This is a genomic window from Dawidia cretensis, from assembly GCF_018598175.1.
Lineage (GTDB): Bacteria > Bacteroidota > Bacteroidia > Cytophagales > Cyclobacteriaceae > Ohtaekwangia > Ohtaekwangia cretensis.
The window spans coordinates 1-57,671 of sequence record NZ_JAHESE010000018.1 but is presented as its reverse complement, the minus strand read 5'-3'; the positions used below and the strand labels follow the sequence as shown (position 1 = coordinate 57,671).

The window sequence follows — 57,671 nt, the reverse complement described above, 5'->3', positions numbered from 1 at the left end:
CCAACATCTCGCACGAGTTTCGTACGCCGCTCACACTTATGCTGGGGCCGCTTAGCCAGGTGGTGGCGACGACAGAGGAAGGCTCGCGCAACCACCAGATGTTGCAGTTGGTGCAGAAGAATAGTCAGCGCCTGCTCAAGCTGATTAATCAGCTGATGCACATCTATAAGCTGGACGCAGGCTTTATGAAGCTGGCGGTCACAAAGGGCGATCTCGGGGCATTTGTCCGCAGCCTTTGCGAGACGTTTCAATTCGATGCGGAGAAACGGAACATTCAATTTACCGTGACGGCGCCGGCGCACGAAGGATATTACTTCGATGCCGACAAACTGGAGAAAATCCTGCTCAACGTACTCTCCAATGCTTTCAAACATACACCCGATCACGGACATATTACGCTGACGTTACTATTAACTGACACGGATCCTCGCGGCACCTGGAGACGCCAATCCTACGCGCACATCGCCATCACCAATAGCGGTCGGGCTATACCCGAAAGTTATCGTGAAAAGATCTTCGACCCTTTCTTCCGCATCGAGCAAGACGAGCAGAGTACACCGGGTACCGGCCTCGGGCTTTCCCTGGCGCGCCAGCTGGCCCGCTTGCACAAGGGCGACATCGTACTCGCCAACACCGGTGACAACTGTACAACCTTCGCGGTATGGCTACCGGTCGACGCGGCAGCATTTGCCCGGCACGAGCATGCCCCGCAAGATCATCCCGCGGAGCTGTCCGAGGCAGCGATCACTCCCGAAGCCCGATTGTCTGCCATACCGGATACTCCTGACGGAACACGCCCCATACTACTGGTGGTGGAGGATAATCCCGACATTCGTCGGTTTATCCGTCTGCATTTTGAGAATGTCTTCCAGGTGGAGGAGGCCCATCATGGCGAGGAAGGTCTGGTGCAGGCGCGCAACCTGCTACCCGACATCATCCTCAGCGACGTCATGATGCCGGTTATGGACGGCGTCACATTGTGTACGCGCATTAAGCATGATATACTGACGAGCCACATTCCCGTCGTGCTGCTTACGGCGCGCGGCGACGAAGCCTTGCAGCTCCGGGCCTTTCGCGAGGCCCTGGCGGACGACTACATTGTCAAGCCCTTTCAGCCCCACGTGCTGCTGGCGAAGCTCGTCAACATTCTCACGTTGCGCGAGAATCAAAAGCGGAGATATTATCGCGACTTCATCACCAACCCGACAGCACCCGCTACGCTCGACGACAACTTTCTGCAACGAGCGGTGGCGGTTGTCGAGCAACACATCGACAATCCCGACTTCGATATTGAAAAATTCTGCCGCGAGCTCGCCCTCAGCCAGACTAATTTGTACCGCAAACTGCAAAGCCTGTTGGGTGTGTCAGGCAACCAGTTCATTCGCGACATCCGCATGAAGCGCGCCGTGCAGTTACTGGCAACAGAACAGTATGCGGTGCACGAGATCGCCGCACGCGTGGGGTTTGCGGATGCGAAGTATTTCAGCAAAGCTTTTAAGAAACAGTTTGGTGTGTTGCCTTCTGCGTACCGCAACATCGGACAGTCTGTCCCTACTTCCGCACAAATGCAATAGCAAGGCAAATTGGAAGGTTTTTCCACCTTTAATACCGGTTTTTCTCCCTACCGCGGTCGCGTCCTGCCTTACTTTTAATGAGTCGCCGCGGCCGCTTGTACATACGCTGCCCGGCGCTACCAACACTCTTTGTTCCACTAAATCTTCAGTACGATGACCAGACGACTGTACCCACTTCACGCATGCCTGTTTGCGCTTGCCCTGATCGTAAGCGTAGTCAGTGCCCAGGCACAAAAGCCCTGGCTGCACATTGATGGCAACCAGATCAAAGACCCGGCCGGAAACCCCGTCACGTTGCGGGGCGTGTCCGTATTACCGAGCGAGCACCACAACGAATGCACCACGTGTAACAACAAACCGATGAGCGAAATGATCGCCTGGCAGGCCGATGGCAGCCGCGGATGGTATTCGCGCGTGCTGCGACTACCCGTCACGACGGCCAAGGTAAAAGACCCCGCCACCAGCTTTGCCACGCACATCGACCCGTATGTGCAGCAGGCCATCGCCCTCAACCAATATGTTATTGTCGACCTGCACCTGGTCAGCAATTACGACGTCAACGGCTCGGGTGGCGTGAAACAACAATTCGTGATGGACTTCTGGAAGTACGTGGCGCCGCGCTATGCGAATACCCCTAACGTGATCTTCGAGATCTTCAACGAGCCGGTCAACCCCGACAACTGGACGTCGTGGAAAAACTACATCCAGCCCGTGATTGACAGCATCCGCGCGGTGGCCCCCAACAACCTCATCCTGGTGGGCAGCCCGCAGTGGAGCACACGCGTAAACAGCGCCGTGACCAATCCACTCACCGGTGGCAACCTGGTCTATGTATACCACATTTATCCCAACCAGGGTGCGGCCACGGCGGCAAACCTGAACACCAAGTTTGGCAACGCGGCCAATACCATCCCCGTGATGCTCACGGAGTTTGGCTGGAACCAGGATCCCAACTATTCCGACGGTGTGACGTTTGGCACAACCGGCGGCTGGGGCACACCCTTCCGGAATTATATCGATGCTCACCCCTGGATCAGCTGGCAAGGATGGATCTTTGACAACTTCTGGAAGCCTCAATTCTTTGACTGGAACTGGAACCTGATGTCGGGTGAGAATCAGGGTCGCTTTATGCAGAACTGGCTTTTTGAATTACAAAACCACAACCAACCCGGCGGGGCGGGCGGCATTGGCACACAAACGCCCTATGCCACGCACACCATACCGGGCCGCATTCAGACCGAAGATTTTGATATCGGCGCCCAGGACGTCGCCTATCACGACACCGACCTCGGCAACAACGGGAATAGTTACCGCAGCACCGACGTAGACCTCGGTACTACCACCGATATCGGCGGCGGCTATGTCGTAGGCTATACTATGAACGGCGAGTGGCTGGAATATACCCTTGGCTCGGTCGCTGCCGGCAACTACAATATCGGTATACGTTCTGCCAGCGCCAGCAGCAACGCCGGCAAAAACATTACGGTAAAGTTGGACGGCGTAACGCTGGGCACCGTCACGCCGAACAACACCGGTGCGTGGGAAACGTGGGAGACGCTTGCGTTGAACAACATCAGCATAGCCGGCGGCAGCAATAAAGTACTGCGGCTGGAAATTGCCGGTGGTAGCTTCAATCTCAATTATATCGAGTTTACGCCGGTGGGTCTGATGTCGACGCTCTACGAGGCAGAGACTACGAGCCGTTGGTCGAGTGGTGCTTCGAATACGGTCGTCGCACAGGCGCAAGCCAGTGGTGGCAACCTGGTGCGTGTATCGGCCGATGGCGTGGGTGACTTTGTGGAGTATACCTACACGCACACCGGCATGAAAAACTATGACGTATACCTGGGCTTCCGGGCGGGACCTGATCAGGGGACTGGCCAGGTTTATAAGGATGGCGCGGCGTATGGATCTGTATTCGATCTCTACAGTCCCACAACGGTGTATAAAGAAGTGCTGGTTGCTAATCTTACGTTTTATACCGGACAGCAGAAGGTACGTTTTACGGTGGCGGGGAAGAATACCAGCAGTACGGGGTATCAGTTCACGCATGACTACATCAAGCTGGTGGACCATGCTACGACGTTAAATGCCGGTAGTGCCTTGCGCCAGGGAGCAGGGCCGTCGTTGATTCAGGTGTTTCCGAATCCGGCGACGACGGTGTTGAAGGTAAATGGCGTACCGGAAGATGCGGCGATTACGATTCGGGATGCTACGGGGAATCTACGGTTGTCGCAGCAAGCGGAGGGTAATGATACGTCGATTGACGTTCAACGTCTGCGGCCCGGTTTGCATATACTGCGGGTGGTGTACGGGGATGAGGTGTTTACGTATACCTTCCTGAAAGAATGATGTGATGTGTGTTTACAAAAAGGGGTCCGTCTTTCTTAAAGACGGACCCCTTTTTTATATGGTTTTATTATTTAAAACCAGCTCTTCGTATCCGGCATGTTAAATGGCTCGAGGAAGAATGTGTTCAATAAATCCAAAAACAGATCGCGCTTTTCCCACGACCCACCATGCGTGCTGCCGGGTAGAATACAAAGTTGTGACTTGGGTATAGACTGGAATATCTTCAGCGTATGCTCGGGCCGGATTATATCCCGATCACCGGCCATCACCAGCACGGGGGCTTTGATCGTTTTCAACCGCGTGTACGGAATATGCGGATAGTCAATCATCAGCTCGTTCAGTTTCTTTTCATGGTCTGTGCCTTCGCGAAGAGCTTTCTCGATCGCCTGGATCCCCCAATAAAATATAGCCGAGCTATCGGGCTGCACGTTGGAGCCGTATGCCAGCACGCGTTTTACTTTGCGCGGATAGTCCATTGCCAGGATGAGGCCCAGAATGGCGCCGTCGCTTTGTCCCCAGATGAAGGTCGAGTCGATCTGGAGTTGGTCCAGGAGTGCGTTGACATCGGCTGCCATCTGTTCATAGGTAAGTGGGGCATCGGTGTCGGTGGATTTTCCGTGTGCCCGGCTGTCGACGGCGATGACTTTGTATTTTTTGATCAGCTCCGGATAATGTGTCGCGGCATTAGAGATAGAGCCGCCGTTGCCGTGGAGCACGACGAGCGGGGCACCGGTTCCGTATACTTCGTAGTATAGTTTAATGCCGTTGATGTCGGCGTACTTGCCGGCCGTGGGGCTGGATCCATAATTCGGAACGTCTTTGCCCGTGACAACAATTGCCTGGCGGCCTTTGCGTCCCTGAGTAGGTGTCACGGCCTGGGTGTAGAGGGTGTTGATACCCTGGTTGGCTTCGCCGATACCGGATTTTAACAGCGGAGATTTTCCTTCGAAGTCGTTTTGATAGATGGTGCGCCACTTGTTACGGCCGGACTCTACCGATATTTGGAAATCGTCGAAGTAGAAGGTGCCGTTGTATTGCACGATCAGGCCGGCCATCAGTGTGTCGGCGTCGGGATCGAAGGTGCCTTCGAGAAAATACGATTTCCATTCGCGGGCGCGCATGGGGTTATCGTTGTCAATCTTAAAGAAGCCGTATTCTTCATTGGTGCGGTATACCCGGGCCCACAGCGCGGCGCTGGCGTCTTCTTCCACGCCTTCAATCAGCGCTGAAACCTGTACACGGAATTTCTTGCCGGCATATGCCTTCACGGGCACGGCTTGTACATACGAGCCCCAGTTCTCCTGGGCCTGTACGGCCGGTGAGAGTATGATAACGAAGCTCAACAGTAAAATGCATAATCCTGGATATTTCATACAATAGGTTTTCCGCAAGATACTAAAAACAGTGTGAGTGTGGGAGTGAGAGCGTGTTGGGTATCGACTTTGGCGGTGGTGGGTTGCTACGACCAGGGCACCCCGATGGGATTGGGACTAACGCAGGTGACGCACCTACGCATCGCCTGGTGCTTAACACCCGCGCCAGCAATTGCGCTCTTCGCGCTCACACTCACTCTGACTTTTGGGGGTAATGCTTAGTTCAATTTCTCCCGGATCTCTACGGTGCCGCCGTATTCCAACAGGGGAACCACTTTGGCGAGCGTCGCCGCCTCTTCTAATGACACGGCGCGGATGTTGATGGTGCTTACAATGCGCAGGCCGTCACTGGCAATGGAACCTGGACGTGCTGTGCCTTCGCGGCCACTCACTACAACGCCTTCCTGTACGATCTGATTGCTGATTACAAAGATTTCGCGGGCTGTCCAGTCGTCGACAACTTTTTTCCACTTTGCGCGCACGTCGGTCAGGTCGTCGGGAGCGAGGGGTGCGGGGTTGATCCGCATGATCAATACATATTCTTTCATAGTGTTGGTTTGTTTTGTTGTGGAAGACGGAGAAGTTTTCTGGGCGAGCAGTGAGAAATGCGCAAGGCATATCACGCCCCACAAAGTCGCGGTGCGGATGATCGTTTTCATATACCGAATCGTTTTTGTTTATGGCATCAAAACTACCGTCGTGGAGACGGCGGCCATTGTAAAAAATCAGTGATGTTCGTTACCAGGATCTTTTGGTGGCGAAGAATACGCCGGGGGTCTGTCCGGTAAAGGCGGTAAAGTCTTTGATGAAGTGTGCCTGGTCGAAATACCCGGCGCGATAGGCTGCGTCGGTCAGGCTATCGTGATTGGCGTGTGTATCGATCACGTGGCGGAGGCGGACGACAATGGAGAATTGTTTTGGCGAGGTGCCTACCAAGCGCCGGAAGCGTTTTTCAAAGGCATCGCGGCTCAGGGGAAGCTCTTTTATTATATCGCCAATGCGCGCGGTGCCCCGGGCTGCATGGATCTGTCGCAATGCCTCGCGTACGATGCGGTCCTGTTCGGGCTCGTGTAAGAAGGAGAGAAGGAATTGCTCGGTCAGGGTGACGCGCTGCGCATGCGAGGCCGCGGCACAGAGCTGATCCTCCAACGCTGTTACGGCGTCGCGGGGCAGAAGATCGCTTAACGCGACACTTTGATCGGACAACACATGCAGCGGTTGCCGGAAGAACGCCGCTGCACCACCGTCGTGAAATTGCACCAGCAGCATTGCCGTCTGCTGTGCATAGTGCACCATGCGCGCTGCGTGGCGTAATCCGGTTAACGCAGTGGCAGGCATATTCTCGCAATGACCACGATCGGTAAATGCAATAGTACCCTGAAAGCGTAATGCCATAACCAGGGCCGTATCCGGCAGAATGCGATTGTCCATGCCGTGCTCGCTGGCGATTACCAGGTAGGCTTTTACAAAAGGCTTTAAACGGTCGGTAGGGATGAAACGCACTAGGTTCACATTGCCAATATACGCAAACGGGATAACGGAGGTTATAGGGAATCCACCTTCGACAGAGTGCGTCGGTCGATGTAAAACGTTCCGAAGGGTAGGAGGCACTGTCAGCACTTTCCACGTTGTTGTTGAAAACTTCCACCGGTAATCGATTCCCACGCTCAACGTGTTGATAACAAACATCGGTGAGCAGGAGTATAGCTTAGCGATGCTCCCGTACTAGGAGATTAATGAGTTTTTTTAGTTATTTGGAGTCAACAAATCATGACTGACAAATTGTGGCTATTGCTTGGTATAACGATTGACAGGCTTCTGCTTGCTATCCTGATCGTCCTCCTTGTCACGTTACCTTCCATTGTCGACCAGGAACTTTACAACAGCGTTCAGACCGCTAAGTTTATAGGGTTCAGTTACGCCATCCTGGTCCTTGCAACGGTGTCGGCCGGGCAGATGTTGCGCCCGGGAACGGTGTTCAACATTACCGCGTCGGATCTCATACTTCTCCTCCTGGTAGTGTATCTATCGATTAATCGGTATTTTCTACAACCCCACAATGCGTTCTCAATCGGATATTATGAGATGATCGGTCTCAGCGTATTGTATGCCATTATACGACAGCAGCCACGATCACATCATTTTCTCCTGTTGATCGCTACACTCCTCGGCGGTCTTGCACAGGTGGGTACGGGATTTCGCCAACTATTGGGATTCGTCCCCTCTTACAACATTAACTTCAAAGTCACCGGTGCATATTTTAATCCCGGTCCCTATTCCGGACTTCTAGCAAGTGTATTCATTATCGGCATCGGGCTATACCTCTACCGATACCGGCTGGTGGCCTTTTTTATTCGCAGCCGTATCGTCGCACGCCGGTTTCGGCTCGCAGCGTCAAACATCTTACAAGTCTTTTTTATCACGTTGCTTGGAACGTCCTTATTTATCCTGATCGCCGTTCGTAGCCGGGGTGCCATCCTGGCTGTATTGGCTGGGAGCATGTATATCTTTTTCATACAGCATGGCGGATATGCCTGGATCAGAAAAAAAATATCTACGCAGCATCGCCTATTCGCTGGCATCGGCATATTTGTGCTTATCGGTATACTGGCGGTAGGCGCATATCGGCTCAAAAAGAACTCCGCCGACGGTCGGGTATTGATCTGGAAAGTAACAGGACAGTTGATTGCAGACCGACCGTGGTTGGGCCATGGCTTTGACCAATTCAAAGCCGTTTACATGAGGTATCAGGCAAAATTCTTTGAAGAGCGTCCGGACAGCAGCGAATCCCCCCTGGCAGACAATACACAATACGCCTTTAATGAGCTTCTTCAGTTTACGGCAGAAAATGGCGTCGTCGCCACCCTCTTGGTACTCACCGGCATCGGCTTGGCATTCCTGACAGGAAGAAAAAAAAAGGTCCGGCCGACATTACTTATCGCGCAAGCGGGCGTCCTGGGCTTTTGCCTTTTTGCCATCTTCTCTTACCCACTCCAAATACTACCTATCAAGGCAAATCTTGTGCTATGTCTCGCCATCATGGCAGCGTATCAGCCTATCACCTTTTCCATACAAATCTCTCATTCTACAGATCGTTCGGGCAAGGCTATACGCATGCTCCTCACGGGTTCCATCCTGGCGATACTGTGCCCGCTTTACGTGAAGACAACATCCATCTATTCAGCATTTATACTTTACCAGGAAGCGTTTAATCTTCAGCAACACCGCTCCTTGCCGGAAGCCATAAGCCGATATCAGCAGGCCAGCGTGATCTTACAGGACGACGGTGAATTTCTTACCAGTTACGGCAAAGCGCTTTCGCTGGCCAATCAACATGAGCAGGCCATCGACGTCTTGACAAGGGCAGAAAAATACTACACTTCTACTGTCACATATACTACCCTCGGCGACAGTTACAAAGAGCTTAAGCAATACCTGCAAGCGGAACGGTGTTACCGCATGGCCAGCGCAATGACTCCCGGCCGGTTTTATCCCGAATACCTGCTGGCCAAACTTTACCTGGAGACAGGTGAAAAAAACAAAGCCGTTGCGATTGCCAACGCCTTGCTTCAAAAGGAGGTCAAGATAGAATCCACCGCCGTCTATCAAATACGCGCCGAAATGAAGGCGCTTATCACTGCCCCTTGAGGGCTCGCCAAATAACCTACCTCCATTCACGATTGAAATTACCCGCTGCTACGCTTCGCATATTGTTCCATACCTGATAGTCATACCAGCCTTCCAGGGGCAGGCCTTTCAACTGCTGCCAGGCGGTATAATCGTAATTGGCCCCCACGACCAGGACACACTTCTCAGGGTTATAAGGGTTTGGAAAAAGTACGATATATGACAGCGTTCGGCCTTCGACGGTCCTGTCACCGACCCTGATATGGCTGGTTGTGACCATCAGGGGTATCTTCCCCATCATCCTGGCCAAGACAGCATTGGATTGCGCGGAACCTACCACAACTAGGTTGGCATTTTTCAGATCCGATTCACGCACCGCCTTGTCCGTTACGATATTCTCGCACCTCCCGGATAAGCTCTCCATCCATCCTCTCACCAGGGTATCAACCGCTGCCTGACAGATCGCGTTTTCCCGTGCCGTGCCGGATGTTCCCTTCACGATCAGGAAACGACTGGCAAAAACGTCATTCGCGGGCCCTTCTGTGGTTTCGCCTTTTCGGAACGCCGTCCGTTCCCTCGCGTCTCCCAGGTGAAGTTTACCATCTTTGGGATAAACATAGGAGTGATCGACACCATTCCACATAACTCTAACGCTGTCGCCTTTCACAGCCGCGGGCGCACCCGCGAGGTCAATCGTACAGGCTTTGACATTCGTTGTCTGCAGCGCGATCCGGTTGTTACCGGCAATCGCGTACAATGTGCTTTTGCCGGAGGACGACAGATCGTCGATCGTGATCCAATACGCTCGGTTGTATTTCAATTGGTAAGTCGAAAATGAAATCGTATCCGGCACCGCTCTTGCATGCTGACTATAAAAGTGAAACGCCTTGCCAATGACCGTGTTGTCGGGGATCATGTTGATCCACGTCTGTTTGATAGCATGGTTCAGATCGTCTGTTAAAACCGATCCGCCGGCCTGTCTGATACTATCGGTTAGCCTATGGGATAATCTATAGTCGGCCTTTTCATCTTTTTCCGAATGGAACAAGTAGAGCGGTAAGTTCCGGAAGTTCTCGGCCGTATGTAAGACGCTGTTCGCTCGCACCCAGTCGGCCGGAAAAGGACAGTTGGTCGCGTCGTGCTCACATCGGGTATACCCGATCTCGGGGCCATCGGTCGCAATCGCCGCAAAACGCGATGGAAACCGATTGGCGATCAGCAGTGCCTGCAATCCGCCGGTACATGAACCGTAGAGATAGATCCTGTCATCGTCAATAGCGTAATCGCGCTTCACCGCTTCCAGCGCTTCGAACGTCGAAGCTTGTACGACAGGATTGAGGTTAATTTGCGATACGATCCTGGCGCTGGGCCATAGCACAGCCATACCGTATTTGCGGCTTAACGTCTCCAACATTTCATTTCGGTCGATATTGGCCACTGCGTAACTTTCAATAAACGGTGCCCGCAGCCCCACGTACGGCATGATAACGACAAGGGGCAGTTTCCTGCCATCCTTTACCTGTGGCGGAACATATAGCATATAATGATCCACACCGTGATCGATCCCGGAGCGGAAGCCCCTCAAGTGCCAACCAACTGTATTCTCCATCATCGGTTCCTGCCGTTGCAACCGATTCGCCATATTGGCCAGTTCGAATACCACCGCGGCGATCTTCCGCTGAATTTGCTCGTCATACAGGTTTCGTCCGCCAAATTCCTCCAGGTACGTAAACCGTTTATGCAAGACGTCAATATTGATCCGCTCCAGGTCGGTCCGGGCAAGGGCTCGCGCTTTCGACCCGTAATTTTTAAATAGTTTTTTATAATCCCCCCGCACAATCTTCTGTTCAAGTATTTCCTCATCGACCGAAAGCTCGCATGCATAAGCGCCATCCTTCAACATCGTTAACGGTACTTTCCACGTCGCACCCAACGGAAGATTCTTTACCAGCACGACAGCGTGATTCGCATCGAATATAGAAAATGTTGCATGCTGCGTTGGAGACATTACCGACGGATACTTTAACTTTATCTGCAACGTATCCTTGTCTCCCAGCAAATAGGAAGTGCTGAAACTAAAAAAATTCTTTCCTGTTGGATATTTCTTCGCATACAGGGCAGATGTAACGCCCAGGCTAAAGCCCCAGGCACTTGTTGCCGTGTTAAAGAGTTTCACGACAACATCGTTTCTGCCTTTGTTAAGATGAACGATGTAGGCATATTTGTTTTTTGTGATGTAATCGTTCTGATACTGGCTAATGCGCAACACGCCATTGACCCACACCTTGACGGCATCATCCATAACCATCTGAAAAGCAACATCCTGGTCGCTTTCACTATCAATGATACACGCGGCATAAGAACTTGCCGCCTCTTGCGTCCGGAACAGCTCGTCAAATTCCTGGTAGGCGGCGTTTTGCGTATACAGGAAACTGTGTGCACGAGTCCGATCAGACGTATCATTATCGTACGCCGGTAAGCCGCGTAGGAACGCCGCGTACTCGAGTGAATCCTTCGGCGTATGGCCACCGTCAAAAAAAGACTCCCAGTCGGCATGAGTATCCTCCGGGAAAGCCCCCACAAGTCGCCACTCCTTAATAGTGACGACTGTCGCTTCATCTCCCTGTAACCCTTTCAGGTAATTGACCGGCAGCCGTTGCTCGGAGCACGCTGACAAACCAACGACATAGATTACGAATATGGCTCTGACAATCAACGAGTCATTCGCGGCTAACTTTGAACCCATAATATGATTTTACACACAATTTAAGGGAATCACGAGTCATACAATCGACGATTATATAAATCATAATATAGTCCATCAAAACAATATATTAATCCATTCATCCAGATCGGTTAATCCCCTTCTTTTATACCAGTTGTTTGTTATTGCCGGGGCGTTGCGACGTCCTGGCAAGTTGTAGTAAAAGATCGAATGTGATTGTAAGACCTAAATCCAGAAAGAGCACATTATGCCACCGGCGAATTTTCTTTACGCTGGTCAACATCTGCGTATTGACGACAAGTTGTACAAATCAGAAAACCGCTTCGGCTAAAGCTGACGATGAGAAACAGCCATATACCGATCACCGCATGCTTGTCGACACCGCCGTGCTCAGAAAGGGAACGTTTCAGGCGCAGTTGGTCAGCAACGGTTCGCTTACGGCATCGCAAAAGAGTGATCTGAATTTCCATATGGGTGGTTACGTCACACAGATTCTGGTCCAAAACGGGGCGTTTGTAACGGTAGGACAACGCCTTGCTTTATTGGACGATTTCTCTTACCGCCAGGAAGTCATGCGCGCCGAGACCAACCTGAAAAAAGCCACGGTAGAGCTAAAGGACCTGTTGATCGGCTACGCCGGTAACGCGTATGATTCATCGGCTATACCGCCAAACATCCACGAAGCGGCGCGCATCCGGTCAGGTTACGACGATGCCCTGCGCGATCTGAAAACAGCACGCGTTAACCTGGCAGGAACGGTCGTAACAGCTCCTTTCAATGGCAGGGTGGCCAACGTCGCCTTCACCCGTTTCACAACGGTACCCGCAGGCGCGCAATTCTGCACGTTAATAGATGACGGTGAATTTTTTGTTGAATTTTATCTTATGGAATCCGAGATCGGCACCATCCGGCTGGGTGACCGGATCCGGGTCGCGCCGCTCTCAGTTGACACCGAATATACCGGCAATATTCGCGAGATCAACCCAGTGGTCAATGAAGACGGATTGATTCTGGTCAAGGGCAGCATCAAAAATAAAGGCCATCTTCTGGACGGTATGCATGTAAAGGTCTTTGTTGAAAAAAGCATTCTCGGCCAATGGGTCGTGCCTAAATCTGCCATCGTGCTGCGGCAGAACCAAGAAGTGCTTTTTCGATATGTGAACGGCAGAGCATTGTGGACCTACGTCCGGATAATGTCCGAGAATAATGCGTCGTACGCCATCATACCCGATCCGGACAAAGGCGGCACAATAGTCGAAGGTGATATTATCATTACCGCGGGGAACATAAATCTGTCACACGAAAGCAGTGTGGACGCCCGGTGATGCCGGTATTAAGATACTTAAACTTGTAATACAGGAGGTGCTATAAAAACAAATTCCCCCAACAATGGTTTGTGGAACGGACAGTCCGTGAATCCGACCGGTCGACATTTTACCAAAAAAATGACACTAATTTGTATACCCTTTAATGAAAAAATGTTATGAAAAAAATGTTCTTTATTCTCGGCTTCACATTGATTGCAGCGCTCGGCTTCTTTGTTAACACAGAAGTAAATCAGGACAAAGGATCGGTTACACTGCAAGGCTTGAAAGAGGCTACTGCTCAAGGTGGTGAAACCGGCCGCTGCCACTCGTGCCCGCCGAACATCCGCGAGGCATGCTGGACTTGCGACGGCATGATCATCCAAATGTATTGCTGCGGCTGCTCTGGCGGCCCGATTACCTGCTAATCCACACGGGCGCCTCAAAAGGGGCGCCCCCACAACGCTCTTTTCAATTATAACCACCGTGCCATACACTACCATGAAATATTCATTCTTGATCCTGGTTGTACTTTCGCTGACGACGTCGTGTACAACAGATCACAGCTCTTCCAAGATCGTACCGGAGAAGAAATTCGACAAATTCCAATCGGTATACCAACTCACAGGTAAATCCAGAAAAGATATGCGCCAGGAGGATCTGCCCGGGCTGTTCTTTAAAATGTGGACCACCGACTCGTTACTGATCGTTTATGACATCTTCGCCGGCAAATCCAATTACTTCTATATATACAATAAATACGACTACTCGTTGAAATCGACTTTCGGACGAAAAGGAGCCGGCCCGGGCGAGGGGAACTACGTAGGGGATGCATTCTTCGATCAAAAGAACGGGGCGATCTTCCAACACATGCAAGACAAAATGAAACTCTTCAGGTATGACCTGGATAGTGCACTGGCTCTGGGCGCGAAATATATACCTTCCAGCGTGGCCACACCGGTAGACGGTTTCTTTCAGGAAGCAGACGACAACAACTTCTACACATACTCCAAACCGGCCACAGATCCGGTCAACGTTGGAAACTCCGTTCTGACGGTTATCAATCGAAAGACCGGCTCCCAACGCCAAACGGGAACACACTTTCTGAAACCCGATGCCTTCGCAGACAATATGGCCCGGACAAACTTTACGATGGGAACATTGATCGTTAGCCCTGATAAGAAAAGAGCCGTGTCTGGGTACGTTCGCTGGAATACGCTCGCCTTCCTGGACCTGAACGATGAGTCCAAAAATTATATTCTCACCGGTCCTGATGAGTTCACTCCCAAAAAGGATGAAAACGGCCAGATCATCCGCGACATCAATTGCAACTGGGGCTACTATAGTATTGCTCCCGGAGGCGATTATATTTTTGGTGTGTACTACGGAGGACCCCGAAATGTGCTCCAACCCGATGGAGAAAACCGCGAAGCATTCCCAAACACCGTTCACATTTTCGATTGGGAAGGAAATGCGGTCGCCAAATTAGAACTGAGCAAGTATACGGATGGTATCGTTGTTGATTGGGACCGCAAAATGCTGATTACGGCCAATCCCACAGCGATCGATCCCATAGTGGAGTACGACCTCTCGGAAGTGAAAGAATTATTCCACTAACAGCGTACAAGAGATAATCCCTTTGCATTTCACTGGCCTGTGATAAAATTTCTGATTGAAAGACCCATCGCGGTCACCATGACCCTTGTAGCGCTGATGCTCATCGGCCTTGTGGGGACATATTTCATCCCGGTATCCCTAATGCCCGATGTGAGCATTCCCGTCATTACCGTGCAGGTAACGCAGGAAAACATGTCCCCACGCGAATTAGACAATACTATCACAGGCCCCTTGCGAAGGTCACTCGGCCAGGTCACGCACCTCGAAGACCTCTCGTCAGAAACACGAAATGAGACCAGTACAATACGCCTCAGCTTTGCATACGGCACCAATATAGATCTGGCGTTTATCGAAGTCAATGAAAAGATCGACCGGGCCATGAGCATGTTCCCTCGTAACATCGTCCGCCCCAGGGTGATCAAGGCCAACGCTAGCGATATACCTGTCTTTTACCTTAACGTGACACTTCCTGATCGGAGGCCCACCGCGCCCGCTGATAGTACATCCATATCCGACTCCCCTGGAGTCGGCGAGGCCAACGTGCTCGCCGAATTTATGAAACTAAGCAGCTTTGCCGATCAGGTCATCCGCCGCCGACTGGAGCAACTTCCTGAGGTGGCACTCGTCGACATGACCGGCCTGGTCTATCCCGAGATCATTGTCCGACCCCTCGCGGACAAAATGCAAGCCCTGCAATTAACCAGCGAGCACCTGGAACAGGTCATCCGCGATAACCAAATAGACCTGGGCGAGCTGTTGATTCACGAGGGTCAGTATCAATACAACGTACGTTTCAATTCCACCCTCACTTCCCGCGAATCGATCGAGAACATTTATTTCCAGGCCGGCGACCGGATCCTGCAATTAAAAGATGTTGCCCGTGTAATAGAAGCTCCGCAGGCGCGCCGGGGGCTAGTGCTGTCCGATGGCAACGAGGCGCTAACAATGGCCATCATCAAACAGGGCGACGCACGCATGAATGACCTGGAGGGGAAACTACACGACCTGATCCATCAATTCGAAACCGACTACCCACACATCCGGTTTACGATCACACGCGACCAGACCGAGCTGCTGGATTACTCCATTTCCAATCTGCAGCAGGACCTGGTCTGGGGATCCATTCTCGCCTTGTTGCTCATGACGCTCTTTCTCCGGGATATAAAATCGCCGCTATTGATTGCCATTACCATGCCCGCGTCCCTGATCTTGACGCTGGCTGTATTTTGGCTGCTGGGAATATCCGTCAATATCATTTCACTGTCGGGGTTGGTGCTCGGGATCGGCATGATGATCGATAATTCCATTATCGTAATTGATAACATCGCGCAGTACAGTGCGCGTGGTTATTCCTTGCTGCAGGCTTGTATACGAGGCTCCGAAGAAGTATTCCTGCCGATGCTTAGCTCGGTGTTTACAACGTGCGCTGTTTTTATCCCACTCATCTTTATGAGTGGGATTTCCGGTGCATTGTTTTATGATGAAGCTATTGCTGTTATCGCAGGAGCGTTTGTATCGCTTGCACTGTCGATGACGATCATACCCGTGTACTATAAAATCATTCAGCAGCGGACGTCACCCTCAACCATGCCGCCAGCCTGGCTGCACAATTTAAGGGGACTAAAATATGAGAAATTATATCAGAACAGCTTCCACTACCTGTTGCGGCACCAGTGTTATGCGTTCATAGCCGCGATACTTATTCTCGTGGCTGGCGCCTGGGCCTATGTAGGGTTGCCGAAATCAAAACTTCCTCCTCTGACAGAAACGGAAGAAATCGTTTCGATCGATTGGAATCAACACATTACCGTGGCGGAGAATAGACGAAGAGTATTGTCAATCATTCAGTCGCTGCCGGTGCCGCTGACACAATATACCGGCCTGCTGGGTGAGCAACAGTTCCTGCTTGCCGCGGGAGCCGCCAAACAAAGTTCGGAGGCCGTGTTATATATTCGGACTGAAAACGCAGACGATCTGCTAAAAGCGGAGAGTCAGATCATCCGCAACGTCGGGCAGTACCCGGGAGCCATCGTGCATCTATCGCCGGCAGAGAATATATTCAATATGCTTTTTCCCGACAATACAGCGCCGCTTGTGGCTAATCTTCGGATTAAGCAAAACCTTGGGCCGGGTTATGCAGAGTCTCTGAGTATCGAGGTAAACAATCTTCAAAGCCATGCGGCAGCTACCGTCGCTGAAATCCCGTGGCAGGAGTATCGCGTGCTTCGCATTGACCCGCTCAAACTGAAGATGTACGACATCGACCTGGAAATCCTGTATGAAAAATTGAAGGTCGCGTTCAACGAAAAACGGGTGTTCCAGATAACTGAAAATCAGCAGTTCATTCCGGTGACGCTCGGTGGCGACCTGCACACCATTCACGATATTCTGGAACAGACGCAAGTCACCAATATGCACGGGAAGGCATACTACATTCGGGATTTCGTGCTCGAGACGAAAGAAATCGATCTAAAAACGATCGCAGCGGGACAAAGCGGCGAGTACTTTTCCTTTATCGTCGATGCTACAGCAGAAAATGCCGATAGCGTGATGCATGCCCTCCGTCGGTCCCTGAAGCAAAAACAATTGTTCCAACTCGATTTTACGGGAAGCATATTCACCAGTCAGGCATTGATCCGCGAGTTGACGGCCATTTTGACCGTGTCGCTCCTGATCCTGTATTTTATCCTGGCCGCTCAATTTGAATCACTCCTGCTACCACTGATCGTACTGCTGGAAATCCCTATAGACATCGCGGGCGTCTTCATTAGTCTGAAGCTGTTTAATTCCGGCATCAACCTCATGTCCATGATCGGTATTGTCGTCATGGGAGGCATTATCATCAACGACTCCATCCTCAAAATAGATACTATCAACGAGCTCCGAAAAAGTGGAGTTTCACTACTCCGGGCCATTGTGCTGGGCGGCCATCGACGGTTGAAGTCGATCCTGATGACAAGTCTTACCACCGTGCTTGCGATGGTACCGCTGTTGTTCACCCCGGGCATGGGCGCCGAATTGCAGAGGCCTTTGGCAGTCGCCCTGGGCGGCGGCATGCTCTTAGGCACTGCTGTCAGCCTTTATCTTATCCCGCTGTGTTACTATCAACTCCAAAAAAGAGGTAAATCCTGAGACGATGCGACAAACGAACCGGCGATATCACCTGAAGTATACCTTCATCATACTGACAACAACTGTACCCTTCGTTTATTGGCGGCTGCCCTGGTGCGTTTTTCTTGTTATCACCGCCGGGCTATATTTTGCCTTCGTACATTATTTATCAAAGACTAAAAACCGGTGGACAAATATGGCGGCTTATGCTTTGATGGCCATTGGTCTGTTCATGGGTGCGATCAGCCTTCGGACGCTGTTTTTTGAAATCTATACGGTTCCGTCGGCATCGATGGAGGACGCGTTGTATGCCGGAGACAAAATACTGGTTAATAAATTGCAATACGGTCCGTGGCTGCCCCACTCGGTCGCCGAAGTTCCCTGGATAAACTTGCTCGGAAATGGCCTACCTGCCGACAGTGCAGCCAGGCGCAGACACCGTCTGACGGGGTTCGATACCATCGGTCGCGACGATATACTCCTTTTTAAACACCGATCCGATCGGACGTACTATATTAAGCGTTGTGCCGCCGTTCCAGGTGATCATGTGCAGATTCGTCTGGGCCAGGTGTGGATCAACGGTCAGCCCCTACCGGCCGTACCATCGATACGGCTTCCCTATGCGATCCGCTGCAGCGATCCGGTGTCCGTAGTAGCGATGTTGCATACCATGAACAAAGCCCTGCAGCCCCGCCGCACATCGGATGCTCTGCAGGTCTTTCTGAACGGACGTGAAAAAGAGAGACTGCTCACCGCTTGCAACATCGAAGCGTGTGTGGTCGATCCCACCTTGTACGAATCCTATGTGCGCGCAAGCATTTATCCTGCCGGTAAAGCATCCTGGTCCCTGGATAACTTCGGCCCGCTGTATGTCCCACGAGCAAAAACCACCATCATGCTCGATTCCACAACGTACGATCTGTATGCGGATATTATTCACAGATATGAAAATACGCCGCTTCATAAACTTGGAAATAAATTCTACTGCCGCGGACAAGAGATCAAGCGATTCACCTTTCAAAAGGACTATTACTTTGTCCTGGGCGACAACCGTCACAATTCCTATGACTCCCGTCATTGGGGATTTATAGCCGCCGAAGACGTCGAAGGTAAGGCAGTAGCCACACTGTTCTCGCCTGGGCGCTTCCGGCCGCTTTGGAGAAAAATATGGAACCCCCTGTAGCTTGCATGCGACATTCTTCCTTTTCCGTAATTCTTGTATTCACATGCCTCGGTGTTCTGGGACTAAGTACAATTCCGCTGCTGAACTTCGAGTTCCAGCCGAATAAGGCGTCACGTGATTTCACGATAACGTATGAATGGCCGGGAGTTTCGCCCCGGATGCTGGAGAATGAGGTAACGTCAAAACTCGAAGCCATGCTGGTCACCCTAAAAGGTATTCAGCGGATAGCCTCCGTCTCGGGGCATGGCACGGGAAGGATCGATGTCCAAATCAAGTCGGATGCTGATCCTGACATGTTACGCTTTGAAATGGCCAACCTCATCCGTCAATCCCTCGCCAAACTTCCACCGGACTTGTCCTATCCGCTGCTTACGCCGGGATCGGCCAACAGCAGCAAAGGACCCACACTTACTTACACGCTGACGGCTGACGCCAGCTCATATTATATTCAGGATTACGCCCAACAACATATTTTGCCCGGCCTGTCTGCTATTCCGGGAGTTGCGCGCGTCGATGTACACGGTGCATCGCCCTATATCTGGGAAGTGGAATTTAAAACCGATGCCATCGAACGTCTGAATATACAGGCACAGGATGTGGCAACGGCCATCGACCAGTATTTATCAAAACGTTTTGTCGGAATCGGCCAATACAGATCCCCTGCTTCCCACCAGCTTCAACAAAGCCCGGTGATGCTCCGCGAGGCAGGCCATGCTGCGCTGAACCTGGCGGAAATCCCCGTTAAGAAAGTTGGAAACCGAATCCTGTATGTAAGGGACTGCGCCAGCGTCCGTTATGTCGAACAGACGCCATCCAGCTACTTCAGAATGAATGGACTGAATACGGTAAACATCGTGTTGGCGACAGACCCTACCCGAAATACCCTGAGTGCTGCAAAACGCATTCAGGCAGAGATGCACCAGATCGAAACGCAGCTGCCGCCGGGCTACACGTTGACAATGGGCTCCGACGCGACCAATTTCCTGCGCGAAACATTGAGATCGTATGCCGTTCGGATAGGTTCGTCGTTACTGCTACTCATAGCCATCATTTTGCTGTTCCGGCGTCAGGTTCGGTTTCTATTCATCGTCATGCTCGCGGTATTTGCCAATGTTGCGCTCACGAGTTGCTGCTTTTTTCTATTCGCTGTTCCTATCCGATTCTTCTCCCTGGCGGGCCTTGTCATCTCGTTGTCGCTCATGACCGGCAATGCCATTATTGCCACACATGCATATTTACGGGAACGCAACAATAAACACATCCGGTCACTTATAGCCTTTACAGTTATAATGGCTTGCATTCTGGCATGTTTCACCTTGGTCGATTTCTATCAGGGCCAGGGATTCGCCGACCTGGCCCGGGTGATCATGGCCAATCTTGCAGTCTCCATTGTAACGAGCATATTTTTTATACCAGCACTTTGCGACAGGATCGCGATCAAGCCCACCACCCGCCGAACCCTCGCGCAAAAAAGAAAGACCGCACGGCGTGCTGGTTTCTTTGCCGACGGCATTCGACGCATAATAAAAGCACGCGCCGCCTGCATTATCATCGCTGTAGTGAGCTTTGGCATCCCGGTTTATCTGCTGCCGGAAAAAATGGAAGGTAGTTCGCTGCTCGCGAAGCTATACAACCAATCCGTTGGAACGACCTGGTTCAGCCACACCGTAAAACCCGTGCTCGACCAACTTGTCGGCGGAAGCATGAGATTGGCGATCCGGAATGGATATACAGGATTTTATGCTGAAGAACCCCGGCAAAAACAACTTATCATAACCGGCCAGATGCCGGAAGGCTGTACGGTACAACAACTGAACGATGGTATCGAACGGATGGAGCAATTCATCCGCATGCTCAAAGGCGTCCAGTCGTTTCAAACCTCCGTTGTAAATTATCGCAACTCCAGCATAGTCATTGATTTTATACCCGGCGTCGATGTCAACTTGCCGTACCTTCTGAAGAGTCAACTCGAAACCCGGGCGCTCGATCTCGGCGGCATTACGTGGTCTGTCACGGGCGTCGGCGATGGCTTCTCCAATGCATTTATGGAAAGCTATAAAGGTGAACAGATAGTACTGGAAGGATACAACTATGAACAATTGTATCAGTATGCCAAAACGCTCCAGCAAATGGTATTGACAAATCCCCGCGTAGGCGAAGCAGATATCACAAGTTCCGATAACTGGCGTTCCCGCAGGACGAATGAATTTTCAGTCGACTTTAACAAAGAGCATCTGGCCTTCAAAAACCTGCGGCCGGCTGAACTGTTCCCAAGCTTCCGGGAGAGGTCCTTTCGAAAACAAATTGGCAGCTGGTACGAGGATACACAAATACAATCTATATTCCTGACAGCCGATATCCGCAACGACTTTACTACCTGGAGTTTCTATTTCCAACCTGCCTCCATAAAAGGCAACTCGTTTAAAATGGCTAACCTCGGCTCCATTCAAAAGACAAAGGTAAGTGACGAGATCTACAAGATAGATCAGCAATATCGGATGGTGGTAGCCTATAATTTTCTCGGATCGTCGTTATTGGCACGGGACATCAAAGAAGAATTCCTCCGCCGCATAAGCGACCAGCTGCCACTGGGATTCAAAGCGAGCTTGCCCTACTATGGCACGTTGAAAAAAAGTAATGTCAATCTCTATTGTCTGCTCCCCGCATTGCTCCTGGCGATCTTCTTCATTTGTGCCATTATGCTCGAATCGTTCTTTGAACCCCTCCTGTTAATCATGCTCGTACCCATCGTCTTCATGGGGTCGTTCCTGTCAATGGCCGCCTTTGGAATTCCCTTTAACAATGGCGTGCTTGTCTCGCTCATCCTGCTTACCGGACTGGTGGTATACATGGGTTTGATGCTGTTGACACAATCCAATATCCCCGTTCGCAAACACCGAAAAATACGACACAGCCCTGTATACCGTTGCATACGGACATTTCAATACAATGCCCACAGCCTGGTAATCATCATTCTGTCGGTCTCCCTGGGATTAATCTCGTTCGTCGGCCATGGACAGATGGAAGAGTTCTGGCGCGCCATGCTGGTCAGTACGATCGGCGGATTGCTTTTCTCTTTTGTTGCTTTTTTCATTTACTTCCCCCTGTTTCTCTGCTGGGGGACGCCATCAAAGATATGAGACACCTGAAAAAGCCACTGATCCAGCTTTTACTGATCTGTTCCGCCGCCGCCGCTTGGGCACAACACCCGCGGCAAGTGGTCTATCGTGATGTATTTTACGAGGCCGGGGCCCAGCAGATCATCTTTGGCAATGACTCTATAGTGCTGGCGTTCGACCGGCGCGACGGCGCGTGGACAATGCTGCAGCACACCTCCCGTCCCGGCAATTTGATGGGCGCCAGGACCGTCCCCGACTTCAACGTGAACGGTCAATGGATTTTCCAGGCACGGGCCGTGCCGTTAAAAGATTTTGTCGTGGACATAGACCCCTATCGCAAATATGCCTCTATGTCCCTCACCTGGCACATAGACGATACGTACGAACTTACAGCAGTCTATACGCTCTTCCCCGGAGAAGCGGTAATACAACGACGCAGTACATTGCGTGTGGTGCGCAAGCAACCGCAAGACGTCTTCAAATTGGAAGGTTTCCGATTCGAGCTACCCCGAATCATGTTGGGTGAACCGTCGGATTGTTTTGTCCATGCACCCGGGTCGCTTCATCCCGAGCTACTCCCTCTGCCGGCCACGCCCTATGGAAGCCTCGTCAACCGTCAGGCGATTTATTTCCCGTCCGCACCAGACATGGGTTTTGGCTTGCTTTGCCTCGAAAACAGGGAACAAGCTCGTATTTTCGCCACGTGGATGTCGACAACGGGAGAAGCCAGCTATACGCCGTACATCAAAACGAACGGTCAGACGCTGTTACTCTGCCATGATAACTGGCGCCAGCAATATTTGCAGCAGGATGTAGCCGTGTCCTCAGACCCACAAGTCATCAGCTTGCGTGCCTCCCTGAAGGAAGCCTTGACACATTACCACCAAACAGAAACGTCAAACGATCGGGATCCCGCTCCTGGCGGTGATCACACCATCCTCACGATCGATGTACACCGTTTTCCCAGTGGCTTTAAGGCCGTCACATCACGGCTTCAGCGGTATAAAGAACTTGGATTTACCACGGTGCAACTTTTAATCCATCGCCCCGGAGAATCCTCCCCGATGAATCCGCTGAAGATCGACCCGGCACTCGGTACCAGCGCCGACCTGAAGACTCTCGTTGACAACGCACATGGCCACGGGTTGAAAGTAATGTTTGCGCTGCCCCTGGACGGTGCTGGTCCGGCCGCCACGCTATCGGTCGTACAGGCGGCCCTCGCAGGTCTTGATACCTATGACGTCGATGGATACAAAATACAGGGTGCCTCCTTTCAGAAAGTTTCCTGGAGCCTGAACGATCGCGCACCGGCCTATTGTACCGGCCATGGCTTCGTATCGCTGGTATCATCTATCGCACAGGCTACGCGCGAAAGGAACCCGGGATTTATACTTATACTGGATTCGCCGGGCCTCGTCCCATACACCCTGCCGGTGCTGCACGTCAACGAAAGCCCTGCGTCAATACACACCGCATTATCGCGCCTGGCGGCTGGCGATTTTACTGCCGCCGACTACCAGCAATATCTGTCAGCGATATACCGCATATCCGGGACCGGTGCCAGTCGCGTGCTTTCTATCGATGCACCGGAAAAAAGTGCCGGTTCATCATCGTATTCGCCACCCTACTTTTGCCTGGTGGCTATTCATGCCTTCTTCGGCACGCCCGACGTAACGCTAGACCCCACCGGTGTCAAGCCTGCAGAAGAAGAATACTATAAAAAGATATTTCAGACTAAAAAGAAATTCGCTGCACTCCGCAACAGCGATGTCTTGCTCGATGCCGTACAGGCGTCTGATCCGAATATATTTACGGGCGTGAGAAGATCAAATACTGATGCAGTCCTGGTTGTTATCAACATGAGTGCCGATACCGTGCGTACCAACATCAATATCACGCCTGCCGTTATGCCCGCAACACGTACACTACTTTTTGACAATGTCCTTACGGGTGCACCAGTCAAAGGGAATATAGCAAAAATAGGACTGCAGTTGACCCTTCCACCTTACCAGGTGCTGGTTGCTCCATTAAAATAGCACCGCTTACCTCCACGCGAGCTGTACAACAGTCGCGTCGATGGTTTGCTGGTGTCGCTTACCTATATACGGTTGCGCTGATTTTCGGTTTACAGGGTCGCCATCTTTGACAGGATACGTCGGTCAATGTAGAACGTTCCGAAGGGTACCAGGCACGCTACCAGCACTTTCCATGTTGTTGTTGAAAACTTCCACCGGTAATCGATCCCCACGCTCAAGGTGTTGATAACAAACATCAAAAAAAGCAGACCGTGCACAGGACCCATGATCCTGACCAGCAACGGTTCATCCAAAACATGTTTTAACGGCACGGCGATGCCGATCAGGACGAGCAATGAAATGCCTTCCAGTATACCGATCAGGCGCAGCCGGCCGATCTTGGTGGTCAATAATGAAAACATACAAAAGGAGTTAGAAGTGACGTATATAGGGACGGTTGGCCAGTGGCGAAAAGGGCCAGGGCACCGCGATGAGAATCACGATCAGCCCCAGCAGGAACCAGATGGCCATGGTTTTAAATTTACCATGATCGGTTTGCTGCCGCCTGGCCATCGCGGATCCGATGGTGATCAGCACGACGGCAATCGTCATCAGGAGGATATGAATCAGTCCAAAGAACCGAAACTCATAGGGTAAGTCGGTTTCGGTTGCATGATCCCGGAAGTACTGGATCACGGGGCTGTTGAAATATAGCGTATAGCCGATCATCAGTTGTACGTGTGCGATCGTGGCGGTGCTGTGACGCAATGTATTGTCCCAGCGGTCGAATGGTATAGGCCGTTGCCAGCCGCGCAGGCCGCGGTATAGGGCATAGAGCAAACTGGCTAAAACAAACCAGCGCGTGAGGGAGTGCAGAAAAAGCAGCGATGTGTACATAACGTCGCAAATCTCCGGATCGAAGCCTCGCGCCGCTAGGACAGACAGCGGAAACGTCAGGACTTTTCAATCCTCTTGCGGAATGCCGTCGGCGTGGTGCCGGTGTGCTTGCGGAACAAACGTGCGAAATAGGAGGCATCATCCAGTCCTACGGCGAGCGCTACTTCGCTGACCGAGAGCGGGCTTTGGCTGAGCAGTACTTTGGCTTCGAGGACGATGGCCTCGTCGATCCACTTGGTAGGCGACTTTTCGGTGGCAGCCTTGACGGACTTGTTGAGGTGGTTAGGGGAGACGTGCAGCGCGGCGGCATAGTCCGATACGCGGTGCATGGTACACACGTTGGCAAAGAGCAACGCGCGGAACTTGTTGGCCAACGTTACCGCTGCCGTCCGTTCCTGGCCCAGGGCAGGTGTATACACCCGGTTTACTTCGCAGAGGAGCGTGATGAGATAGGGTTGCAGCACATTAATGTGCTGCAGCGCGTGCTCGGCATATTCCTGGTGCAAGCGTTTGAAGAGGTGAAGGACAAAACGTGCCGTTTGTTTGTCCAGCTGCAGCCGGGGCGTGCCCCATACCTGCAGAAACTCAAATTCTTTCAGCAGGGAGAGCTTGCCGTACTTGCCCACCAGCATGTCGCCGTGAAAGAAACAGATATAGCCTTTGTTGACATCTTTTTCGCCAAACGAAAATACCTGCCCGGCGGGAACCACCAGCATTTCGTGCCGGTGTACGGTATACTGCTCGCTGCCGATCTTCATGGTGGCCTCACCTTCGGTCAGATAAAGGCAGATGTGAACGGTGGCGCGTGTAGCCGGCACGGCGCGGGTCACATGCCGGTACATTTCTTCCACCCGCACGATCAGGAATTTGTTGAAGTCGCCCTTGAGCAGCGCCTGCAGCGCGCGGGACGGCATAAAGCGCGCTGTAAAGGCAGCTGGGTTGTATACCTGGATGTTGTCCTTTCCGGCCATGCGGCAAGATACACATCACGCCGGTTTGTGCCGCACGTTACTCGCGCTTCAACGCCTGTACCGGGTTGAGCCTGGCCGCGCGAAGCGCCTGGACGCCCACCGTGATCCATGTAATGGCCAACGCCACCACGCCGGAGAGAATGAAGTATGCTGCATTCAGGTCGATGCGGAACGCAAAGGAGCTAAGCCAGGAATTTGTGAGGTAATAGCTTAGCGGCAGCGCCAGGACAATGGCCAGTAAGACCATTTTCGTAATGTCGCGCGAGAGCAGCAGTACAATCCGCAGCTCGCCAGAGCCCAGCACCTTGCGAATGCCGATCTCTTTTTCGCGACGCTCTAACGTGAACGCTGTCAGGCCAAACAGCCCCAAACAGGAGATCAGGATGGCCAGGCAGGCAAAGTAGCGCGAGAGAACGGCTACCCGCTGCTCGGCGCGGTATTGGCCTTGATAGTCGGCATCCAGAAAACGGAAGTCGAAGGTGAAGCCCGGGTTATACGTTTCATAGAATTGTTGCAGGCGCTGAACCGTTGCCTGCTCCTGGCCGGGCTCGATCCTGGCCATGATGCGCGATGTGTTTTCCGGGTTCAGCCGGAAGAACAGCGGCCGCACATTTTCGTGCAGCGATTCGAAGTGAAAGTTTTTGGCTACTCCCACAATTTCCATGTCCTCGCCCCAAAGCTTGATCACTTTGCCAATCGGATCTTTTAATCCCATAAAAGCAATAGCGGCCTCGTTGAAGATGATGTGGGCGGTGTCCGAGGGGAAGTCGCGCGAGAACGAACGTCCTTCTGAGATCTGGAAGCCCAGTGTTTCCAACATATCGTAGGCTACCGTCACATTCTCAAACTCTGTTCGGTCATTGGGGTCTTTGCCTTCCCATGCTATACCCGAGGTGCCACTGACGTGGCCGGTCAGCGTAGCGGACGTGGCGGAGGCATTCACTACGCCTGGTACATCGCGCAAGGCGGCCAGGAAGGATTCCAGGTTTTGGCCCTCTATGATCTTCCCTTCGCGCTCAAAAACAATCATATTGTTTTTTGAATAACCCAGGCTGCGCGATTGGATATATTGGGTCTGCCGATACACCACGATCACAGCAACTATAAACACTACCGAGCACGTGAACTGAAAAACCACTAACCCCTGCCGTACCCACAGCTCGCCCGTGGCGCTGGTGAGCTTGCCCTTCAGGATTGCCGCCGGATGGAAGCCCGATAAATACAGCGCCGGGTAACTGCCGGCCAGCAGACCGGTGAAGACAACAACACCCAGCATTTGCCCTATAAAGACGAGGTTGAATGGCAATGTGAGCTGTTTTTCAGTAATGACGTTAAAGTAGGGCAGCAGCAACACAACCAACCCAATGGCTATTAGCATGGACACCAGGCTTAGCAACATGGATTCGCCCAGGTGCTGCCACACGAGCGTATTCCGACGGGCGCCAATCGCTTTTTTAATGCCGATCTCTTTCAGCCTGCGCGCGGCCCGTGCGGTGGATAAGTTCATGAAGTTGATACAGGCGATAACGAGTATAAAGATCGCAATGGCCGAGAAGAGCCTGACGTATGTGATACGCCCACCAGCCTCGACGCCGTTCTCATAGTGGCCATACAAGTATTTTTCGGTATAAAGTTTCAGGAACATGGTACGGTGTTTAACCTCACCGTTAGTCTTTTTCTGCACATACGTGGCGATCTTAGCATTAAAGGCATTAACATCGACGCCTTCTTTCAACATCACATACGTGTTCGCGCCTGTGCTAAACCAGGTAGAGACCCAGTCAGGATGGTCGGCGCGAAACTCTTCAAACGATCGTACAAAGTCTGGTTTTTCTGTGGCCAGATGGGGCTGATCTTCATATATACCCGAAATAATATATTGTCTGGCGTGGTCGAGCTCGACGGTCTTTCCTACCACAGTCTCGTCCGCGCGGTTAAACAGCTTCCGCGCAAGCGATTCCGACAACACGATGTTATTTTTTTCTTTCAGCAGGTTGCTTTTTCGTCCGTGCAACACGTGGAAGGTAAAGGCGTTAAAATAATCTTTCCCCGCATAGAGGCCAGGGGCTTTGACAGGACGCTCGTCGACGGACATGGTGTGAACATCGTTGTGGGTGGTGGTTACTGCGTATTCCACCTCGGGCATATCCGCTACCAGGGCATCGGCAGTAGGACCAGACGAGCTTTCGGCCGTCCAGATACGGTCGGCTTGCACGCGGTTTTCGAGTACTTTATAGAGGCGGGCTTTGTTTTCGTGGAACTGGTTTACGTGCAGCTCGTCATTTACCCAGAGGTAGATTAAAAGGACGCATGCCAGACCCGTGGAGAGGCCCGTGAGGTTGATCAGGAAAGAGCTTTTGTGCCGACTGAAGCCGCGGAGTGTGATCAGGAGGTTGTGTCGTAGGATAGACATGGCGTTGGTAGCGTAAAGTGGTCGGAAATTTTTAATAAACCGGGGTCGGAAATACCGCAATACACTCCATGTAAAGATGCGCCGCGCGTGACGGCGCGAGTTGGCGGCCTGTTTTTCGAACACCTCGATAAGGTCGCCCTCGATCTCCTCCAAATAATCTTCGCGGCAAAACCAGCGCAGAAATTTCAAAGGCCGTTGAGGCGGGTGCAGCTTCATCAGCTAAAGGATATTTTCGGAATCTGCTGATAAATGGCCGTACGCAGGGCATACTGATCATCCAACATCCGTTTGCCCAGGGCGGTGATCACGTAAAACTTCTTACGCCGGCCGCCGCGGTCGTTGGTGATGCCGCCAAAACGCGACTTGACAAATCCTTTGTCTTCAATTCGCTTCAAGGCCACGTGCACCGCGCTGATGTTGAGCTTCTTTGAAAGCTTCCCTTCCAGATTTTCCAGGATTGAAACGCCGTACGCTTCATCGTGAAGCGCCGCCACCATCAGCAACACCAATTCCTCAAATTCGCCGAGTGATTGATTACTCATATTCCGGTCTTAATTACCTTAACGAACGTAAAAGTAATGTATTAGTTTTAGTTTTGTTAAGTAAATGATGAATTTCGTTTAAAGCTGCTGAATCAGAAGCATTTAGAAATAAAAAAAGGCCGTGTGGCGGCCTGTGGTGTGGAGAAAAACTGTCCGTTATTGTAGCACCTTAAACTCGAACGGTATTTCTACCTGCTCGGCATATTCGTGGCCTGCTTCGTCCATCGACTCGTCTTCTTGATGGTAGTGCCAGAACACGGTAATATTTTTGATGTGTTTTAGCTCGTGGAGCAGGTCCAGGATAAGCTTGGACGAAGAAGTGTTAAAATATTCGAGTTTAAAATGAAAGGCTGTGACGGGGTTGGGAGCCTTGGCGTAGTCGCGGATCCACTGCAAAACGGGGGCATAAAATTCAACCGAATCTTCCGGCAGTGAACGGCCCACCAGTTCAAAAACGCCATCATTTTTGTTTAAGGTCACCTGGGGTGTATCCTGTGTCTCAGTCAGGTATAGTGTGTTCATAATGCTGTACGGTATGTCTTTCGTATATACTCTTCCCACTGAATCCCATCGCAATACTGTACTCTGGAAAAGGACGAATCGTGATGGATAACGTCGCTGCCGGCCCACGTGGTATCTACGGCTTTGTTTTAATTCCGGTGGAAATATGCAAAATGTTTGGAAACTGCGCATGCTAATTTTCGGTGAAAAGTTTTACTTCTCGAGCGGCCCATGAAGATCACGTTCGTTGTAAAAGTGCGGTGCGCCATTGGGAGCTTTTTTCGACGCTATAACTCAAAATCCGACCGCCTGGCACATCACCGCAATGAGATGCAGGAGTTTTGCAGAATTACCAGAGACAAAAAACGTCGGAGACCACCGCATACATTTATTCCGGTGGGATTTGTATATTTAAGAAATACAAACCATCCTGGGGTAAAGCGCGTGTTGCGGGCTTACGTGATGGGTGTATCGTGCTCCGTAACCATTCGTAAGTATATATGCTATCCAGATCCTCTCTCTTGCGTGTAGGCGCCATCCTCTCGCTGTGCGCGTTTTTATCAACTTCCTGTAGTGATGACGACGGCCCGAAAGGCACGCGCGACAGACTGGCTTCGTTCAGGGTGCCGCAAGAGCATGATCGATTCGTCGTCTATAACTTCGAAAAAGGCACCATACAAGGGTTTGTTTTTGCCTCGGATGCGCAGGGTAATGTCCTGACGGCGAGAGAATTTCATCCGAACGAGACGCTTGAGCTGATTCCCGATAAACCTTTTGACGGCGGTGAGGTCACACTCACGGAAGTATATATCGAGCGGGATTCAGACACGGATCAATACGTGATGCGGGCAACATCCTATACGCGGCTGCCGCGTGGCACATCCTGGCCGGCGGAGGGCTATGGAAAATCGGGTGTAGCTACTCCTCCGGCCGGCAAAGTGGACGTCATCCTGCGTGACGAAACGCAGGGTGAGCCGGCGACTCAGTATATTTTTAGCAGCGATGTCTATTGGGCGTATGTCTGGCCGGGGAACCCGGAATTTCCGATCACTACACCAATTGCTTTACGTGTAAGCCCGTCCATTCTTTTTGTTCGTGAACAAACGCCGCCGATTGTCGATCCCCACTATAAGCTCTACGACAACGTTGTTACGGGCCAGACCCTGGAGATAGACGAAAAAGATTTAACCGGCGTCATGACGGGAAAAGATTTGTCTCTGCCGGCTTCTACTCAGTCGGCCCAGATCTCGTTGTTTGGCATGCTGAAAGCGAACCAATTTGACCAGCGGGTTTATCTGGGCGATTCACGTTCCGAAAACAGCGCTACAGTGACATCATATATACCGCCGGAGGACAAGTTTGTACAGTTTATGTCGAGTACGTGGCTGTCAGGCCCCGACTTTCGCCATCAGGCGATCAACACACATGCGGCCTATGATGTCGAGTTGTTGGATATCGGTCTTTCCGTAGCGCACAAGGAGAACAATGCTGTGACGTTATCGACAGCGTCAGACCTCACCACGATCTCGGTGGGTTTTGAGTACAAGCAGGGAGCAAATGATCACTGGTGGTTTGTATATGCCGAGCCTGGTGCCTCCCGGCAGGTTACCCTGCCTGAACTACCGGCACTTATCACCGATGCGCTGGAGGTCGGCGACCTCTCGTCAAAATTTGCAGCGTACACGATATCGGGATTTTCGTATGAGGCCGCCGCTCGTTATACTGACTGGATCGAGCAAGGAGCAAAACGCAGCCATGACAACATGGAGCTCTACCGATCGCCGGTAAATATGAAGTCGTTAAGCCTTCCGTTAAAGTAATAGCCAAATTCTCCGGTTTCGGATAACACCCGCTCATTGTCGATCCGGCGCTGAGGCATACCCGATCGAAATAAAAATACACTGAACTATTTTCGGTGCGTACGACGACGTAGCGGGATATACGGAGTAGATTGCCCTGAGCACGGGGACAGGCAGTGGTATGATGAATGCCTACCGTCTCAAAAAAAGACTGGAAGGAAATGGTCTTGTCACTTCAGCCTGACTAAGAGCGTTCCAACCTTTCCACCAGGCAAGGTGTCTAAAAGGCCAACTAACATCCGAACGCATGACTTTGATTCGCACCGCTGTAGCAACACTTTTTGTGGCTGCCTTCACTTTTACCGCTTGTAAACAACAAACCTCTGCTTCTGCCTGTGAAGGCGGGGTCGATGCAACCGTTGTAGACCTGGAGGGACTGGACGGATGCAAGTATGTTTTTGAGCTGAGCGACGGCGCGCGCCTGCTGCCGCAGATCCCCGCGGAAGGTACTACGGGCGACCCGCTAAGCAATTTCATCTTCGGGGCCGGTAAAAAAGTGACCATTACCTATGAAGCAGCAGACGGTATGACCGCGTGTATGGCCGGTAAGTTGGTGAAGATCAACTGCCTGGTCGAGCATCCATAAATTTTCTCGAAAAAGCAGGAACCGGGTTGGCCGGAAGCCGTTTGAACGGGTAGTTTCGCCCCTTATTTCTTAACGACCTGACTCCTGTGATTACCCGTTCCGCTTCTGTCGCCGCCGTTCCGTTGACTGGCCGCGCCTCCCGTATCGAATCGATAGACCTGTTGCGTGGCCTTGTCATGATCCTCATGGCCCTGGATCACGTGCGTGACTACTTTCATGCCGACGCGTTTCTGTATAACCCTGTCGACATCAGCAAAACGGATGGTGTGGTGTTTTTCACGCGCTGGATCACCCACTTCTGTGCGCCCGTCTTTGTTTTCCTTGCCGGTACTTCCGCATTTCTGGTGGGCAGCCGTCGCGGTAAAGGCGAGCTCTCGGCCTTCCTGCTCAAACGCGGCTTGTGGCTGATCGTACTGGAGGTCACCATCATCAACTTCGCGTGGCTCTTTAATGTACACTTCCAGCTGATCCTGTGCACGGTCATTTGGGCACTGGCGATCGGCATGATTTCGCTGGCCGCGTTTATTCACCTGCCCTTGCGGGCTATAATTGCTGCCGGTATCATCCTGATCGTCGGCCACAACGCCCTCGACGTGGTACACGTGGCCGGTGAAGGCGCCGACGCTGTGGGTTGGGCATTGTTACACGAAGCACGCGGCTTTGCTTTCCCCGCATTCTTCCTGTATATCGGCTATCCTGTCATTCCCTGGATCGGCATCATGCTGCTGGGCTATGGCCTCGGTACGCAATTCCAGGCAGGGGCGGACGCCAACAAGCGCCATCGCCTACTGGTAACGGCCGGCATAGCCGCCATCGCATTGTTTGTCGTACTGCGGTGGACCAATGTCTATGGTGACCCTGTGCCATGGACGCCCCAAGCCGACGGCCTGCACACGTTCCTGTCGTTTATGAACGTGGCCAAGTATCCGCCGTCATTGTTATATATACTGGCAACCCTCGGTCCGGCCATGCTCTTTTTAGCATTTGCCGAGAAATATAAAGGTCGCGTGGCACAGTATACGATTGCATTGGGTCGGGTGCCGATGTTCTACTATATCCTGCATTTGTATCTCATCCACCTGCTGGCCGTTGCCGCCGCGCTGGCTACAGGCTATGATTTCTCCGACATGATCTTTACTACCTGGGTAACCGACTCGCCCAACCTGAAGGGCTACGGCTTCTCGCTGGGTGTTACCTACCTGGTATGGATCGGCGTTGTACTGGCACTGTTCCCGCTATGCCTGTGGTACGACCGGTATAAAACAACGCACAAAGACCAGTGGTGGCTCAGCTACCTGTAGCCGTTAAGGTCGCGGCTCTTCTGCTTCCGCCAGGCGGATAATGGCTTGCGCCCGCCTGCACGGATCATTCCTCATAACCACTCACCCCCCTCGATGGATGAGATGTTAATGATATGTCCGGCATGCTGCTGGCATAAGCAGTACAGGTGACGTTGAGGAGGCCGAATACGTTGGCATCATAGTTCTTGCGTACTTCTTCATCCGCCGCTTCTTCGACGGCACTGAGTAATCCATAGCCGACGTTGTTCACCAGCACATGTTACCGGTGGCAAGCACGGCACCGGGCAATAAACCATACTTTTTGCTTTTGCATAGTGTTTGTCGTCTTCATATGAAGATGACGGGAACTCCTGGGCTGGGCTGTAACAGGACCAAAGGCAGTATTATGAATTTCGAAGATGGTCGGCAGGCGATCTCCGGAAGTAAGAATGGCCGGTGTGTATAGATATTTTATACTGCATGCGTCGGTATAGATGGTATAAATGGTTAAATACGGGTATAGGCGTGTCATAATAAACGTGGCCGGAGTGTAAGTTTTACCGGCATTTGTCATTATTTTTAGCCAGAGGGGATTAATCCCTTTAGCAGAAATATTAATCCGTTTGGCAGCCAGTGGAGCGACCTGCAACATATAAAATCGCCGTGTTTTCCCAATTGTATCTATAGAAGCTTATGAATTTTACAGAACAACTCAAAAGATTGAAGCGCGTCGATTATTATATTCATAGCGGTAGTGGCACAGCCGACTTCATCGCTTCGAAAATGGGTATATCCCGCCGCACATTCTTTAATGACCTGCAAAAGCTGCGCGACATGGGCGCGGAGATCGGCTTTGATAAAAGCCGCAAATGTTACCGGTACGATAACAATTTTACCTTGCGATAGTGCAAGGGTAGTGGGTATGCGCGCGGTTCTTTAGAAGAGCCGCGTGATGCCCCAGATGACTGTAGCCAGCAAACCGACGACGGCGAGTATCAGCGTCATTAGAACCGCCGCAGTCATTGCCACACTCCGTATTTCGTCCTGAGTTGCTTCCTGCTCTTCTTCGTGGGGGGAATGTTTACCCATATACTGGCGTGAATAGTAAAGTATATTAAACAGGGCAAAAGTATCGGTTTACCATGCAATAAGTATGCACGCAATATTTTTTAACAACGCCATCGTGCGGGAGCTGTCTCGCACAACGCGTCGTGTATACTCTTTAACTACGTTGAATCATTTTTCTGTGAATGCATTGCGTATACAACTTTCCGGGCACCCGCACCGAGACGTTATCTGGGAGCAGCAATACGCCGGTGATCCCACGCTCGAGCGTATCGTGGAAGAAAGCGAATTAGTGATCCGGCATCCGTTCCTGGAGGTGAATGCCGTACATACGCGGTTTCGCGGCGTGCACATCGTGAGTGGTGAGGTGCTCTTTCCCCACCCCGTACACCTGCGTGCCTATACGACGCCGGCCATGTACGAGCTTACCTTTTTTCCGGAGCATGACATCTGTTATTTCTACCGATCGTATACCGTACGACCCATTCAGATCATGCGCCACCAGGCCGGCTACTCCATCGTGACCATCTTGTTGTCGGAGTCTTTTATGCAGCAGGTCATTGCGCCCTTTGCGGGCACACTCGCAGACTGGCTCATGACACAAGGTGCTGCTGTCCGTCAGGTATATACCATGGCCCTGACGCCGTCCATGAAGATTGTGCTGTATAAGATCCGTACCTGCCGGTACAGTGGGCTGCTCAAACGGATGTTGCTGGAGAGTAAGGTGCTCGACCTGCTCGTACTGTTGCTGAAACAGATCACGCCGGAAAAACCGTTCAAGAGCCTGACCGTGCGGCTCGACGACGTCGACAAACTCTATGAAGTCAAACGCGTGGTGGAGCAACACCTTACGCATCAACATTCGTTGCGTGAGCTGGCCCGCCAGGTAGGGCTCAATGAATTTAAGCTCAAGAAAGGTTTTCGTGAATTGTTTGGCACCACGATCTTTTCCTATCTGCTCGACCTGCGCATGGAGCATGCACGCCAACTGTTGATGCAAGGTACCATGACAGTAGAGGAAGTAGCCGAAGAGGTGGGCTATAAATATGCCAAGAACTTTATGACCGCGTTCAAAAAGAAGTTCAACATGCTACCGGTCGAAATTGGTCCGGGAGATGAGAAACCCAGACCTGGCCCGTTTAGGAAGCGTGGTACCGCTTTCTAAACACGGCCGGTGTAAAAGCCCTATGTCCTTTTTATTGATGGGGTAAATTTTCCTCTACTTATCTACCTTTTCCAGGGTAGTAAGCACGCTGTGCCGGGACGTTGTGTGTAGGATTGGGGAAATGTTGAATACCTGATTTTTCAGGTATACATTCTGTTGTTCACCGACGTTAACGATTCGTTGAACGGAATTTCCCCTCTGAAAAATAAGGTTCACAGTAAATTTTTCGATTTATAATGGTTTGTTAACAGACTTGCTAACGTCTATATCCGTATATTTGAGAATCTCGTCTGGAGGTCATCACAAGTATACCTTCAATACGAATCTCAAACGACAAAAACATTGCTCTTATTCTCAAGCACAGGCTCGATGCCTGGTCGTTGTCGGTAAAAGTGCATTTCGACGGGCTCCAATTAAATAAACCGGGCATCGTCTCCTGTGCTGAGGATCAGAGTTGTATAAATCAGTAGTATAGAAGCAGCAATAGTGTATGCAGGCAGCGCCAACCACAACCTTCTATCATCAACAGATACTAAAGATTCGCGCCGAGGTCTATCCGGATGACGCGGTGATCCGGCAGATCGTGCAAGCGAAGGCGTTTATTGATCGTCACTTTTTTGCTGCCATCGACTTGAATGATATTGCAGGCAAGACGTTCAACTCCAGGTTTCATTTCATCCGGCTGTTCAAAGCTGTCTATGGACGCACGCCGCATCAGTATCTCGTGGCAGTGCGCATCATTGCCGCGAGGAAGTTGTTGCGGAAGGGGGTGTCTGTTAAGCAGGCTTGTGTGGCGGTGGGGTTTGCCAGTGCGCATGCGGTTTCGGGGCTTCTGAAGAGGATGGCGGGGAAATCTTCTGCAGAGCGCGTGACTGGAGAGACTGCTGTGCGGCGGATAGGCCGGCGTAGATAACATTACCGCTGTCCACGCCAGCCTGGAGACAGGCTCCATGCGCCAGATACCATTCCACTCCTTTCTTCTTTTACGGTTTAAAACCTTCTGGCATCGAAAACCCAATTTTCGTGTAAACGATTGCGTTATTTCGGAAGAAAATGCGGTTGAAACCGATATAAACAATAATTTAGGCGTTTCAAACGATTGCCAGCTCTGCCGTTTGCACGAAAGAGCGGTCTTTTGCCAAACCCTAAACATCAACATGGAGACAGTGGACGTAGCATCCCAACGCCCGGACAACGCGGGTACGACTTCGGCGAAGCCGGCTTTTACCAAGAAGGAATATCTGGTTGTTTTTATTTTCGTCACATCCCTCTTTATGTTGTGGGGCATCGCCATCACCATGGGCGATGTATTGAATCGCCACTTCCAAAAGGTATTGCATATTTCCAAGGCCGAGTCGGGCCTGGTACAGTTCTCGATCTTTGGCGCGTATGCCGTCATGGGAATCCCCGCCGGCCTTTTCATGAAACGCTTTGGTTATAAGAACGGCGTGTTGTTGGGCCTGGCGCTGTATGCCATCGGGGCATTTCTCTTTATACCGTCTGCCAACGCCGAGTCGTTTGCAGCCTTCCGCGGTGCATTGTTTGTGCTGGCCTGTGGCCTGGCAACACTCGAAACAGTAGCCCACCCGTTCATGGCCGCCCTTGGCGACCAGCGCACAAGCGATCAGCGTATCAATTTTGCACAGGCGTTCAACGGCGTCGGTGCCATCATCGGTCCCTTTATCGGAGGGTACTTCATTCTGCGTGTAGGCCATGGAGAGCTAAACGACCTGACATCGGTCAAAGTACTCTATGCCATCATCGGCGCGATCATTCTGCTAGTAGCGTTCTCGTTCTCCCTCGTAAAAGTACCGCCGCTGGCGGATCCGCATGCCGAAGCAGACGGTGCGGAAGACCTGCGTCATATTCAGCGCTCGAGCAAGACACTGTTTCAACACAAACACTTTGTATGGGCGGTCATCGCACAATTCTTCAACGTGGCAGCGCAAGGGGGAACCTGGGCATTCTTTATTGTATACGGTGCAGAGAAGATGCCCGGTATGACAGACGAACGTGCCGCATACTTCTTTGGCCTGAGCATGTTTTTGATGATGATCGGTCGTTTCATCGGCGTATTCCTCATGCGGTATATCACGCCGAACAGATTGTTGGCTGCCGCGGCGGTCGGTAATATTATCATGGCGGTGATTGTAGCGCAGAGCGCAGGCTGGATTTCCTTCGGCGCATTGATGATGATGAATTTCTTCATGAGCATCATGTTCCCGACCATCTTCAGCCTGGGGCTCAAGAACCTGGGCAAACATACCGAGCGCGGTGCATCGTTTATCGTGATGGGTGTAGTAGGCGGTGCGTTGTTCCCACCGCTGATGGGATTGATTGCCGACCACGATGTGGCGGTGTCCTATTATCTGCCGATCATCTGCTATATCGTGATCTTCTTCTTCGGCGCACGCTTCTCTAAAGTGGAGTAGCATGACGCCGCGGAGCGCTGGTGGGTGCATGCCACAACCGCCCATAGGCGATGACGCCGCTGGCAATCAGGATAAAGATATTTACCCAGATGGCGCCGAACTCATAGCGGTCGATGTGTAACACCATGGCCGCGATCATGAGCACGGCTATGCCGATGGCGGTATACCCCGTAATGCGGGGATAGATGCCCAGCAGGCCCGGCAGGATCAGGCCGAGGCCACCCAGGATGTCGATCATACCGATGTAGCGCACAAACACTTCCGTGTAGGCCCCCGTCCATTCGGCGGCTTCCGCCACCTGCTCGTGCGGCAGGAAAAGTTTCGTGTAGCCCGATACCAATAAAATAACGGCTACGGTGATCTGTAAGGTCCACAGTAAGGCTTTCATACCTGTAGGAGGCATAAATTACTATGCCCGCTGGCAATGGGCGGGGTAGGCAGGTTGCGGTATTTCATTACATTTGGACCGCAAAAAATGCAACAGATCATGACGCTTACCAAATTATTTCCCGGTGCCCTGGTGGCATTGATGCTGGCCGCCTGTGGCGGTGGTACCAAAAACGAAGCGGCTTCGGCCGATACGACGGCTACTGTGCCGGCCGATGCTACCGCACCCGAGGCTGTGCCCGATGCTAAAGCTGACACCACCGCGGTGACGGCCCTGGCGTATGTGACCACCTTTAAGGTTGCAACCCCCGAGAAGATTGTATTGGAACAATATGCTTCCATCTCGGCAGAAGGTGCGAACGAAGCACCGCAGAAGACGGTGGAAATCACCGACGCGGCAACCCTGACGGAGATTGCTACGCTGGTCAACAAACTGCCGGACTCCGGTCAGATTATGGTGAAGTGGGCGGAGGTACCTGTGCTTCGTGTGAAGCTGGTATACCCGCAAGGCCCCCAGTACTTTTCGTTCTTCCAGCAGTCGGTAAAAACACCGGCGACGAACTTCTACGCAGGGAAGAAGCCTGCGGAAGAAAAACAGCTGTACGATCTGCTGGCGGCCAAGCTGGCACATTAATCACAACAGCCGGCCCCTTTCCGTGGCCGGCTGTTTTTTTTATTCTGTAAAAATCACAATAGCCATGTATAGAAGAATCGTAGCAATGTTTGCGTGTGCCGCGGCCTTGTCTGCCTGCAGCACCAAAGACACGCCGCCGTCGGCCGTCGTCGTGCAAAAAACCGACCTGGTCAATCCGTTCATCGGCACGGGGGGTCATGGACATACCTTTCCCGGGGCCACGGTGCCGTACGGTATGGTACAGCTTAGCCCCGACACGCGCCTGCAGGGATGGGATGCCTGCTCCGGTTATCATGCTTCGGACAGTGTGATCCTGGGTTTCTCGCACACGCACCTAAGCGGCACGGGCATTGGCGACTACGGCGATATACTCTTCCAGCCCCTTACGGGCAATAACGACTACCTCCTGGAGCAAGGCAATGCGACGAAGCCGGGCTACCGATCATTTAAGACCACCGGCTCCGAAAGCGCAACCCCCGGGTACTATACTGTGCAACTGGCCGACTATGGGGTGAAAGCTGAATTGACGGCCACCGCCCATGCCGGTATGCACCGCTATACCTTTCCCGCTGACAGCACACCGGGTGTGATGATCGACATCAGCCATCATCTGCAAACACAACAGAACCTTCTCAACCGCGTTATAAAGGTCAATGACCACGAGCTGCGCGGCGTCAAGATCACCCGCGGTTGGGCGAAAGAGCAGCGTGTATATTTTCATGCTGTCTTTTCAGAGCCATTCGAGATGGAAATCATTACGGAGCCGCTGCCGCCCGGAGGGATAGATGACCTTCCCACGCAGGCTATCAAAACCCTGCTGCACTTTAATAAGCTTGCCGGCAAGCCGCTGCTCGTCAAAGTGGGCATCTCCGCCGTAGACTACGAGGGTGCTAAGAACAACGTAATGAAAGAGATTGCCGACTGGGACTTCGACGCGGTGAAAGACAACGCCCGTCAACAGTGGGAGGAATGGCTCAACCGCATTGACATAAAAGGCGGCACCAACGATCAACGCAAGATCTTTTATACCGCGCTGTACCACACCGCCATTAGCCCCAATATATATACCGACGTCGACGGCCGTTACCGCGGCATGGACCGGAAGCTTCACCAGGCCCCTGCGGGCCAGGAAGACCACACTGTCTTTTCGCTATGGGATACCTTCCGTGCATTCCATCCGTTGATGACACTCGTGAATGGTCCACGCAACGAGGCATGGGTTCGCGCCCTGTTACAGAAGTACGACGAGAGCGGTACGCTGGCCATGTGGGAACTATCGTCGAACGAGACGGGCACGATGATCGGCTACCACGCGGTGCCGGTGATCGTCGACGCCTACATGAAAGGATATCGCAACTTCGATGCCGAGAAAGCGTATGCCGCCATTGTACAAGCCTCGACGTATGACACCACGGGTGTCTTCTTCCCCGGCAAAGACGTGCAGCGAGCGGTCATGCCGCTGGCAAAATATTATAACGAGACACTCGGCTTTATACCGTGTGACAAAGAGAACGAGTCAGTGGCAAAGGCGTTGGAGTATGCGTACAACGACTGGTGTATTGCCCAAATGGCCAAAGCGCTGGGCAAAACGGCCGACTATGAAAAATATACGGAGCGCGGTAAACGCTATGCGAAATACTTCGACAAGAGCACCGGCTTTATGCGTGGCGTGAACTCCGACAAGTCATGGAAGACGCCGTTCAGCCCGCGATTCTCCCACCACGGCAAGAGCGAATATGTAGAAGGCAATGCGTGGCAGTGGTCGTGGTTTGTGCCCCACGATGTCGAGGGACTTGTTGCGCTGCAGGGCGGCAAGGAGCTCTTTATCAAAAAGCTGGACAGCCTGTTCTCGATTACGTCGGAGATTGAAGGTGAACATAAGTCGGATGATATCTCCGGTCTTATCGGCCAGTATGCGCACGGCAACGAGCCAAGCCACCACATTACCTACTTCTATAATTATGTAGGCCAACCGTGGAAGACGCAGGAGCTGGTGGATAAGATCCTAACCACGCTATATTTCAATAACGAAAATGGCCTGTCGGGCAACGAAGACTGCGGAGCGATGTCGGCCTGGTATGTCATGAGCGCCATGGGCATTTACCAGGTTGCGCCGGGTGACCCGCGCTATACCCTGGGGCGTCCGTTATTCGATGAGGTAACGCTGCACACAGAAGGCGGCAAGCCCTTTACCATCCGTGCTGTAAACAACGGCCCGGCCAACAAATACGCCAGCCAGATTACCCTCAATGGCCAGGCACTCACCACACCGTTTATAACCCATGAAGATATTGTCAAAGGCGGCACGCTGGAGTTTACCATGACAGCGACGCGGCCTGCGACAGAGTAAGTAGTTTTTTTAATTAACCGATCAATCCCCAATCAACACCCAACATGTATTTGTACAGTAAGCGAAAAATGCTCAGCATCACCGGTCTTTCGGTGATGCTTTTGTTTGTGCTCCAGGCGCAAGCCCCCGTTCGACCACTCACCCTCCAGGACCAGGTAGAAGCACTCCTGGCGAAGATGACGGTAGAGGAAAAAGTCGGCCAAATGGCACAAGTTACCCTCGATGTGATTACCAAAGGTCCCAATGAATACGTCAGCGACGAGCCGCTACAGCTCGACCCCGCCCTGGTGAAAAAGGCGCTGGTGCAGTATCACGTAGGGTCTGTATTAAACACCGCCAACAACCGGGCGCGTACGCCGGAGAAGTGGTATGAGATCATCAGCCAGCTGCAAAATGTAGCCACAAAAGAAACACGGCTGAAAATACCCCTGCTGTATGGCATCGACGCGGTGCACGGCGCGACGTATACCGCGGGTGCTACGTTCTTCCCTCAGCAAATAGGCCAGGCCGCGATGTGGAACCGTGCGCTGGTGCGTCGGGGCGCGGAGATCTGTGCCTATGAAACCCGGGCCTCGTCCATTCCGTGGGCGTTTGCGCCGGTACTGGACATGGGCCGCGACGCGCGCTTTCCGCGTTTGTGGGAAACCTTTGGCGAAGATGTATACCTGGTGTCGGCCCTCGGCAAAGAGATGGTCGACGGCCTGGAAGGCGACGACAACAACGTAGCCGGTAACCGCCGCGTGGCCTCTTGCCTGAAACACTTCCTGGGCTACCAGGTGCCGCAGTCGGGCAAAGACCGCACGCCGGCCTTTATTCCCGAGACAGAGCTGCGCGAACGTCACCTGCCGTCGTTTAAAGCGGCCATCGATGCCGGCGCCAGGTCGATCATGGTCAACTCCGGTATCATCAATGGTATTTCCGTGCACGCTAACCACGACATTCTCACCAAGCTGCTCAAGGAAGAGCTTGGTTTTAAAGGCGTAGTGGTGACCGACTGGAAAGATATCGACAACCTGCACGAGCGCGACAAAGTGGCGGCTACTCCCAAAGAGGCTGTAAAGCTGGCCATCAACGCAGGCGTCGACATGTCGATGATTCCCTATAACTTCCGTTTCTGCGACTACCTGGTGGAGCTCGTCAAAGAAGGCCAGGTGCCGATGACGCGTATAGACGATGCGGTACGCCGCATCCTGACGCTGAAGTTTGAGCTCGACTTGTTTAAGACGCCGGTCACATCGTTCAAAAATTACCCGGAGTTCGGTAGCAAGGCCTTTGAGCAAAGTGCATACGAAGCTGCCGGAGAATCAATCACCTTGTTAAAGAACACCAGCAATGTCCTGCCCTTAAAGAAAGGCGCGAAGCTGCTGGTGACCGGCCCCAATGCCAATTCGATGCGGTCACTGAACGGCGGCTGGTCGTATTCCTGGCAAGGCGAAAAGGTAAGCGAGTTCGCCGATCGGTATAACACCATGCTCGAAGCGCTGCAGAAGAAAGCCGGCTCCGATGCCGTTAAGTTTGTTCCGGGTGTTTCCTATAAAGACGACGGCAAATACTGGCAAGAGAAAGATGTTAACATCGACGCGGCGGTACAAGCGGCGGCGGGTGTCGACTACGTGATCTTGTGCGTGGGCGAAAACTCCTATACCGAGAAACCCGGCGACCTGCACGATCTGTCGCTTTCCGCCAACCAGGTGGCGCTGGCCCAAGCCCTGGTAAAGACGGGCAAGCCGGTGATCCTGGTATTGAACGAAGGGCGCCCGCGGCTGATCAGCGCCTTTGAGAAAGATGTCCAGGCCGTGGTGCAAACCTACCTGCCCGGTAACTTCGGCGGCGATGCATTGGCCGCCATTCTCTTCGGCGAAATAAACCCCAGCGGCAAGCTGCCGTATACCTACCCGATGTACGCCAACACGCTGGTGACGTATGACCACAAACCGTCGGAAGAGCAGAACAAGATGCAAGGCATGTATGACTACGAGTCGGACTTCGCGATTCAATACCCGTTTGGCTTTGGCTTGAGCTATACCACCTTTGAGTATAGCGACCTGCAAGTGGACAAGACCGTTTTGAATCCGGAGGAGTCGTTTGCGGTTTCTGTTACCGTGAAGAATACGGGCGCACGCGCGGGTAAAGAAGTTATTCAGCTGTTTACTTCGGATCTTTATGCGTCGATGACGCCCGATGTAAAACGCCTGCGTGGTTTTGACAAGATCCTGCTGACCCCGGGCCAAAGCCAGAAGGTAACGTTTACCGTGAAGGCCCGCGACCTGGCATTTGTCAATAAAGACCTGCGCTGGACCGTAGAGGCCGGCGATTACGAAGTGTCAATCGGTACGCTGAAAACAAAAATCCAGCTGAGCAAAACGCATGCGTTTGCTAACTAGTTTCTATTGATTGTCGGGGGCCGAAGCCCTGTGAATAAAGACCACTGTATGCTATGGCGTACAGTGGTTTTTTTATACAGAGGTCATGGTCCCCGGCATCACAAGCACTTTTTCCATATTGACGGAGTACAAGGGGTAGTCACCAACGTCAGAAGGTATCGTATACCAATACGTAATGCCCGCGTTCAACTTTGTGGACGTAACACCCGTCACCGTATAGTGATACATATAGGAGCGTACGGCAGGAATTCGCGTCTCTTCGCGTAACGGATGTATTGGCTCCGGATCGCACGATAGAGGAGGAACAGCCCGGAGATGGCGCTGGGTTGGACCTTGCGAGGTCGTGGTTCGTTGGGGTGTGGTCTCGACCGGGGCAGGGCATATGTCTACAGGCGCGACATCCTGAGTATTATCATTCATTGTGTCATCCATCGCAAGATCAGCGTCCTGCGCCTTGCCGGCAACAATCCCCAAAATCTTCGCCGCCCCGGCACGCTTGATCTGTTTCACCTCGCCAGCATCCAGCGAATCCCCAAAACAAATCCCAATCCCCAACATCAGGCTATACCCACCATCCGGGGGCAATTGATCCAGCGACAGTTCCAACGTAGTGGCCGGTGAGCCCTTTAATGCCGAATGCCACTCCGACGAGGTATAATCACATCCATACATTGTATCATACCACTTCGGCGCTGTAAATTTGCCGGTCGCTTGATTGAACTTAAAATCTGGCACAACGCCGAGGGAAATCGTAATGCTAAACTTCGAATGGCGGTTATTTGGAAAGAAATTGATATCGCGTACCAACGCCGGGATCTCCACCTTCGCGGAACCTTTTTCCTCGTCGATCGACCAGCTCAGCGTGCTGCGTACCATAGAGTCGAATGTGGTATATTTGTTAAGTTGGAAACCTTCCAGTAATTTGGGATGTTTCGAAAGCTCGATCGCACGTTGACCTAATTTGCTGGTGGAGTCTTGTTTTTGAATAAGTTTGAGCGATTTGTTGATAAACCCGCTGAAATTATAGTCCGCAAGGGCGCGCATCGGGTGCATCATAAAACGGACTTCTTTGCCCATGGTGGAGCAGCCACCAAATTCGCTCATATAGAGTCGTGGAAGCGCAAAATTGGGTGATTTTTTGATCGCCTCTTTCGAGGCACCGCCCTTACGACGCACCACGATCTTGTCTGTGCCGCGCATGCGGTAAAAGGAGAGGTCACCGAGGCTGCCGGTGAATTGCAGTTCTTCTAAGAATGCCATACTGTTGGGTTATGTTGGTTAACGAAATAACTAGCTAACGTCGTCAGGGTCGTAACGACTTTGGGCCATACTTCTACGAACAAGATAGCTACTTCCTGTATACTCCCTATAATAACAAGACACAATTTACGCACAATGTATTCACAAGCAAAAGATGACCCAGACCTCTATAGGTCTGGGTATAGAGTGGGAGATGTGTACTCTATCAGTAGGTTATCTCTTGAATATAAAGGAAGTTGCTATGTAGATACTATACCGTTGCCGTACAGTTAAGAGAGGTCTGATGAGCCGAATGGATATGGAGTAAGCGATTGAAAGTGACGCCGGATGCGGGTTCCTCCGCATGTATAGCGTAAACCCTTTTCAACTGCAGCGATAACCTAAAAATTCAAAATTGCCTTGTTTGTCCGAGTCAACCGGATTAATCCGGTATAAATAACAGACTATTCGGTCTTTTGTCACCACCGCTATGGATTTGTCGAAAGACTTCTTCCCGTTTAACGGATTTATTTAAAAAACGTACACCAGGTATAGCGTTATAACGGCAAATATAACGATTAGTCCAAAAGATTGATCATCACCCGGTGCAATGACCACTATATACTATAACGATATAGACACTTTTCTTTCCCGCATAAGAGCACCGTTCGGTCGCGGCGGCTAAAAGATTAGCGGGACGGTTTCTTGCCACGATGCGTCATATTCGCCTCGTAAACTTAAATAAACATCTATGATGGCCATGTTTTTACAGAAACGAGTGTGGGTGCTACTACTACTGGTACTCACGAGCCTGGCGCAGGCAAATGCGCAGCTAAGCCGCCTACGGGCGGATGGTACCCGCATCGTCAACGAAGCGGGACAAGAAGTAATCCTGAAAGGTGTCGGCCTGGGCGGCTGGCTTTTGCAAGAAGGATACATGATGAACCCGGAAGGCGGCGGCACCCAGGGATCCTTTAAGAAACGCCTGTATGACCAGGGACAGAGCGAAGCGCAAGTAGAAGCGTTCTACCAGGCGTGGCGTGACAATTTCATCACGCCGGCCGATATCAACTGGATTGCCGAGCAGGGTTTCAATTGCGTGCGTCTCCCGATGCACTACGACCTGTTCCTGACACCGGCACAGCGTACGGTGCGCCATAACGTAATCCGCAATCCCGGCAACTACCAGACATACGTGAACTCCCTCACGACCTGGTATAACAACAACGAGCTGTTTGTCGATCCGAACCTGGAAGGCTTCCGCACGTTGGAGAACACACTCAACTGGTGCGCCGCCCGTGGTATGTATGTGATCGTCGACCTGCACGCCGCGCCGGGTGGCCAGGGTAAAGACGCGAACATCGCCGACCTGTTGGTGGAGAACGATCTGTGGAACCGCGCGATCTTTCAGAACATCACCGTACGTCTGTGGGAGAAGATCGTAAGCCGTTACATCAACAACAACACCGTAGCATTCTGGGATCTGATCAACGAGCCGAACGCCGTGCCGCAGAACCAAATGATCCACGCGCTTAAAAACCGCCTGGTCAACTCGATCCGTGGCCTGGGTGATACCCACTTGATCATGATCGAAGGCAATGGTTTTGGTAACAACTACGACTACCTCGAGCCGTTTACGTTCACCAACCGCTCGAACCTGGTGTACAACGCGCACCGCTACTGGATTCCGCCGGGCGACGACAACATTCGCGATGGCAATCCCAACCAGATCAATCGCCTCATCAACCTGGTCGAGTTCCGCACCCGTCACAACGTGCCCGTGTGGGTAGGAGAGACTGGCGAGGACAGTGACGAGTGGCTGCGTCAGAATGTAGACAAGCTGAATGCCAACGGCATTGGCTATGCGCACTGGACGTATAAGCGCACGAGCCCCGGCCCCAATGCCGCGTTGCGTCGTATCGTAGGCCCGCCGTACCTGACTTCGGGTGTATCGGCCATGAGCGGTGTATTGAACAACATCAAGTTTGCCAATACGGTCATCAACAATGGTCCGTTGGCCGCGGTCGATCCGCGTCGCACGCCGTTGTCGACAGTGTGTAGCGGTGCTTATACAACGGTGCCGGCGACGCTTCAGGCAGAAGGCTTCTGCGCAGCCCAGGGTATTCAGGTAGATGTTACGACCGACACGGGTGGTGGCCAATATGTAGGCTGGACCGAAGTAGGTGACTGGCTGGGGTACCGCATCAACGTGCCGGCAGCGGGTACATATACCATCGAGTATCGTGTGGCCAGCCAGACTGGCGGCGGCGCGCTGCGCCTGGAGCGTTTTGGTGGTAGTGCTACCTATGGTACGCTGTCGATCCCGGCAACGGGCGGCTGGCAAACGTGGCAGACACTGTCGCACACGGTGCAACTGCCGGCGGGTCAGCAAGAGCTCGGACTCGCGGTAACCGGTGCGGGCTTTAACCTGAATTGGATCCGCGTGGTGGGTGACACCAACAACCCGACCCCTACAGCACCGATCGGGCAGACCATCTGGCTGCGCGGCTTTAACGGTCAGTACGTGAGCGGTGAGAACGGCACACAAGCCATGCAGTGTACACGGCCCGTAGCCGATGCGTGGGAGAACTTCACCGTAGAGGATGCCGGCAATGGCAAAGTAGCCCTGCGGAGCATGAGCAAATATGTATCGTCTGAAAATGGCCTGCAGGCTATAACGTGCAGCCGCCTGACCATCAGCGACTGGGAGCGTTTTGACTGGATTGTCAACGCCGATAACACGATCTCGCTGCGTGGCAACAATGGTTTGTATGTATCGTCTGAGAATGGCGAGCAGGCGATGACCTGTACCCGTCCGACCATTCAGGGTTGGGAGTCCTTCAACTGGGGCGTTGTGGGCGTAGCGCGTCTGGCAGCCGCGGCGCATGTGCCGGGTGAAATACAGGCCACCGAGCAAGAGCTTTCGGTATACCCGAACCCTTCGGTGGGGCAAATCACCCTGAAGGTGGGTAAGCCTTCGCACGTGGAGATTCGCAGTGTGGCCGACGGCAGCACGGTGTTCAGCGGGGAAGTAAAAGAAACTACGCTGGTGAAAAATCTTCCGGCGGGTATCTATACGGTTACCCTGAAAGAGGGCAACCGCACGCGGGTACGACGTATTGTTGTTGCACCGTAATTCATATTGATAGAGGTTAGATTGCTGGCGCAGGTCTTGGCCCCACTTCGGGGTGAGGCCTGTGCCAGATTTACTCATCCCACCGATTTATACAGCGCTTGGTTTTCCAGGCCAGCATAGTTTTTAGCATTTGCTTCGTTTCCTGTAAGATCACAGGCAAGAATCTTTGAATTTTCTTCTTCCTGGTAACGAAACCTGTACCAGCATCTCCCGATCCCGCTTTTAGTATCATGCCGGTATCATACCTACCGTTACATCCATGTAAGAAAACAGGCTGAATCGCTGTATCGACAACGGTTTCGATTATTTTACGGGTTCTCTTTACGAGTGGACATTAGGTACCAGGAGTGGTGTTAGGTGGCACTGTGCGGCTTTTTGATACTTTTGTCGCCGTCCGTTTCGGCGGGCGTGTATACTATATTTTTTTAATCACTCCTATCTAACCTTTTTACCCTTTATCCTCATGTTACGATTACGCGTATTCGTTTTTCTACTCAGCATTTGGTCTTTTACGGCTTTTTCGCAAGCGAAGATCACCGTCGGCGATCCCTACGACGTGATTGACGCACAAAGCAAGCATTACTTTACTGAGAACGGGGAGATCATGACCGTGAAGGTCGACAAGAAAGATGTCATTATTCAGAAAATGAGCGCTAAAACGCTTAAGTTTCTCAAGGCGCGGGTGTATGACGATTTTCCGAAGGGCTTTACACTGGAGCAGGTGCTACAGTTTAAAGATCGTTATTATCTATACTATTCGCTGTACGAAGACAAGCAGGAGCAGCTATTTGCCCGCGAGCTGGATTTTGCGGCGGGTACCTTTAAGGGGGCAGCTAAAAAGGTTCTATCGATCACCGATAAGATTGATGGCGGCCGGATTAGAGGCGGCATTATGACGTTGGCCGCGTATCAGTCAATGATATCCGCTGACAAATATAATTTCTACTTCTCGTATGATAAGAGCGCGCTGATCATTCAGTATCGCATGATTCCCGAGACGAAGCGCGACAGCAAGAGCTTTGATATCATCGGCATGCATGTGTTCGACCCGTCCATGAAAGAGAAATGGGGTGGCAAGGTGACCATGCCTTATACAGAAAAGAAAATGGATAACCTGGACTATTCTGTCGATGCCAACGGAAACGTGTACCTGGTTGCCCGTGTGTATAACGACAATACCACTGACAAGAAGGACGACGACGACCGCGCCAACTACAAGATCGAAGTCATGAAGATCGCAGCCGGTACAGGTAAGATCACATCGAGCAAGGTGGATATTGCGGATAAATTTATTCAGCGGTTCTGGTTGTACGAGACGGCGCAGGGTCCCATGATTGGCGCCGGGTATTATAACAAGGGCAATTCGGCGAGCAGCGCAGACGGTATGATTTTGTTTAAGTTCAACACTGACGGCCGTGTGACCGATATGAAGACGTTTGAGATTCCCGTAGACGTCCTGAATCAGTATGTCAGCAACAAGACCCGCCGTAAGAACGAGAAGAAGGAAGACGATGATGAGGCCGAGGCAACGAATATTATCTTAAACGATATGAACGTACAAGAAGACGGAAGCGTAATCCTGATTGGCGAACAACAATATATAACGACCAGCACCACCCGTATGGGCAATTCAACTCGTACGACTACGACATACCATTACAACGAAATATTGATTACCAAGATCGATGCGTCGGGTAAGTTGGCCTGGATTCAGAAATTACCGAAGAGCCAGCTTGGTGGCCTCGGTCAAGGCGGCATGTCGTATCGTTACTTGTCGGGCGCTGGCAGCCACTATGTGCTGTTCCTGGACAACGAGAAGAACATGAACCTTCCAAAGGATGAAGTGCCCGCTCGCCACATGGACGGTCAGGGTGGCTTCCTGGTGTGCTATAAGTTGAATGACAAGACCGGCGAGATGAAAAAGACGCAGATTCTGGACACGCGTGACGTGCAGGGCATGGAGCTGTTCCAGTTTAAACCGAGCCGCACATTGGGCACGGCGCTGAACACGCTGGTGTTCGAAGCCTATAAAAAGAAGAAAGAAGACGTACTGGTAAAAGTGGTACTGGATTAATCCAACGCTGATATTATAAAAAAGGGCGTGGAGGCATTTGCTTCCACGCCTTTTTTATCAGCAAGGCCTAACTTGACCGAAGTGGGACCAAGCTTAAATTCTAACAATGGAGATGAAGTATCTCAATTTTATAGACCCCTCAAAAATAAAGGCGGCGGAGGGTTGCCTGGCGGCGGAGATTGCTGCGCTGGAGCATACGCTGAATACGTCTTTTCCCGACTCGTTCCGGGAGTACCTGTTTCTTATGGGTAGAAAGACCGTGCTGTTTTCTGAATATCACCATCATGGATTTGATGAACTTGAGTATATCAGGAACTTGTTTTTCGATTGGGTCAATAAATATAAGGAGGAGGGTTCTCTCGAGTCTGAACTGGATCACGCTATACCCTTCTTAAAGTTTCAGGACACTTTTCTCTATGTACTGCCTGGATTGTCCGATTCGGGAATATATGCCATGGATATCAATGACCGACCTACGGTAGCGGTGCTCAATGTTTCCTTCGCTGATTTTTTGCAGGGAGAATATAATAAATTTCTTACTCGCGGATTGGGTTGACCTGAGGGTAGAAATCCATGCGATCATTCGTGCAGTTCTCATAACTAAAAAGGCGTGGAGCAATTGCTTCCACGCCTTTTTTTATGGTGTACAGGCTTGGCGTTACTACACGAGCCGTATGACGTTCTGGTCTTTATAATCTTTTGCGAAGGTGATGATGTTGCCGAGGTCTGCAAACTCTTCCTGGCTGTGCATCGTCGTGAGCACGACGCTTTTCATGCCGGCGCGCAACGCGGCCTCTACACCTTTGGGGGCATCTTCAAAGACGATACAGGACAGCGGCTCGACGCCGAGAAGCGACGCTGCTTTTTCAAATACTTCGGGGTGCGGTTTGCTTTCGAACACGTCGTGTGCGCTGACCACCGCTTTAAAGTATTTGCGGATGTCGAGGTTGTCGAGTACAAAGTCGATGTTGAAGGGAATGGCCGCCGAGGCGATGGCCATGGGGATATTGGCGCGGTAGGCGCTTTCGAGAAAGTCGTGGAGGCCGGGCAGCAGGGTGAGGTGTGGCTTATAGATGGCCTGGTATTTTTCTTCTTTGCGTTGGGAGATGGCGGCAACTTCGTCGGGGGTAAAACGGCCTACGCCGAATACACGCGCGAGCAGCTCATCGTTCTTGCCGTACATGTGGCTGCGTACTTCCTCGCGGGTCAGGCCCGCACCCAGGTCGTTTGTCAGCACGTCGTACCAGATGTCGAGGTGAAAGTGCATGTCGTCAATCATGGTACCGTTCATGTCAAACAGGAATGCTTTCATAGTTCTTTACGGTTTTTTTTTTCGAGTATGATTAAAGTTTATAAATATCCATGCCATGGCGGCCATGGCACTGCATACGCAAAAGGTGAGCGTCGTGTTGGCGGGCTCGTTGCCGTATAGCCATCCAGATGCCAATGCTCCGAGTAAGATACCCAGCTCCATCGAGATATATAAAGAGGCCATGCCCCGGCCGCGGTGGGTAGGATGTGCCAGGTCCGCAGCCCACGCCAGCAACGTGGGCGAGGTGATGCCTTGCGCAAAGCCATACACGACGACACCGGCAATCAGCATGTAGCGACTGTCGGCAAAGGCGATGATAAGCATAGCGATAGCGATGAAGGTTGCCGACACACGCAACACAGCCCGCCGGCCAAAGCGATCGGAGGCTTTACCACCCAGCAACCGAACCAGCAGCGATGCTACTGTAAAATACGAAAATAACAGCCCTTTGTTCCGTACATCGAACTGTCCTCCTAAGTCGGGCAGTAATGTAAAGATAGCACCGTATGCATATGCAATAAGCGCCATAATAATCGCCGGCGTCAGCACACGCGGTTCAAACAGATCCTCCCGGCGTACTTTTAACAGGCGGGGGTGGAAGCTATGTTTTTTAGCGACGGTGTCGCGAATGCCGATCAGGATGATAATCGAGAGAATGGCAAACGACGACGAGCAGTAAAACATCACGTTCAACCCGAAGTGGTTGGCCAGTGTACCACCCAGCGCGGGACCTGCCGCCGAACCAACGGAGCCTGCGGTGCCTAATAACCCCATGGCCTCGCCGCGCCGGTGCGCCGGAATAATATCGGAAAGATAGGCCGTCTGCCCCGTGGGCGTGAAGCCCGTGGAAAAGCCATGTACGAGGCGCAGCAACAGAAAGCCCGCGATAGAAGTAAGTACGGGATATACCAGGCTGCACAGACAACATACCACCGAGCCGACGACCATGACCGGAACGCGTCCGAGGGTGTCGGCCAGGCGGCCGCTGAATGGACGCGAGATCATGGCGGTGAGTGCGAAAAGCGAGATGATCAATCCTTTGTAATCGGCACCGCCAAGCTCCGTGAGGTACGCGGGGAGCTCGGGAATGATCATGTTGAAGCTGGAGAAGAACAGCAGTGAGCTGAGGCAGACCAGCCAGAACTGGCGCGTGTAGACCCGGGGTGTGCCCAGGCCTGCCGCCGACTCCGGTGTAGAGACGGCGGCGGGAGGTTCAATAATAGAAGAGCGGTCGGGGACCGCGGAAGAACTATTGTTCAACGCTGGTTTCTTGTGCACCGAGAAGGAATGCTTTTATAAAATCGTCGAGGTCGCCGTCGAGTACATTCTGTGCGTCGTGACGCTCCATGCCGGTGCGGGCATCTTTCACAAGTTTATAGGGATGAAGCACGTAGTTCCGGATCTGCGAGCCGAAGTCGATCTTCATCTTGCCGGCTTCGATCTTGTCGCGTTCAGCGTGGCGCTTTTCCATCTCCACCTGGTATAACTTTGACTTCAGCATCTGCATGGCGCGTTCGCGGTTAGCATGCTGTGAGCGTTCTACCTGGCATACGATCACGATGCCCGACGGTTTGTGCGTGAGCTGTACCTTGGTCTCTACCTTGTTAACGTTCTGACCGCCGGCACCGCCCGAGCGTGATGTCTGGATCTCGACGTCGGCCGGGTTTACTTCTATCTGAATCGAGTCGTCTACCTTGGGGTAGACAAAAATCGAAGCAAACGAGGTATGCCGTCGTTGGTTGGAGTCGTAGGGTGAGATGCGCACCAGGCGGTGTACGCCGATCTCGGCCTTGAGCTTGCCATAGGCAAAGGGGCCTTCGATCTCGAGCGTGGCAGATTTGATCCCGGCCACTTCGCCGCTTTGGTAGTCGATCTGCGATACGGTGTAGCCGGCCTTTTCGCCCCACATGATATACATACGGTTGAGCATGTCGGCCCAATCGTTGCTTTCGGTACCACCGGCACCGGGGTTGATCTCGACGACGGCACTGAGCTGGTCTTCTTCCTTGCTCAGCATTTTTTTGAATTCCAGCTCTTCGATGGCACGGGCAGCTTTGTCGTACTCGCGGTCGAGCTCGTCTTCGCCTACGTCGCCGGCCAAATGGAATTCCTGCAGCACTTCCAGGTCGTCCATGAGCTTCGACACGTTTTCGAAGGCATCGGTCCAGACCTTTTTGATGCGGATATTTTTTAACATCACTTCGGCCTGCTTGGGATTGTTCCAGAAGTCGGCCTGTTGGGTGATGAGTTCTTCGTCTTTTACTTCGAGCGCCTTACGATCGTAGTCAAAGATACCTCCTCAAGGCGCTAACACGAGCCTTCAAATCTTTCAACTGTTCAGTTGTCATAGATTCTAGTTTGTTTTTAATAATTCAGGGGGCAAATATAATGGTTAGTTCGGGATGTGGCCTACACGGAATGTTTTGTGTGTTGCGCGGGGCGGCAGACTTGCCAGCAACCGATACCTGTTTTGCGCTCGTTCTCACACTCACTCTGGTTTCCGGCTCTTGCTCTCGGTTCTGTGTGTTCGTGTGATGGAAAACGCGACTGTTTGCGGGCACAAAAGCATGTTCTGTGTAAAAACGTGCGTATGTAATTTCTCCTATCGGCCGATAGAGTATTGGTGGGTTACATTTTTTAGTAAAATATTGAAAACCAGGGGATCTGAGTGTTTTGGGAGGCCCTGCAAGATTACCGCATACGTTTTCGGAAAGTACCTCAAAACAGCGAAAAACGTTCAAAAAGGCAACCGTTCGTAACATTTAATTGGGTTCACGACCGTTTCCTGGAAAATTTTCGATTACATTTGCCCGAACCATGAAAAGTGAAATGGCAAAATTTAAACCTGTAGCGGGGCTCTTTTTAGAGGCTCTGATGCTCGTTTTTATCTTTGTTTATTCACAAGGCGCCTTATCGCAGCAGCCCACCGACACGGGGGATATGCCGCTGAAAAGTGTTCTTTCGTTTCACGAGATCACCCTTCGTAACCATTTCTCGTCGCACCCCTGCGACCAGGTGTTGTCGAAGTTCCCGCTCGCTTCCGGTTTGTTCCCACCCTTTGCATGCGACTTATCAAATGCAGTCCTTGCGTTGAGCAAGGCCCTGACCGTAAGTCATTTTGAACGGAGTATATTTTATGTGACGGCAACGGACAATGCCCCGTAATGCTATACGTTTACCGTATCACGACTTATCGCCGGGGAGATCTTTCGGTTTGACAGATCCCCGTCCCAGCTCAATAATCTTACGCTTTAAACGATTAGGCTAAGCGAGTATTAGCCCGGCCGCTATGATTTCAGCCATTTTGCCTTTTGTAGACTTGTTTAATCCGGAGGCCATTATTCGGTTTGGGGGAGTAGCGTTGTTGCTCTTCATCATCTTCGCCGAGACAGGATTGTTCTTTGGTTTTTTTTTACCGGGAGATTCGTTGCTGTTCATTGCGGGAATATTGTGCGAGTCGCAATTTGAGATGTCCATATGGCTGTTGATCGTCATGTTGGTCGTCGTGGCGACGGCTGGCACAACGGTAGGGTATGGGTTCGGCCGGTGGTCCCAGCGGTACTTAAAAAATAGACGTGAAAATTTCTTCTATAAGAAGAGATATTTAGACATGGCTCAGGAGTTTTATCAGAAGTATGGTATGATGGCTTTTGTGCTGGGTCGGTTCCTGCCGGTGGTGCGAACGTTTGTACCGATCCTGGCGGGTATGGTACGTATAGCCTTTGGGAGATTCTTTTTTTTCAACTTTGTAGGGGCTGCGGTCTGGATAGTTGTCATGGTGCTGGCGGGACACTTGCTTGGAAAACGGTTTCCGGCGATAATCGATCACCTGGAGCTTATTGTGGCGGGCATGATTTTAATAACGACCATTCCTCTTGTAGTATCGTGGCTGAGACAGCGGAATATGGCCGGAAAACAAAATTCAGATCAAAATTGAAGAATATTTAATATGATCAGTGACTATTTAAACGCTCAAGAATTAATATAATAGCGCAAATTTTTCCTAAACTTTAAACTATCAACAATTTACTTTAAACTATGAAAACTCAACAATCATCTTCTTCATCCTTATCTGAGAGCCTGAAGTCTGGATTTGCGGCGGCTGTGATCTTTATCGAGATTATCATTGGGATTCTCATCTGGCACTTTGTACTTGGAAATCCTGCCAACTTCGTAGGTGGAGATCCGACCAACCACCCAATAGAAGGAAACTTCCTGGGCATTTTCTATAAAGGTGGCTACCTGGTGCCGCTCGCGATCGCGCTTTTGTTGATGGTTTTCACATTTGCTATCGAGCGTGCTTTTACCCTCAGCCGCGCTAAGGGCAAAGGTAACGTAAAGGCTTTCATTCAGCGCATTCGTCTGTTGGTAGCCGGTGGCAGCATCACGCAAGCTGTTGCTGAGTGCGACAAACAAAAAGGTTCTGTAGCCAACGTAGTGAAAGCCGGTTTGTTGAAATACAATGAGCTGTCAAACAACAGCAGCATCGAACTGGAGAAGAAGGTTACGATGATCCAGAAGGATATCGAAGAAACAACGCAGCTTGAAATGCCAATGCTGGAAAAGAACCTGGTGATTTTTGCAACGGTGGCTTCGGTTGCCACGCTGTTGGGTCTGCTGGGTACTGTATTGGGTATGATCAAGGCCTTCTCGTCGATGGCGCAGGCAGGTGCTCCTGACTCGGTAGGTCTGGCCACTGGTATCTCTGAGGCGCTTATCAATACGGCCCTTGGTGTAGGAACTTCAGCCCTTGCGATCATTTTCTATAACCTGTTCACCAGCAAGATCGACGCCCTGACACACGGTATTGACGAAGCTGGTTTCAGCATTGTGCAGAACTTCACTGCTACGCAACAAGGAAAGCACTAGTCCTTTAAACATTAACTAAATACTATAAGGTATGCCTAAATCAAAAGTACATAGAGTACCACCGTCGATGGATATGACGCCATTGGTGGATTTGGGGTTCCTGTTGGTAACATTCTTCATGCTGACAGCGACAGCCCGTCCCGACGAGCCAGTAACTGTTGATATGCCTTCGTCTGTTTCGGAGATTAAAATGCCGGAGACCGACATTATGTTGATCACCGTATCGAAAGACGGCAAGGTATATTTCACCCTGGACGGTAAATACACTCGCCAGGAGCTGTTGAGAAGCATGGGTGAGCGTTATGGCGTTAGCTTCTCCGATCAGGAGATATCCCGCTTTGCTGTAATGTCTACGTTCGGGCTGCCGATCGGCAACCTGAAAGAGTTTATCAACATGGGACCAGAGGAGCGTAAAAATGTGACGCAGCCGGGAATACCGGTGGACTCGGCGAACAATCAATTGAAAGATTGGATCATATTTTCGCGGATGGCCAACCAAAAGGTGCGCATTGCGATCAAGGGCGACTCGGACTCGAGCTACCCGATCGTGGAGAAAGTGGTCAATACACTGATTGACAATAAAGTCAACCGGTTCAACCTGATCACGAACATGGAAATGACTAAGAAACCTTCGTAACCATTAAATTCAAAAGAAGCAATGGCAGAAATACAACAAGGTGGTGGAGGTGGTAAGAAAGGCGGTAAAGTCCGGGCCAAGAAAATGTCGACCAAAATCGACATGACGCCAATGGTGGATTTGGCCTTCCTGTTGCTTACCTTCTTCATGCTGACCACGACGTTCAGCAAGCCTCAGACGATGGAGATTACCATGCCTGAGAAACCCAAAGAGGAGGACAAACTTCCCGAAGTGAACGAGAAGAAAGTAGTGACGCTGATCCTGGGCTCCAATGACAAAATCTATTGGTACCACGGCATCACAGACCCGAAACTGGAAGTGACTGACTTTTCAGCAAACGGTATCCGTAAAATATTGTTGAAGCAAGCCGCCGAAATTCCCGGTATGATCCTGTTGATCAAGCCTGGTGATGATTCGCGCTACAAAAACATGGTGGACATTCTCGACGAGATGAACATCACGAACATGCAGCGATACGCGTTGGTGAAGATAACGGACACGGATAAGGAGTTAGTAAAAGAATCGAATCTATGAAAGCAGAACAATTGACACCGCAGCGGTGGGAAGACATTGTCTTCGAATACCGCAACAAGGATTACGGAGCGTACGAGAACCGTCGTTCGTATTCCAAGCATGTCCTGCTGGCAGCGATTATTACATTGATTACGGCTGCGCTGGTATTGGCGTACCCGAAAATTGTAGAACTGTTCGAATCACAAAGCGATGAGGTTATACCCGTGCTGAAGACGGTAAAATATACCGATCTGGCACCGCCCCCGCCGATTCAGAACACACCGCCGCCCCCGCAGGTGAACATTCCGCCCCCGGTAAAAACCATCATTAAATATCTCCAGCCCAAGCTGACCGATAACGAAATCGTGGAAGAGAAAGAAATCCCTACGATCGAAGAAATAAAAGAAAACGAAGAAGGTTCGGAG

The 57,671-nt window shown here is 51.7% G+C and carries 43 protein-coding genes and 1 pseudogene (1 of these 44 running past the window's edge); 29 read left to right on the top strand and 15 right to left on the bottom strand.

Going from position 1 to position 57,671, the window contains the following annotated elements; all coding sequences use genetic code 11:
- A protein-coding gene (locus tag KK062_RS17200; protein ID WP_254085568.1) for a two-component regulator propeller domain-containing protein crosses the window boundary here: on the top strand, window positions 1–1,574 show its final stretch. It extends 2,506 nt beyond the left edge of the window; 1,574 of the gene's 4,080 nt are visible here — the last part of the coding sequence; its start codon lies beyond the left edge, outside the window; its stop codon occupies window positions 1,572–1,574.
- A gap of 153 nt (window positions 1,575–1,727) precedes the next feature.
- Window positions 1,728–3,926: a cellulase family glycosylhydrolase gene (locus tag KK062_RS17195; RefSeq protein ID WP_254085567.1), complete on the top strand. Its 2,199-nt coding sequence runs from the start codon at window positions 1,728–1,730 to the stop codon at window positions 3,924–3,926.
- A 71-nt stretch (window positions 3,927–3,997) separates the two neighbouring features.
- On the opposite strand, the gene KK062_RS17190 is transcribed toward KK062_RS17195, so the two are convergent.
- The 3 genes from KK062_RS17190 to KK062_RS17180 form a co-directional block, all read right to left on the bottom strand.
- Window positions 3,998–5,299 (bottom strand): alpha/beta fold hydrolase, encoded by a 1,302-nt coding sequence (locus KK062_RS17190; RefSeq protein WP_254085566.1) that lies wholly within the window; start codon window positions 5,297–5,299, stop codon window positions 3,998–4,000.
- Window positions 5,300–5,517: 218 nt separating this feature from the next.
- Window positions 5,518–5,958 carry a YciI family protein gene (locus tag KK062_RS17185; RefSeq protein WP_254085565.1) on the bottom strand — a complete coding sequence of 147 codons (441 nt, stop codon included), beginning with the start codon at window positions 5,956–5,958 and terminating at the stop codon, window positions 5,518–5,520.
- Between the two features lie 79 nt (window positions 5,959–6,037).
- On the bottom strand, window positions 6,038–6,811 hold the full coding sequence (locus KK062_RS17180; protein ID WP_254085564.1) for a helix-turn-helix domain-containing protein: 774 nt from the start codon (window positions 6,809–6,811) through the stop codon (window positions 6,038–6,040).
- A gap of 258 nt (window positions 6,812–7,069) precedes the next feature.
- Between KK062_RS17180 and KK062_RS17175 the strand changes: the two genes are divergently transcribed.
- Window positions 7,070–8,947, top strand: a complete 1,878-nt coding sequence (locus KK062_RS17175) for an O-antigen ligase family protein (protein ID WP_254085563.1) — start codon at window positions 7,070–7,072, stop codon at window positions 8,945–8,947.
- Window positions 8,948–8,963: 16 nt separating this feature from the next.
- Here KK062_RS17175 and KK062_RS17170 read toward each other — a convergent pair whose 3' ends face one another.
- Window positions 8,964–11,672: a prolyl oligopeptidase family serine peptidase gene (locus tag KK062_RS17170; RefSeq protein ID WP_254085562.1), complete on the bottom strand. Its 2,709-nt coding sequence runs from the start codon at window positions 11,670–11,672 to the stop codon at window positions 8,964–8,966.
- Window positions 11,673–12,019: 347 nt separating this feature from the next.
- Between KK062_RS17170 and KK062_RS17165 the strand changes: the two genes are divergently transcribed.
- From KK062_RS17165 to KK062_RS17135, 7 genes are all read left to right on the top strand, one after another.
- Complete coding sequence (locus tag KK062_RS17165) at window positions 12,020–12,976, top strand: efflux RND transporter periplasmic adaptor subunit (protein WP_254085561.1); 957 nt, start codon at window positions 12,020–12,022, stop codon at window positions 12,974–12,976.
- A gap of 158 nt (window positions 12,977–13,134) precedes the next feature.
- Window positions 13,135–13,383 (top strand): hypothetical protein, encoded by a 249-nt coding sequence (locus KK062_RS17160; RefSeq protein ID WP_254085560.1) that lies wholly within the window; start codon window positions 13,135–13,137, stop codon window positions 13,381–13,383.
- Between the two features lie 73 nt (window positions 13,384–13,456).
- A complete protein-coding gene (locus KK062_RS17155) occupies window positions 13,457–14,572 on the top strand; it encodes a BF3164 family lipoprotein (protein ID WP_254085559.1) in 1,116 nt (371 codons plus the stop codon).
- A 39-nt stretch (window positions 14,573–14,611) separates the two neighbouring features.
- The gene (locus tag KK062_RS17150) at window positions 14,612–17,704 is read left to right on the top strand and encodes an efflux RND transporter permease subunit (protein ID WP_254085558.1); all 3,093 of its coding nucleotides are present in this window, start codon (window positions 14,612–14,614) and stop codon (window positions 17,702–17,704) included.
- A gap of 175 nt (window positions 17,705–17,879) precedes the next feature.
- Window positions 17,880–18,866: a signal peptidase I gene (gene lepB / locus KK062_RS17145; RefSeq protein ID WP_254085557.1), complete on the top strand. Its 987-nt coding sequence runs from the start codon at window positions 17,880–17,882 to the stop codon at window positions 18,864–18,866.
- Window positions 18,867–18,871: 5 nt separating this feature from the next.
- A complete protein-coding gene (locus KK062_RS17140; RefSeq protein ID WP_254085556.1) occupies window positions 18,872–22,006 on the top strand; it encodes an efflux RND transporter permease subunit in 3,135 nt (1,044 codons plus the stop codon).
- Window positions 22,003–24,021, top strand: a complete 2,019-nt coding sequence (locus KK062_RS17135) for an alpha-amylase family protein (RefSeq protein ID WP_254085555.1) — start codon at window positions 22,003–22,005, stop codon at window positions 24,019–24,021. Before KK062_RS17140 ends, KK062_RS17135 begins: the two co-directional genes overlap by 4 nt.
- Window positions 24,022–24,110: 89 nt before the next feature.
- Here the strand turns inward: KK062_RS17135 and KK062_RS17130 are convergent, their stop codons facing one another.
- From KK062_RS17130 to KK062_RS17105, 6 genes are all read right to left on the bottom strand, one after another.
- Complete coding sequence (locus tag KK062_RS17130; RefSeq protein WP_254085554.1) at window positions 24,111–24,422, bottom strand: DUF3817 domain-containing protein; 312 nt, start codon at window positions 24,420–24,422, stop codon at window positions 24,111–24,113.
- Between the two features lie 10 nt (window positions 24,423–24,432).
- On the bottom strand, window positions 24,433–24,897 hold the full coding sequence (locus KK062_RS17125; RefSeq protein WP_254085553.1) for a hypothetical protein: 465 nt from the start codon (window positions 24,895–24,897) through the stop codon (window positions 24,433–24,435).
- 56 nt (window positions 24,898–24,953) lie between these two features.
- Window positions 24,954–25,868 (bottom strand): AraC family transcriptional regulator, encoded by a 915-nt coding sequence (locus KK062_RS17120; protein WP_254085552.1) that lies wholly within the window; start codon window positions 25,866–25,868, stop codon window positions 24,954–24,956.
- A 37-nt stretch (window positions 25,869–25,905) separates the two neighbouring features.
- Window positions 25,906–28,497 (bottom strand): ABC transporter permease, encoded by a 2,592-nt coding sequence (locus KK062_RS17115; RefSeq protein WP_254085551.1) that lies wholly within the window; start codon window positions 28,495–28,497, stop codon window positions 25,906–25,908.
- Window positions 28,497–28,823, bottom strand: a complete 327-nt coding sequence (locus KK062_RS17110) for a PadR family transcriptional regulator (protein WP_254085550.1) — start codon at window positions 28,821–28,823, stop codon at window positions 28,497–28,499. Before KK062_RS17110 ends, KK062_RS17115 begins: the two co-directional genes overlap by 1 nt.
- A gap of 156 nt (window positions 28,824–28,979) precedes the next feature.
- Entirely contained in the window at window positions 28,980–29,345 is a 366-nt protein-coding gene (locus tag KK062_RS17105) for a DUF1987 domain-containing protein (RefSeq protein ID WP_254085549.1), read from the bottom strand.
- Window positions 29,346–29,824: 479 nt separating this feature from the next.
- Between KK062_RS17105 and KK062_RS17100 the strand changes: the two genes are divergently transcribed.
- The 7 genes from KK062_RS17100 (at window position 29,825) to fucP (ending at window position 37,711) form a co-directional block, all read left to right on the top strand.
- A complete protein-coding gene (locus tag KK062_RS17100; protein ID WP_254085548.1) occupies window positions 29,825–31,144 on the top strand; it encodes a hypothetical protein in 1,320 nt (439 codons plus the stop codon).
- A gap of 286 nt (window positions 31,145–31,430) precedes the next feature.
- On the top strand, window positions 31,431–31,769 hold the full coding sequence (locus KK062_RS17095) for a hypothetical protein (RefSeq protein WP_254085547.1): 339 nt from the start codon (window positions 31,431–31,433) through the stop codon (window positions 31,767–31,769).
- An 86-nt stretch (window positions 31,770–31,855) separates the two neighbouring features.
- Window positions 31,856–33,070, top strand: coding sequence for an acetyltransferase domain-containing protein (locus tag KK062_RS17090; protein ID WP_254085546.1), 1,215 nt, complete (start codon window positions 31,856–31,858; stop codon window positions 33,068–33,070).
- A 672-nt stretch (window positions 33,071–33,742) separates the two neighbouring features.
- Window positions 33,743–33,955 carry a helix-turn-helix domain-containing protein gene (locus KK062_RS17085; RefSeq protein ID WP_254085545.1) on the top strand — a complete coding sequence of 71 codons (213 nt, stop codon included), beginning with the start codon at window positions 33,743–33,745 and terminating at the stop codon, window positions 33,953–33,955.
- 247 nt (window positions 33,956–34,202) lie between these two features.
- Window positions 34,203–35,279: a helix-turn-helix transcriptional regulator gene (locus KK062_RS17080; protein ID WP_254085544.1), complete on the top strand. Its 1,077-nt coding sequence runs from the start codon at window positions 34,203–34,205 to the stop codon at window positions 35,277–35,279.
- A gap of 490 nt (window positions 35,280–35,769) precedes the next feature.
- Complete coding sequence (locus tag KK062_RS17075) at window positions 35,770–36,192, top strand: helix-turn-helix domain-containing protein (protein WP_254085543.1); 423 nt, start codon at window positions 35,770–35,772, stop codon at window positions 36,190–36,192.
- Between the two features lie 244 nt (window positions 36,193–36,436).
- Complete coding sequence (gene fucP / locus KK062_RS17070) at window positions 36,437–37,711, top strand: L-fucose:H+ symporter permease (protein WP_254085542.1); 1,275 nt, start codon at window positions 36,437–36,439, stop codon at window positions 37,709–37,711.
- Here fucP and KK062_RS17065 read toward each other — a convergent pair.
- Complete coding sequence (locus KK062_RS17065) at window positions 37,698–38,099, bottom strand: DoxX family protein (RefSeq protein WP_254085541.1); 402 nt, start codon at window positions 38,097–38,099, stop codon at window positions 37,698–37,700. The two genes, fucP and KK062_RS17065, sit on opposite strands and share 14 nt — an antisense overlap.
- 99 nt (window positions 38,100–38,198) lie before the next feature.
- Between KK062_RS17065 and KK062_RS17060 the strand changes: the two genes are divergently transcribed.
- From KK062_RS17060 to KK062_RS17050, 3 genes are all read left to right on the top strand, one after another.
- Window positions 38,199–38,732 (top strand): hypothetical protein, encoded by a 534-nt coding sequence (locus KK062_RS17060; protein WP_254085540.1) that lies wholly within the window; start codon window positions 38,199–38,201, stop codon window positions 38,730–38,732.
- Between the two features lie 64 nt (window positions 38,733–38,796).
- Window positions 38,797–41,082 carry a GH92 family glycosyl hydrolase gene (locus KK062_RS17055; RefSeq protein ID WP_254085539.1) on the top strand — a complete coding sequence of 762 codons (2,286 nt, stop codon included), beginning with the start codon at window positions 38,797–38,799 and terminating at the stop codon, window positions 41,080–41,082.
- Between the two features lie 44 nt (window positions 41,083–41,126).
- Window positions 41,127–43,466, top strand: coding sequence for a glycoside hydrolase family 3 N-terminal domain-containing protein (locus tag KK062_RS17050; protein ID WP_254085538.1), 2,340 nt, complete (start codon window positions 41,127–41,129; stop codon window positions 43,464–43,466).
- A gap of 72 nt (window positions 43,467–43,538) precedes the next feature.
- Here KK062_RS17050 and KK062_RS17045 read toward each other — a convergent pair whose 3' ends face one another.
- Window positions 43,539–44,726: a hypothetical protein gene (locus KK062_RS17045; protein ID WP_254085537.1), complete on the bottom strand. Its 1,188-nt coding sequence runs from the start codon at window positions 44,724–44,726 to the stop codon at window positions 43,539–43,541.
- A 739-nt stretch (window positions 44,727–45,465) separates the two neighbouring features.
- Between KK062_RS17045 and KK062_RS17040 the strand changes: the two genes are divergently transcribed.
- From KK062_RS17040 to KK062_RS17030, 3 genes are all read left to right on the top strand, one after another.
- Complete coding sequence (locus tag KK062_RS17040; protein ID WP_254085536.1) at window positions 45,466–47,841, top strand: carbohydrate-binding protein; 2,376 nt, start codon at window positions 45,466–45,468, stop codon at window positions 47,839–47,841.
- 463 nt (window positions 47,842–48,304) lie between these two features.
- Window positions 48,305–49,915 (top strand): hypothetical protein, encoded by a 1,611-nt coding sequence (locus KK062_RS17035; RefSeq protein WP_254085535.1) that lies wholly within the window; start codon window positions 48,305–48,307, stop codon window positions 49,913–49,915.
- A 112-nt stretch (window positions 49,916–50,027) separates the two neighbouring features.
- Window positions 50,028–50,471, top strand: a complete 444-nt coding sequence (locus KK062_RS17030; protein WP_254085534.1) for an SMI1/KNR4 family protein — start codon at window positions 50,028–50,030, stop codon at window positions 50,469–50,471.
- A gap of 105 nt (window positions 50,472–50,576) precedes the next feature.
- Here the strand turns inward: KK062_RS17030 and KK062_RS17025 are convergent, their stop codons facing one another.
- The 3 genes from KK062_RS17025 to prfB form a co-directional block, all read right to left on the bottom strand.
- Complete coding sequence (locus KK062_RS17025) at window positions 50,577–51,227, bottom strand: HAD family hydrolase (protein ID WP_254085533.1); 651 nt, start codon at window positions 51,225–51,227, stop codon at window positions 50,577–50,579.
- Between the two features lie 6 nt (window positions 51,228–51,233).
- Complete coding sequence (locus KK062_RS17020; RefSeq protein WP_254085532.1) at window positions 51,234–52,505, bottom strand: MFS transporter; 1,272 nt, start codon at window positions 52,503–52,505, stop codon at window positions 51,234–51,236.
- Window positions 52,477–53,575, bottom strand: a protein-coding gene (prfB, locus tag KK062_RS17015) for a peptide chain release factor 2 (RefSeq protein ID WP_254085531.1) whose coding sequence is annotated in 2 segments (ribosomal slippage) — window positions 52,477–53,514 and window positions 53,516–53,575 — 1,098 coding nt in all. Because the reading frame shifts where the segments join, the coding sequence is not laid out codon by codon here. Before prfB ends, KK062_RS17020 begins: the two co-directional genes overlap by 29 nt.
- 481 nt (window positions 53,576–54,056) lie before the next feature.
- On the opposite strand from prfB, the gene KK062_RS17010 reads away from it, so the two are divergent.
- The 6 genes and pseudogenes from KK062_RS17010 to KK062_RS16985 form a co-directional block, all read left to right on the top strand.
- The gene (locus tag KK062_RS17010; protein ID WP_254085530.1) at window positions 54,057–54,392 is read left to right on the top strand and encodes a hypothetical protein; all 336 of its coding nucleotides are present in this window, start codon (window positions 54,057–54,059) and stop codon (window positions 54,390–54,392) included.
- A gap of 124 nt (window positions 54,393–54,516) precedes the next feature.
- Window positions 54,517–55,164, top strand: a complete 648-nt coding sequence (locus KK062_RS17005) for a DedA family protein (protein WP_254085529.1) — start codon at window positions 54,517–54,519, stop codon at window positions 55,162–55,164.
- A 101-nt stretch (window positions 55,165–55,265) separates the two neighbouring features.
- Window positions 55,266–56,096 carry a MotA/TolQ/ExbB proton channel family protein gene (locus KK062_RS17000; RefSeq protein WP_254085528.1) on the top strand — a complete coding sequence of 277 codons (831 nt, stop codon included), beginning with the start codon at window positions 55,266–55,268 and terminating at the stop codon, window positions 56,094–56,096.
- A 31-nt stretch (window positions 56,097–56,127) separates the two neighbouring features.
- Window positions 56,128–56,733, top strand: coding sequence for an ExbD/TolR family protein (locus KK062_RS16995; protein WP_254085527.1), 606 nt, complete (start codon window positions 56,128–56,130; stop codon window positions 56,731–56,733).
- Between the two features lie 21 nt (window positions 56,734–56,754).
- Window positions 56,755–57,267, top strand: coding sequence for an ExbD/TolR family protein (locus tag KK062_RS16990; RefSeq protein WP_254085526.1), 513 nt, complete (start codon window positions 56,755–56,757; stop codon window positions 57,265–57,267).
- Window positions 57,264–57,671: pseudogene (locus KK062_RS16985) on the top strand (hypothetical protein); the annotation flags it as partial. The gene KK062_RS16990 and the pseudogene KK062_RS16985, both read left to right, overlap by 4 nt.

Coding starts and splice junctions, on each gene's coding strand:
- KK062_RS17140 (WP_254085556.1), top strand. CDS start 18,872: ATGCGACATTCTTCCTTTTCCGTAATTCTTGTATTCACATGCCTCGGT.
- KK062_RS17005 (WP_254085529.1), top strand. CDS start 54,517: ATGATTTCAGCCATTTTGCCTTTTGTAGACTTGTTTAATCCGGAGGCC.
- KK062_RS16995 (WP_254085527.1), top strand. CDS start 56,128: ATGCCTAAATCAAAAGTACATAGAGTACCACCGTCGATGGATATGACG.
- KK062_RS17195 (WP_254085567.1), top strand. CDS start 1,728: ATGACCAGACGACTGTACCCACTTCACGCATGCCTGTTTGCGCTTGCC.
- KK062_RS17075 (WP_254085543.1), top strand. CDS start 35,770: ATGCAGGCAGCGCCAACCACAACCTTCTATCATCAACAGATACTAAAG.
- KK062_RS17125 (WP_254085553.1), bottom strand. CDS start 24,897: ATGTACACATCGCTGCTTTTTCTGCACTCCCTCACGCGCTGGTTTGTT.
- lepB (WP_254085557.1), top strand. CDS start 17,880: ATGGCGGCTTATGCTTTGATGGCCATTGGTCTGTTCATGGGTGCGATC.
- KK062_RS17110 (WP_254085550.1), bottom strand. CDS start 28,823: ATGAGTAATCAATCACTCGGCGAATTTGAGGAATTGGTGTTGCTGATG.
- KK062_RS16990 (WP_254085526.1), top strand. CDS start 56,755: ATGGCAGAAATACAACAAGGTGGTGGAGGTGGTAAGAAAGGCGGTAAA.
- KK062_RS17060 (WP_254085540.1), top strand. CDS start 38,199: ATGACGCTTACCAAATTATTTCCCGGTGCCCTGGTGGCATTGATGCTG.
- KK062_RS17080 (WP_254085544.1), top strand. CDS start 34,203: ATGCACGCAATATTTTTTAACAACGCCATCGTGCGGGAGCTGTCTCGC.
- KK062_RS17185 (WP_254085565.1), bottom strand. CDS start 5,958: ATGAAAACGATCATCCGCACCGCGACTTTGTGGGGCGTGATATGCCTT.
- KK062_RS17045 (WP_254085537.1), bottom strand. CDS start 44,726: ATGGCATTCTTAGAAGAACTGCAATTCACCGGCAGCCTCGGTGACCTC.
- KK062_RS17155 (WP_254085559.1), top strand. CDS start 13,457: ATGAAATATTCATTCTTGATCCTGGTTGTACTTTCGCTGACGACGTCG.
- KK062_RS17120 (WP_254085552.1), bottom strand. CDS start 25,868: ATGGCCGGAAAGGACAACATCCAGGTATACAACCCAGCTGCCTTTACA.
- KK062_RS17035 (WP_254085535.1), top strand. CDS start 48,305: ATGTTACGATTACGCGTATTCGTTTTTCTACTCAGCATTTGGTCTTTT.
- KK062_RS17100 (WP_254085548.1), top strand. CDS start 29,825: ATGCTATCCAGATCCTCTCTCTTGCGTGTAGGCGCCATCCTCTCGCTG.
- KK062_RS17040 (WP_254085536.1), top strand. CDS start 45,466: ATGTTTTTACAGAAACGAGTGTGGGTGCTACTACTACTGGTACTCACG.
- KK062_RS17085 (WP_254085545.1), top strand. CDS start 33,743: ATGAATTTTACAGAACAACTCAAAAGATTGAAGCGCGTCGATTATTAT.
- KK062_RS17130 (WP_254085554.1), bottom strand. CDS start 24,422: ATGTTTTCATTATTGACCACCAAGATCGGCCGGCTGCGCCTGATCGGT.
- KK062_RS17065 (WP_254085541.1), bottom strand. CDS start 38,099: ATGAAAGCCTTACTGTGGACCTTACAGATCACCGTAGCCGTTATTTTA.
- KK062_RS17000 (WP_254085528.1), top strand. CDS start 55,266: ATGAAAACTCAACAATCATCTTCTTCATCCTTATCTGAGAGCCTGAAG.
- KK062_RS17010 (WP_254085530.1), top strand. CDS start 54,057: ATGGCAAAATTTAAACCTGTAGCGGGGCTCTTTTTAGAGGCTCTGATG.
- KK062_RS17050 (WP_254085538.1), top strand. CDS start 41,127: ATGTATTTGTACAGTAAGCGAAAAATGCTCAGCATCACCGGTCTTTCG.
- KK062_RS17030 (WP_254085534.1), top strand. CDS start 50,028: ATGAAGTATCTCAATTTTATAGACCCCTCAAAAATAAAGGCGGCGGAG.
- KK062_RS17055 (WP_254085539.1), top strand. CDS start 38,797: ATGTATAGAAGAATCGTAGCAATGTTTGCGTGTGCCGCGGCCTTGTCT.
- KK062_RS17105 (WP_254085549.1), bottom strand. CDS start 29,345: ATGAACACACTATACCTGACTGAGACACAGGATACACCCCAGGTGACC.
- KK062_RS17160 (WP_254085560.1), top strand. CDS start 13,135: ATGAAAAAAATGTTCTTTATTCTCGGCTTCACATTGATTGCAGCGCTC.
- fucP (WP_254085542.1), top strand. CDS start 36,437: ATGGAGACAGTGGACGTAGCATCCCAACGCCCGGACAACGCGGGTACG.
- KK062_RS17115 (WP_254085551.1), bottom strand. CDS start 28,497: ATGAAGCTGCACCCGCCTCAACGGCCTTTGAAATTTCTGCGCTGGTTT.
- KK062_RS17095 (WP_254085547.1), top strand. CDS start 31,431: ATGACTTTGATTCGCACCGCTGTAGCAACACTTTTTGTGGCTGCCTTC.
- KK062_RS17165 (WP_254085561.1), top strand. CDS start 12,020: ATGCTTGTCGACACCGCCGTGCTCAGAAAGGGAACGTTTCAGGCGCAG.
- KK062_RS17135 (WP_254085555.1), top strand. CDS start 22,003: ATGAGACACCTGAAAAAGCCACTGATCCAGCTTTTACTGATCTGTTCC.
- KK062_RS17190 (WP_254085566.1), bottom strand. CDS start 5,299: ATGAAATATCCAGGATTATGCATTTTACTGTTGAGCTTCGTTATCATA.
- KK062_RS17175 (WP_254085563.1), top strand. CDS start 7,070: ATGACTGACAAATTGTGGCTATTGCTTGGTATAACGATTGACAGGCTT.
- KK062_RS17025 (WP_254085533.1), bottom strand. CDS start 51,227: ATGAAAGCATTCCTGTTTGACATGAACGGTACCATGATTGACGACATG.
- KK062_RS17170 (WP_254085562.1), bottom strand. CDS start 11,672: ATGGGTTCAAAGTTAGCCGCGAATGACTCGTTGATTGTCAGAGCCATA.